This window comes from Agrobacterium sp. CCNWLW155 (assembly GCF_036888815.1).
In the GTDB taxonomy this organism is placed as follows: domain Bacteria; phylum Pseudomonadota; class Alphaproteobacteria; order Rhizobiales; family Rhizobiaceae; genus Agrobacterium; species Agrobacterium radiobacter.
Genome location: NZ_JBAKFW010000008.1, coordinates 1 through 56,247, shown reverse-complemented (window position 1 = coordinate 56,247; position 56,247 = coordinate 1). Strand labels below are relative to the sequence as shown.

The window sequence follows — 56,247 nt, the reverse complement described above, 5'->3', positions numbered from 1 at the left end:
GTTACTCCGATGCCGCGGCTATTTGCGGTTGCCGGGTAGGCACCATCAAAAGCCGGGTCAACCGGGCAAGGGAATCGCTACGGCGCAATCTCGAATGAGCGCGGGTTCGACCGCAAATTGCGCCCCATAACCTTTGTACCGCATGTCATCGATGCTGCCATGCAAATGAAAGATTTCTCCCTTTACCGGCGGCAGCTCGCATGTATCTGCCGAAAGGTTTGCCCTCATTTGCAGCCGTCCCGTTTTGAAATACCAGTCGATTGCAAGGCCTTGAAGGCTACACTCAAGGAAAACACCTTTCTCGAAATGTGAGCAAAGAAGAGGCCAGATGTGATGGCGCCGTTTTGAAAGTAACGCGGCCATCCTCGCCCTCGCCAGTCTTCCGTCTGTGTTTTCTGCCTCCTGCCAGTTCAATGTCGAAAGCTGCATCGTGCGGGGATCGTTAGGGTCCCGAACCACCTGCCGGGCATCGGGCGGCAGGTTTCCTTGAAAAATTTCCGCCTGTTTAAGCCGGTTTTTTATTTCCTGTTCCTTATCGTGATCCGGATGGTCGGAGAAGAAGAAAAAAGGGTTGGCCGAGCCGTGGTCATCGCCCATGAAGATTAATGGCGTCTGCGGGGAAAGGAGGAGAATTGTTTCGAGCGTCATGAAGAGAGACGGCGGAATAAGGGCACGCAGCCTTTCACCCCGTAGCCGGTTTCCGGCCTGATCATGGTTATGGAGAAAATTCACAAATCGTTGCGGCGGCAGATGGCCGCTTGGCTCTCCACTGCTCGCGAAATCCCGTGAAGGGCGTGGTTCTCCCTGATAGACAAAACCGGTCGCAAGCGATCGGCGAAGCTTGTCACGGGGCCGTATCGCGAAGTCACCATAGACGCCGCCGTCTTCATTCGTCGTCGCAACATGGATGACGTGGTGCCAGTCGTCGTTCCACTCCGCATCAATCAGCACCGTGCCATCGGCGGCGGGTGTCATTGGCGAGGCTGCGTTTCTCGCGTCCTCTATAACGAGATGGACATTCCTGCCTTTTATAGTTTGTCTCACTTCCAACGCCAGCTCAATGAGGAAATCGACGTCCTCATCGCTGCCGGCGAGATGATCGGCAGCATCGATCCGCAATCCGTCAAAACGATAGGTTTGAAGCCAGTATAATGCGTTTTGAATGAAGAATGACCGGACCTCGGATCGGTTAAAATCCGGCGCGGGACCCCACGGCGTCGCATCCTTTTTGAAAAATGTGGGCACATACTCTTGAAGCGCGTTTCCGGCGGGGCCGAAGTGATTATAGACGACATCCAGCAGCACCATGATTCCGTGACCATGGGCTTTATCGATGAAGGCCCTTAGCTCGTCGGGAGAGCCGTAGTCCCGTTGCGGGGAAAACTGCAGGACGCCGTCATAACCCCACCCGCGATTTCCGGCAAACGTCGCGAGCGGCATAAGTTCGACCACGGTAATTCCGATGTCGTTGAGATATTCAAGTTTACCTGCAGCGGCCGCACAGGTGCCTTCGGGTGTAAAAGTTCCGACATGAAGCTCATAGACGATCGTTTCGTGCCAGGGCCGACCCTCCCAGTCCTGGTTTTTCCAGACAAAGTCATGGTTGACGATCAGGGATGGGCCAAGCGGGCCTTCTTGCTGCTGATTGGAAGCTGGATCGGGAACCCTGTTTCCATCGGCCAGAACGAAGCAATAGTGATCGCCTACAAGGGAGTTTTTTTGATGTGGTGCCAGCCGTCACCGGTTCTGTGCATGTCGAATTCCGCATCGTTAAGCCGCAGTTTTACGGCGGCTAGTGCGGGTGCCCAGATGGTAAAATCCGTTTCCCCGGAGTGATTGCGCTGCGCCCCCATTCGCGATGATTCACTGCCTTCATCACCAGAGCCTCCCATTGTCAGTGGCCAGACCTGTTGATGATCCTGCTGTCGCCTGTCGCCTGTCGCCTGTCGCCTGTCGGCTCGTCTCTTTGCAAAAGTCTCCGGCCTGATGTCAGCAACGACATCCGTTCCACGCTTGCTGTCGCGAACAAGGCTTTCGAAAAGCGCCATATATTGCGCAGCACTCTTGTCCCACGAAAAATTGGCCTGCATGGCCTGTGTCTGAAGTCGCCTGAAAAGTTCCCGGTCATTATAGGCGTTAATGGCTCGATCAAGCGCGGCACGCAGATCGTCCTCATTTCCCGGCTCGAATTGAAAGCCCGTTGCCACTCCCGCTTCAATGGCTGCATCATTCGCATCGATGATGGTTTCCGCCAGCCCACCCGTGCGGCTGACGATGGGCAGCGCGCCGTATCGCAGGGCATATAGCTGTGTCAGCCCGCAGGGTTCGAACCGTGAAGGCTGGATGATGAAGTCCGAGCCGGCCTGAATCATATGCGCCAGGCGCTCATCGTAGCCGATATGGACACAGACCAGTTCCGGATAACGTTGTGCCAGCGCACGCAAGCTGTCTTCCAGTGCCGTGTCACCCTCTCCGTGAATGATCAGCCGCCCTTTTTGTGCAATGATAAGGGAGACGACCTGAGGGAGGAGATCAATACCCTTTTGCCAGGTCAGACGGCTAACCACGCCGAACACAGGGCCTTGGGTCGGGGCTAGGCCAAGGGCCCGAAGCAAGGCATATTTGTTGAGGCTCCGTCTTGTCGCCGTGGCAGCCGTAAAATTTGCGAGAATGTAGGGATCTGTCGCCGGATTCCAGACGTCCTGATCGACACCGTTGACGATGCCGCGCAGGTCGTCTCGCCGCCTGGCAAGCACGCCATGCATTCCCATCCCCATTTCCGGTGTCAGGATTTCTCTTGCATAAGTCGGACTAACTGTCGTTATCGCCGATGCAGTCGTCAGGCCGCCCTTCAAAAATGACATGTCACCGTAATATTCAAGGCAATCGACAGTGCAGAGGTGCGGAGGCAGTCCAAGCATACCCGCCCGCTCCAGCGGATACTGTCCCTGAAATGCGAGATTGTGAAGGGTTAGAACGGAAGCTACCGCCGGCGTCGAATCGGCGAGATAAACGCAGGTCAAAGCCGTGTGCCAATCATGGACATGGACAACATCCGGCTTCCAGCCGTCAATGGCGCCGAGGGCTATTTCCGCCGCTACCTTGGACAGAACCGCAAAGCGTAGATCGTTGTCGGCAAAAGGTTTACCTTTTACGCCATAGGGATGTCCGTCTCTGTCGAAGAGGCTTGCCGCTTCAAGAAGCAGAAGCTTGTGACCATCGGAAACAACGGAATAAAGCGATACCGGCTGCTCCAGAATATTGGCAACCAGACACGGCTTCTGGCCGCGGACAAGCGGCGTGAGCCTGCGGTAGAGGGGTAGTAATGTCCGAACATCCGCCCCCTGTCGTTCCAGTGCCTCCGGCAGAGCGCCCGCGGCATCGGCCAATCCGCCGGTTTTTACGAAGGGAAACATTTCGGCCGTAACGGCAAGAATCCGCATTTGGCGCCTCCGGGAACGCATTGATTTCAGACTGTGGGGAGCCCGGAAACAGGTTGGTAACAACCAAGCCACCTGCCGGGAACAGGCGGGCGCTTACCTGTCCTGGTGGTGGCCCTGATGCGTCGTGTTTATCTTGATGTTTGCCTGTCTGCCCGTCCGGGTTGAAGCATTCTGTTCCTTGACAGGTGAGGTATCGTCCGTGCTCAGACGGTCATTGTCACCGGAACCTTGCTGGCTACGGTTGCTTTCGGGAATGGGCAGTGTTTTCCTGGTCATGTTACACCTCGTCGGGCATGAGTGCCGTAGAGCGAACCAAACCGTACTTTCTCATCTTTGTTCCCGTTGCCACCACGTTTCATCGCACGGACGAGTAATCCCACGTGGGGACCAAGGTGCAGGAATGGGACAACGTTCCACCTACCGGCGTGGCGAGATGCTGGATCATCCGAGACCGGGGGAGCTTCCTTTTGGAAGAATCAAGACCGTAACCAAGGCGCCATGCCAGGCGCAATTCCTGGGTGTCAGCCCACACGCAACTTGGTTCGAAAATAGAGAGCGGCCAATTGCTGAAGTTTTAACGGATTGACAACACCGCGATCGTACATTTTCAGGACATAGCGAGCGACGTCTGCCCGGCTTAACGCAGGGTCGCGTTCCCCAGACACTACAGCCTCGTAGGCTGTCTTAACGATATCGATGTCTTTATCCAGAAAAATCCCGGAACTTTTGTACTCGTGATTGGCGTACATTTCACCTCCTTGAAACGCGATCCGCATTTCACAGTGTGAGGGATGATGCATCCATTCTACAGGGAAACCACCAAAGATAAATGTCGAAAGCGTACAAACGACTGCGGTGTTTGTGCGGCCTACCGAATCCCGTCGCTCCCAACAGCCGTCAGCTCGTCAAGCGGGGATCGGAGCGGTAAAAAGCGGGCGAGCACGCGATTGTTTTCCTCCTCAGGCATGCCATAGAGGTCACCGGCATAATTTTCCAGCGTTTCGCGGTTCCTGATCGTAATTTTTCCCCTTTCGGAGCGAATGAACCCATGGCTTTCGAGAACGTGAAGGGCGTCTGTCACGCTCGCTCGTCTAACTGCCAGCATAGTCGACAAAAAATCGTGTGTCAGTCGCAGCTGGTTGCCCTCCAACCTGTCGTGGCACATCAGTAGCCAGCGGGCGAGGCGCTCCGTTACGGACTGGGTGGCATTGGAAGAGGCCGTGCATTCGACCTGCGTTCTCGAAATGTGCAGGGCGCGGACCAGAATCTCGGAGAATATCCGATGTTTTGCAAGAAGCGCGTCAAACGAGCCGATGTCCATGAAAAGTGCTTCGCCCGGGGCCTGCACCACGATCTCGGTCAGGTTTGTTTCCGCACCCGCCGCAGCTCCTGTCGGCACAAAACCTTCTCTCCCGACGATCCCTGCTTCGATTTTACGCCCCGATTTTGTCACCACCACGATGGAGGCGATGCCGGATGACAGGAAGAAGATACGCTCGATCGGCGCGCCAGCGGATATCAGCACATCGCCCAAGACAAGCTTTATCGGGTTACAGGTCCCCATGACCTCGCGCCTGATGTCATCGGGTAAAAGAGAAAGCAGAATATTTTCATCATTATGGCTCTGCAGTCGCTCCAGCATGAGATGCGCCTCGCTCTAATGTCTGATGCCCCCTCCTTGCGCTATCAAAGCGGAGACAATGTTCTCGATGTCCTCCGAACGTCCGGAGAGGACAAAAGGTCCCGGCTCCCTGTCGATAAGCGTCTCCGGCACGAAAAAAAGATAAGGAATGGCTTCGCCATCCAATTGTTCTGTGAGACGCAGCAAAACGTCTGCCTCGTACCGGACGTCGATAATCGCAGCGACAAATTTCAGAGCCGTTTTCCCCTCTATAAAGCTGGCCGAGTACGGCCCTTCCAAGCCGATCTGGGCGTGAAACCAAGCCATCCTGATTTCCGACGTAACAGTGTCTGTCATGCCGATGATTGCGATGGTGAGCCGTTTAACAGTCCGCATGCTTTACTCCTCGCATACCGTCCGCATGCGTGCGCCGTTCTACGTACCATAACGCGTGAACAAGCTGATTTCAGCCCGGTAACCGAATTTATCAAATATGCGCAAAAGGGAATGCCTCGGCATCAGGAATCGATTCCTGAAGATAAAACGTCTTGGCCTCATCCCTTAGCCATTGCCGTTTCCGTTGCGGAACAATTGCGGATGGATGGGGTTAGGGCGCGGTGCCCATGAGGAGGTATCCGATGCAGGCCAAAAATGACGATCTGGCTAACGCGCCGAAGGAAGGCATCAGACCCGAGCAGGACCTGAACCGACCGATGAGCGAAAGGCTCGATTCAAAATTCTCAGCCATCGGCATAGATGACGGCGATTTTCGCTGGTGAAAGCGCACATGGCAGACCATGATGATCTATGGACTTGTGATATTTGCACTGGCTGCCGCGATTGCGCTTTATTTCCTGATTGGAATGCATCCTGGCCGCGCCGCGCGAAGCGGCGCGGGGCGCTGCCTTTCAGTCTAGGCCTTACCCTTTGCCGGGTTGAGTCCGCCAATTGATGATGGAAAGGTGATTTCTCCTCTTCTGCGCCGCAAGGGAACATCCACCTGATAAGGCACAGCTACCACCGGTTGCGGCGAGGTGCGGAACCGGCTGGGTGCCACAGCATCGGTCACAGCCAGATAGTTGGCTGTAGCAAAACGTTGCGTCTCCTCGGCCGGGAGCATATCGCTATCCAGCAACTTTGCCGCGGCCAAGGCCAGGTGACGGCTGGGGTAAACGCCCCTTATCGCCTCTGAGATGACAACCGCCCAACCGTTTTCATGCGCCGTGATCTGGTATTCGAGTTTCTTGTCCATGTGTTCAAACCTCCCTGTTTGGGAGCACCTAACCAAGATGGGAAAAGCTTGTTCCTGATTGCCAAGGCGAATGCCGCAGACCGGCTGCGCCAGGTGGTCTCAGCACGCATTTCCTCAATTCTGCGCAGGTCGGCTATGAAGGCGCGCTGCTGTGATGCGCTTGCTTATGGTCACGAAGGCGCAGCAGAAAGGAAGGATGTGTCGTGACGAAAAGACGTATGCCGCCTGGCGTCAAACGGACATGTCCGCGGTCCTTCGTCACCCCGCTTGTGCGTCCGGTGAGTGCATAGAGAGCGTTCGCGCCACTCGCCACGATAAGGTCCAGATCGAGAAGGGACAGCTCCCGCTCTCAACCACCAGACGCAGCTTAGCACTTCGCCGCCGTTTGGATGGTCATGCGACCGACGCTTGCCACGCTGTTCGAATCTGAAGTGTTTTACGGCGTTGATGACATAACATTGCGAACGATCGACAACCAGACATTCCTCAGGCAGACGGCCTGCTGGACCGACGAACGGCCTGCCTTTCAGATTTTCTTCATTGCCGGGCTGTTCTCCCACCAGAACCACGCGCTCCCTTGTGTCGGCCTCGCCAAAAACCAATTGGGTGGCGTGACGATAAAGGTTACTTCTTTGACAGCTTTCCGCTTCGCCGCGCAAGGCACGGAGTGAGGACGCATCCGCGCGCTCGGGCTGAAAGGCAGGTGGGACGGCTTCTTCCCGTGGTTCTGGCCAAGGTGTTTTCTTCCGTCGGTGTGCCCATTGGCTCCGATTTCCGCGACGGTGCCGAGAGACATACCGAATGACCGGGTTTCGGTTTATGGCGCTGTCTCGAACATGGGCCGAAATTGCGAATATTGGCCATTTCATGATGCAGGGTCGTCCCCTTCTCCAAATTTGTACGGTAACGTACTCACTGTTTTCATTCGATTTTCCGCTGCTAATATGACGGCTGCAGGTTGATGTTTCGAGCAAAGGGGCGAACCGGGCGAACCGCTATGCTTGGATCAAATTTTGTTGTTTATAACCGATTGTTGAAAACACTCGGCACAGAACGGCTGTTGCAGCTTGTCTCCCGGATGGAGCCGGTGAATCTGCAGGCCGGATATCAGCTGGTTGCGACTGGCATGCCCATTTCCCATTTCTGTTTTATCGAAACCGGTCTTGCATCGACAATTGTTCACGATGAGGGCGGCAAAAGAATTGAAACCGTGCTTGTCGGGCGCGAGGGTGTCACCGGCTGGCCCGCGCTTCTGGGTGCGGAAACCACACCGGATGAAACTGTGATGAGGGTGGGTGGTCGGGGCCTCCTGATCCCGGTTATCGAACTAATGCGTCAGATGGAAGGGGACACGCACCTGCGTGAGCTGTTGCTGGGCTACGTTAATATCTGCATGCTACAGGTAGGCCAGCTTGTCCTGGCAAATGGACAATATAGTTTACGGGAAAGGCTCGCGCGCTGGTTGCTGATGTGCCGTGACCGACTCGACACCGATGATCTGCCGATTACCCATGAATTCCTCTCCTCGGTTCTTGGAGTACGCCGACCGGGCGTTACCAACGAATTGCACGTTCTCGAAGGCATTCATGCGATTCGTGCCAGCCGCGGGAACGTCCGGATCATCAATCGCAGCATATTGGAAGACGTCGCCGACACAACCTACGGCGTACCCGAGAAAGAATATGAAAAACTAATGGCTCGTATACGGACGGATGTTGTGGCCCCGTCAGTGATTTCTGTCTAGGGCGTCGACGAAGCGGACTACTTTCAGCACCTCCTGCTCTATATTCCGTATGATGATGCATCCCTCGGAGATGTCACGCCCTTGCAGGATTGCCTCGCTCATCAGGGCGCGGGCATCTTTAAGCGCCTCTTCAATTGCCCGGTCGAGCGAAGACAGATCGCTCCCCTCCAGATCATCAAGGACGCTTTTGCCGCTGATCACGGTGAAGAAAAATCTTGGCATGGCGGTCTTCCCAAGAAAAGACATGCTCGCCGCTGGCGCTCGGCGCGGCTTGTCCTCATCCAAACTGTCGCAAATACTGGGCCTGTTTCTCAAGCCGGGTAGCAAGTTCGGAAATGCTCATATTCGTCGCGCATAAATGAATCGCACATTCCAGGAATTGCAGGGACGAACGCCTGAGAAAGTCCTGCTGCTGCTCATAGGCTATTCTGGCGATGCGATCGGATTTGCTGGATTTGTCCGTCATCTTCTGTTCCTCGGATTGAATTTTCTCACGCGCCTAACCCGGGGAGCGCGCAATTGTTTCGAAAAAAGTTCCCCTGCTGTCGTTGTCTCGCGGAACATCGTCGCCTCAGATCGGTTGGGTAAGTCGAAACTCAATCGGAGGCAGTGATGACCAGTAATTCTCCACGAGATGGCACTCCCGGCACCACCGACCAGTCGCCCCGCTGGGAGGGGCCAAAGGAAAACCGGCCAAGAGGCTACATGAAACCCACCGACGACCCCGAGCACGATCGGGATGCTGTTGGGGAGAACCTCAACGACCCCCGCAAAAAACGTATTTCTGACGCGATGAAGACGCGCGACGACCAGTAATCCGGCAGGTTATCGACGCCACCCGGTAACAAGAGAAAACAGGCCACGTCCACAAAAACGTCGGCCAGCACCCGTCAGGGAGGGCCGGACGCATCACATGAAAACGCGAAGGCGCCTTTGGAAACCAAAAACCCCGCTGGGGACATGACGAGCGTTCGAAGAGCAGGGTTTCCGGGGGAGGTGGTGAGCGTGACAGTCACCACACCCATGACCCCGACCGAAATTAATGATCCGCCAGCAAGAACGATGAAAAAGGTGAAAAAGGAAAAGATCGTCGCAAAAGGTGACCAGGGAAAGCAATGCGCTTGATCTCGAGAAAGAGGTGTTCACGAAAAGTGAGCCCTCGCAGATCGCACGGCCTCTAAAAGACTCCGCAGACCAATCTTACAGCCGCAAGGCCAATCCGTTCCGATCTGCAATGTCAATGCGGTGTCAACCGGGCTGGCCGGGTGCTGCCAGAAAGACCCAACGTTGTGCTGAAAGACGCGAAGGGGAAGCTTCGCAAGGAGTGAGGCAAACAACGGCAGCGCGCACTTGATTTGTCTTCGTTGCGAGGCCTGCGAACCTGCCTTTTGAACTATTCATCGTTCCTCACGAAATATTAAATCTCGGAACTCCTCTCGTGCCGATTGGTTGGGTTAGGGCATGCCACAGGGCACGCAAGTGACAAATCACCAATATGAGGAGTACATATCATGGCAAATCAAGGTGGTACGCACGAACAGCACGTGAAGGCCGGTCAGCAGAGCCACAAGAACAGCGACAATCGTTCGAAGTCGGCGTCGGCCTCCAACAATAGCGATAATGGTAAAACCCGAGGCGGCACACACGAGCAGCATGTAAAGGCGGGTCAGCAGAGTCACAAAAATTCCTGATGCCAGAAAAATGGGAAATCCCCGCGCGTATCGCGGGGATTTCTTTGTTCTGTTCCCCATGAAACAGGAAAGTTACATGGCCGCTTGCCCGCAGCTCTCTTGACGTAGCGACTTCGCAAGGCCGCAAAGCGCTTCTCCCGCTCCTCGCAGAATTCGGAGATTTTCGCTTAAAGTGACGTGATGCATGATCGCGTCTGGCCATGCTCCATTGGGTCTGAGGCCTTTTTGGGCGCCGTTCAGTGATAAAATGATTTGCTATAACAATATTTCAAGTGATGGTGAGTTATAGAAAAGGTGGCTATACCTCACGCAATGGAACTGGCAGTCGACAATTGGCTCAAACCTCATACGCCGGACGCGCGTCGATCTCGTTAGTAAATGACGGCACCTTTGTCTTGATCATGCCATCTGTGCGGAATAACCATCTCATTGCGGAGATTGGGGACGCGCCCCCGGCTGTTATGATCCCAACAGACCGGTCGCCAGTCTCCGCAGTCCAATTTTAAATGTTCGGTAGCTGGTCGCGCTTCAAGACTCCTTTTGGCACAAGCGGTGGTCGTCGGGAGGATACTGACCTTTGCTAAATTCGCCTTCATTGACACCAAACATCTCAAGCATCACCCCACGCCATTCAAGAGTTTTTCAGCTTGATCACTGGTAAGAATGCGGATGACGAGCCGACATACAACCAGCCTTCGCCAGAACCTCCTTGAGCGACTGTTACCTCTGGAGCGTGGGCAACGCTCGCACCAGAGTATCGGGTCCAGCTGTTTCGCATGATGGGAGAGTGTTACGATCCTGACGTCGGGGCTGCTATGCCGATTTCCTCACTATCAGCGTGCCCGGCAGCGTCACCGTTTCGAGTTCGATCGTTCCCTTGATCATCTTGAGGATCACGTCAACCATTTCGTTGCGCGGCTGTTCATAGGTCGTGAGACCATAGGCAAACGATCCGCTCAATTCGTAATTGTCAAAGCCGACGACGGCGATCTCTTCCGGTACTCTAAGGCCGAATTTTCCGCGGATTTCGTCCAAGGCTCCGATTGCCAGAATATCGTTCTCACACATCAGCACATCGACGCGATCTTGCGCTGCGGTCTCGGACAGATAGCGCCTGACAGATACGGCCCCGGCTTCGGCGCTGTATTTCTCGGCGGACAGAAGGGCGATTTCCGTTATTCCCTTCTGCGCCCAGAACTCGGTGAAGTGGTGGCGACGCCGCAATGCCGTTGACAGCGCCGCAGCTCCGCTCATGAAGCCGGGCCGTTTGTAGCCCTTCGCATGGAGATGATCGACGATCTCCCTCAACGGAAGTTCCGCGTCGCAGACGACGGCGGGAACGCCCTCGATCTGGCTGTCGCACGCAAGTACGAACATCGGGGGTATTCCGTTGCTGTGCTGCAGATCGGTTAGGGTCTCATCGCAAAACGCCGTACCGAAGAGCACGATTGCATCTACCTGCCGCTGGTCGGCATGGAGCAGCGCGTTCGCATGGTAGAAATGGTTGTTGATGTTGATGAGCATCACCACCAGTCCCGCAGCCTGAAGTTTCTCCGTCAGTGCTTCCAGGAACGGCAGTTTCTGCGCATTCGAGAAGTCGTCAATGAAGACGGCAACCTGTCCGGTGGTGTTGGTGGCGAGACTGCGGGCCAGCAGGTTAGGGGTGTAATTCAGAGCCGCCGCATTCCGGGCGTCGAACATCGATCACACAAGGGCCTGAACAATCGCGCGGAGAATTCTCACGTGCCGCTTCGAAAACGAGAGCGGATGACGCAGGGCTTCCGTTCCGTCGGCGGCTTGCAATGTTTTATCCCGGTCTTCTCAGCAGTCAGAAATCTTCGTGCCGCCACATCAGAAACGCTCAGCCCTGGCCACCCACATTCATCACATCCGCGCAATGGCGCATTGGAAAGTCGTGACCGGCGCAACTGCGTAAGCTCATCGGCAAACGCCTTGTCGGGGATTAAGCGAACAACGTGACATCGCCCTTCCTCGCCCTGATGACCTGCAGCCTGTCATAATATCGTGTCTATTCGGTATTGTATCAAAGTGGTTTCTGGTCAAGCTCCTGCGATATCGAAGAGGTGTGTGGTTAACGATAAACCGACAGCCTTGGGTATACTTTTTGATTTCCAGCTTGCTATTGACAGGCAACAGAACGAGAAGCGGGAAGGCTGGGCGTACCCAGCCCAAATACGTCATCGAAGGACACTCTTGATTGATCACCTGTTACCTCAAATACGTCATTGATCCCTACAAACTTTCCGAGTTCGAGGAATATGCACGGCTCTGGATCCCGATCGTCAACCGGATGGGCGGGACGCATCATGGATACTTCCTGCCGAGCGAGGGTGCCAACAACATCGCGCTGGCTCTCTTCAGCTTCCCAAGTCTTGCGGCCTACGAGGACTATCGGATCGGAATGGCGACTGACCCCGAGTGCGTCGCAGCTTACGAGCTGGACAAGCGCAACCGTAGCATCCTCAGCTACGAGCGATCCTTCATGCGCCCGTTGCGAGGCTAGCAGAGACGGCAGCGACGCCGGTCGGGCCGGAGGTTAGAGATAGCGCAGGTGTTTCAATCCTGTCCGATCGGCAACGATCCTACTTGGGTTTTCGGCCAGAGTCGTGCCTGGTGCCTCTGGCGAGCCCGTTACGTTTTTTCGGTTTGGAAAAAAGATTGTTGCCCACCAAGAGAAGCGGCAGCGCGGGCATTGCCGGACTATGACGCAAGGCCGACCACCCCGAAGGTAGGACGCCGGAAGATCGGGCAGACGTCGGCTCGAGAAGTCAGGAGGCACGCGAGGAAGGACAGCCTCAAGGCTTGCACCGCCTAGATGCTGGAACACACAAAGTCTCCCCAAAAGCGGGGAGACCGTCGCAAGTACTTCCACAATTCAGGCAGCCTTCCTGGCGGCCGGGGTTTTATTGATGGCTGTCACTGCAAGGTTGGTCAGCTTGTTGTTCGTCGCTTTCTCCTGATCAAGGATTTCGCTCAGAAGTTTGTGTGCTTCATCGTGACCGAGGTCCTTGGCCCATTCGCGCAACGAACCGTAGCGGGCGATTTCGTAATGTTCAACCGCCTGGCACGCGGCAAGAAGGCCAGCGTCAAGTGCAGTTCCTTCTGCCTCTTCCATGAGACCTTCTGCTTCCTTGATCAAGCCTTCAATAGCGTCGCATTTTTCACCGGAGGCCTTTTTGCCAATGGATTTGAAAACCTGATCGAGTTTCTTGATCTGCTCCTTTGTTTCCGCAAGGTGATCTTCGGCCGCTCTCTTCAACTCGGCGTTCTTGGCGGCCTTCGCGACTTTGGGCAACGCTTTGGTTATCGCGTTCTCGGCATAATAGACGTCATGCAATGTGTGTTCAAAAATGTCCGCAAGCGTTTTCATGGGGTTCCTCCGATTGTTGACTACCCTGGGGGACAAATGCGCAATTGCTGCCTTGGTTCCCTGCAGCCCCGGTAATGGCAGACGGCACGGACAGTCACATCCGCCGTCCACTCCGTTCCCGGGATGTCTCTAATGTGCATTTTTCCCGGTTCGCATGACGGTTTCGAAAAGCAAGCCATCGGACCGACGTATGTCCCTGCTCGGAGGAAAGCTTTGATGGAACCGATGTCAGGGCAAACGCATTTTCGGGTCGTAAGGAGGCTCACGATGCGAGAGGACAAGACCGGGCAATATACCGTCGAGCAACTGCAGCAGGAGTACGCTGTCAGCTTGGCCAAGGCAGTCGAAGTCCTGGATCGGTACGGTGGTGACAGGGCAATAATTGAAAAACTTTTGAAGAGATGTCCGCATAGGAATGACGAAGCTGACCACTAAAGATTCGCTGGGCCGAATGCCGACCTTTTTCTTGCGTGGGCTCGCGACGCACTGGGAGACCCGCGGCTCCGCGCGCTGCCAATTTTTTTGTGGAGAATCTTCCCCAAGTGCATCATGCCTGTTTTACAGGGTAGGGGATTAGACCTCCTCCTGCAAATGGGCCATAAACGCTTCGGCCGGCGTCCTGTAGCCCAGGCACTTTCTCGGCTGGTTGTTGAGGATACGTGCGACCTGGTTCAACGTTGCCTGCGACATCTGGCTGAGGTCCGTGTTCGACGGCAGGAAGCGGCGGATGCGCTTGTTGGCGTTTTCCACCGCACCTTTTTGCCAGGGCGCGCTTGGATCACAGAACCAGCTTCGTGCGCCGATACCATCTTCCAAAGCCCGGAATGCCGCAAACTCTGTGCCGCGATCGAACGTAAAGCTTTGACGTGCGCAGGCGGGCAGGCTGGAGAATGCACGCACGATCCTGTCCATGATCGGTCGCGAATGTCGGCTCGGGTTCTTGATCAGAACAGTATAGCGGCTTTTGCGTTCGACAAGTGACGTCACATTGGCATGGCCAAACGGACGCTCGAATATGATGAGGTCACCCTCCCAGTGCCCGAACCGCGATCTGTCTCCAATAAAATCAGGCCTTTGCGATATGCGATGGCTTGCTGGAAAAGCACCATCGCGCGGTTTTCTGGAGCGGAGAGGACGACGCTTGCGGCGCGCTTCCGGCAGGTATTGATAGAGGCCGAGCGCATAATCTTCCTTGCTGTAAATGAACCGGTAGATCGTTTCGGCGGACACGCGAACAGGGCTTATTCCCTCCGACAGCAGACGCCCGGCGATCTGCTCGGGAGACCATCGAGCCTTGAGTTGACGGATGACGTCGGCTCGCAGATCCGGATGGCGTCGCAGCTTGCGCAAGCGTCTTCGTCGCTCGCGGGTCAGTTGATCAGCGATCGTCCCGAAGTAACCGGTGTACTGGGGAAGCTCACGGTCATGGAAGGTGTTGCGACGGATTTCGCGATAGATGGTTGACCTATGGCGTCCGAGCCGGCGGGCCATCTCATTGATAGTGACTTTCTGATCAACGAGACGATGAAGAAGGCGACGATCGGCGAGGGTCAATTGCGAATAGCATCCGGACATGCGAAAATCTCCAAAGTGAAGCCATTGAAATCACTGGCATGTCGCACTTGGAAATAGAATGTACCCCCGTTACACACATTGTGGCAGCAAGGTTGGAATGTCGCGCATTGCGCAAAGTTAAAATGTCCCCTGTCGCTCTTTCAGCCCGTGAGAAGTGCGACACTGGCTCAAACAATCAGCCCCCGACCGGACCGGCTGGGCCGGGTTGCAAGGGTAGGGAGGGGGCGGGTGATGAAGCTCCTCTTCGGCTTTAGCTTCCTCAGTCACTATTGCTGCTTTGCGCCAACAGGAGACGTTGCGGCTGTCGCAAAACTCCCTATTCTGCAACGTCGCGGAAAGCATGAAAACAAGTGCCGCTTTAATTGGAACTTTTGCGACAAACCCCAGCCCATCGCATGAGACGCCTAGATAGAGTTATTTAATGACCAAAGGCATTGGTATCGGCCTGTCACAACGCTTCTACGAAAGCCACGTTGCACCCGTACTCAGAGAACATTTCCCCGATCTGCCTCATGCCGCATGCAGGATAGGGTGGGGTTCTGAGGTTCTTGGTTATGACACCAGCCTTTCAGCAGATCATGATTACGGGCCATGCGTTCAAATCTTTCTGGCAGAAAATAGCTTTCCTTCGACGGCTCAAGCTATCATGAATCGTTTCAGCGAGGACCTACCCGCAACCTTTGAAGGCTGGCCGGTTCGCTTTCCACGGAATGTGCGCCCGCCAAAGGCGCATCCCGAACTTGGATTGCTAGGCTCAGACCATGGTGTCGAGCTTTATACGCTCTCTGCCTGGTGCAAACAGTTCTTGAGGCGAGAGTTTGAGACCGCTCTTACAGTGCGCGACTGGCTATCTTACCCAGAGCAATTCTTCTTGCTTGTGACAGCGGGCGCAGTATTTCGAGATGATTTGGGCGAACTCACCGCGTTGAGAGATCGGCTGACCTACTTCCCGCGCGACGTGTGGCTTTACAAGCTCGCCGCTCAGTGGGGTCGTATCGCCGAGGAACGGGCTTACGTGGGCCGAACGGGAGATGTGGGCGACGAGATCGGCTCTCGCATAATTGCAAGTCGTATGGTCGAAAACATCATGCGACTTGGCATGCTGATCGAGCGCCGATATGCGCCCTATCCTAAGTGGTTCGGTACGGCCTTTGCCCGTTTAGACTGCGCCGCCGATCTGACACCGCTTCTTGAGCGGGTATTATCGGCACGGAACTGGCAGGACCGTGAGGCTGCCCTCCTTGGGGCATGCCGATTCATGGCCGAACTACAGGTTAGGAGGAACATACCCGGTGCTATCGCTCCAATCGCCGGATCCCTTCACGGTCGCCCATACCGGTTCATTGATTCACTGAAAATCGGAAAAGCGCTCCGAGCCGCGATAGCGGATGATGATGTGCGGTCGCTCCCTGAATGTGGGGCGGCTGACCAGTTTATCAGCAGCAACTATGTTCTCGCTGCTCCCGACTGTACGAGGGCGGCGGCAACTGCTTTGTTGAAAATGGGGTCCGGGAACATGAGCTGACGGACGTGGAACATTCTTTCTGTCGCGGAAATCCTAACTTTCGCGGCAGATCGGCCACCGCTGAAATCAAAAGGGAATTTCTGTCGCAGGCCTCGGGCGCAAAACTCAATGTCTCGCGGCCGATTTTTGCGACGGCCAATGACCGGTTAGGGCCGGAAGCGGACTTCATTCAGCCGCATCCGTTCGCGCCAAAGCTCGCGCACGCTTGGCAATCACATCCGGATCATTCATGAGATCCGTGCGCGGACCGGGTTTGCGGCCTCTCGGCTTGTAACCGATCTTCTCACTGTTGGTCTTAGGCGCAGGTGCGTGGTCTTGATCTTGCTGCTCCTTTATGTAGGCCAGCACTTCGCCGAGACGCTTGTTCTCGACCACAGCCGCATGGGTGACGCGCTGGTCCTTGTCAAAGATCTTGTAAGGCAACGAGTGACCTTTCCATCGGATATCCAGGCGACCATCGGCGTAAGCATATGTCTCGACATACTTTCCGACCAGGCCGCGTGTGATGTCGTTCTCCTCGAGCATAATGCGTTTGCGCTCATAAGAGAACGTCAGCTGCGCACTGACATAACGTTGCTCCCGTTTGCAAAGCACATCGTTCAGCCTGTTTGCTGCCAGACTGACGGGCCGATGAAGGTCATCGGGACGGGTAGGGGTCACCGCAAAGCGGTCATTATATCGCTCGATAAATGCAGGCAGAAAGGCATTGCCGCCCTCCATGTCGCTGATATTGGCCAGTCGCAACTCCTTGACCAAGCGATCTTGCAAGGTCCGGTTCATGCGCTCGACGCGACCTTTGGCCTGGCTGGAATTGGCGCAAAGGATCTCAATGTGCAGCTCCGATAGCGCACGACCAAACTGCGTCATGCCTTGCCCGCCCTTGGCGTCTTTCCGGGCGACACGAAAAACGGAATGTTTGTCGGAATAAAAGGCGATAGGTGCGCCATGCTCTTTGAGGTAAAACGCCAATGCCTCGAAATAGGTAAACGCACTCTCCGATCGAACAAACCGCAGCTGCATCAGCTTGCCGGTCGCGTCGTCAACAAACACCAGAAGAGAGCAGCCAGGCCCACGGTCCTCAAACCATCGATGCTCGGAGCCATCAATCTGCACCAGTTCACCATAAGCCTCGCGTCGCAACCGCGGCTGATGAAACGTCCGCCGCTGCTTCCTCGAAAGCCATATGCCAGCATCCTGCATCCATTTGCGCAGCGTCTCACGCGAGACTGTGACGCCATGCTCTTCCTGAAGCTTCTCGGCCGCCAGCGTTGGCCCAAAATCAAGGTAGCGTTCGCGCACCAGCATCAAAACGTAATTACGGACGCCGGTGGCAATTTTATTGTTCGATGGGCGACCAATTGCCTTATGTCTGATCGAGGCAGCGCCGGTGGCCTCAATACGACCAATCAGTCTCTGAACATGGCGGGCGCTGATTGCCAGCACATGCGCCGCGGCGACGATCGACATTCGACCGTCCACGACCCTGGACAGCACCTCGATCCTTTGCAGGTCGCGCTCGCTCATCGTGATCAATCCCATCTGCAATCTCCCAGACGTCAATCAGATGCGGGGAGTGTGACATTCCAACTTTGCAGAGACACGACATTCTAACTTTGCGGTGGAGAAGCTACTCCAAGTGCATCATACCGGTTTGCAGGGTAGGGGATTAGACCTCCTCCTGCAAATGGGCCATGAACGCTTCGGCCGGCGTCCTGTAGCCCAGGCACTTTCTGGGTTGGTTGTTGAGGATGCGTGCGACCTGGTTCAACGTTGCCTGCGACATCTGGCTGAGGTCCGTGTTCGACGGCAGGAAGCGGCGGATGCGCTTGTTGGCGTTTTCGACGGCGCCTTTCTGCCAGGGTGCGCTTGGATCACAGAACCAGCTTCGTGCGCCGATACCATCTTCCAAAGCCCGGAATGCGGCAAACTCCGTACCGCGATCAAAGGTGAAGCTCTGACGCGCGAAGGCGGGCAGGCTGGAGAATGCACGCACGATCCTGTCCATGATCGGTCGCGAATGTCGGCTCGGGTTCTTGATCAGAACAGTATAGCGGCTTTTGCGTTCGACAAGTGACGTCACATTGGCATGGCCAAACGGACGCTCGAATATGATGAGGTCACCCTCCCAGTGCCCGAACCGCGATCTGTCTCCAATAAAATCAGGCCTTTGCGATATGCGATGGCTTGCTGGAAAAGCACCATCGCGCGGTTTTCTGGAGCGGAGAGGACGACGCTTGCGGCGCGCTTCCGGCAGGTATTGATAGAGGCCGAGCGCATAATCTTCCTTGCTGTAAATGAACCGGTAGATCGTTTCGGCGGACACGCGAACAGGGCTTATTCCCTCCGACAGCAGACGCCCGGCGATCTGCTCGGGAGACCATCGAGCCTTGAGTTGACGGATGACGTCGGCTCGCAGATCCGGATGGCGTCGCAGCTTGCGCAAGCGTCTTCGTCGCTCGCGGGTCAGTTGATCAGCGATCGTCCCGAAGTAACCGGTGTACTGGGGAAGCTCACGGTCATGGAAGGTGTTGCGACGGATTTCGCGATAGATGGTTGACCTATGGCGTCCGAGCCGGCGGGCCATCTCATTGATAGTGACTTTCTGATCAACGAGACGATGAAGAAGGCGACGATCGGCGAGGGTCAATTGCGAATAGCATCCGGACATGCGAAAATCTCCAAAGTGAAGCCATTGAAATCACTGGCATGTCGCACTTGGAAATAGAATGTACCCGGCTACACACATTAATCGCATAATCTATCTTATGGAACTTCCGGCTCGCTATCTGTCGATATTCGAGGTGTAAACACGGAACCAACTGAAGCAGCTTGAAAACACTGGCGCTGGATTGCGTGGCTGTGCGCAGCATCGTATCTGGAAATCCGTTGAAGCCCCACCTGTTAGGATGCCGCTCCGTTGATATTTTCGACGGCTGGTAACTTCGCCCCTCTGACACTCGGCCCAGTTCCGCAAAAAACGGGCGACGGCAACGGGCAGCATCGGCAACAGGCTTGGATTCGCGCGTCATCAGCCGCACCACAAGGTTCGCCTCAACATCCGCATGCCAAAACGTAGCACCCTATGCTGGCTCCTTCGAAGGAGCTTAGACCTGCCTCACTTTGCAGGGCAACGGGTTGTTCACACCCATGGTAGCGATATGCCTCTATGGAACAATGAAATTGATCATGATCAACAAATGGGCGATTCGAGTACTGTCGGCCGATGAAGTCTCGCCAGATGCCCCGTGCTGTTTCATAGACCTTTGACTCTTATCAATGCGCCCCAACATCTCCCGGGATGTGATGGTTCGGGTTCAAAGTTTGAAAACCTCTTGAACGACGTTTTCACGACCTTGTCACGCGAAGACGAGGCAAGCTCAAGCAAAAGGGAAATTGGAATGTCTCTCGACACGCAAAAGGAGGTCATCACCTTTCTCAGCGATCCCGCCTCCTTTGGAGAGACAGAACGCGTCGAAACGATCGAAACGCATATTTCGATCGTCTTTCTGACCGGCGCCAGAGCCTACAAGCTCAAGAAATCCGTGAAGCTGCCCTATCTCGATTTTTCGAGCCCCGAGCTTCGGCTGGACGCCTGCCTTAAAGAGATATCTCTCAATTCGCCGACAGCACCCGGGCTCTATCTGGGTGTAAAGATCATTTCCAGGGATGCAGATGGCCAGCTCCGGTTTTCCTATGACGGCACACTTCTCGATGCCGTCGTTGAAATGACGAGGTTCGATCAGGACCAGCTATTCGATCATCTTGCCGCAGCAAACGAACTCACAGACGCGTTGATGACATCGACGTCCCGGATGATCGTCCATTTTCATGAGCGTGCGACCATCGCGCATAATCTCGACGGGAGGCGTCAGATGGAGCAGGTTCTCGACGTCAACGAAGCCGGTCTGAAGGCGAGTTCCGTCTTTGCCCGGGAAGAGATTGATCGACTTAATTGCGCTTTTCGCCGAACCCTAGAGGGCCATTCAGAACGGCTGCGGGAACGGGCGGACAAAGGCAAGGTCAGACGGTGTCACGGCGACCTGCACCTGCGCAATATCTGCCTTTTCCAACACGAACCGAGATTGTTTGATTGCATCGAATTCAGCGACGAAATTGCCACTACCGACGTTCTCTATGACTTGGCTTTCCTGCTTATGGACCTCTGGCACCAGGGACACAGTCACCACGCGAACCTAGTGATGAACCGCTACCTCGATGAATCCGACAACGAGGACGGTTTTGCACTCCTGGCCTTTTTTCTGGCGGTACGCGCTGCTGTAAGAGCCCACGTGATCGCGACGCAAGCCGACGCGACAACGGGTGACAGAACGGCGCTTGCCGCTCAAGCGAGATCTTACTTCGCGTTGGCGCAACGCCTGCTGATTGTTGAGCCGCCCGAACTGGTTGCCATTGGCGGATTGAGCGGTTCTGGAAAAACGACCGTTGCAGAAAGCATTGCACCTCACCTGGGTGTGGCGCCAGGTGCGCGAATTATCGAGAGTGATCGTATCCGCAAGGCTTTGCACGGCGTACCGGCAGAAACCCGGCTTCCCGAGGCGGCATATCGCAGGGATGTATCCGAACGCGTTTATGGGGACATGGTCCTGAGGACACAGGTCATCCTGGCCGACGGTGGCAGTGTGGTAGCGGACGCCGTCTTTGACAGCGCAGATCATCGCGCCACCATCGAGGCTGCTGCGCGACGATACCAGGCTGACTTCCACGGATTTTGGCTCGATGCGGATCCCGCCGTTCTCTGGAGGCGTGTTCGGGACCGGCGCAGCGGACCGTCGGACGCCAATGTCGAAATATTGCAAATGCAACTTGCCCGAAGAACAGGCGATATGACGTGGCAAAGGATTGACACATCCAAGAGCCTGCAGGCCTGTTGCGACGACATCGCAGCCATCCAGAGTGAGAATCGTCCGTCGACCGGCAACTCACAAACAGATTATCAAAAACGATAGACGTTTCGACCGTTGGAAGACAGGCATCGAACAACCATCGTAGCACTAGGCGATGTTTCTATGAATGCCCGCAAAGCAGGAAGAGACGCTACTCCGATATGTCGTCCAAGTTTGCGATCGCCGCGTGCCTGACAATGGATCTCCGTCCATAATTCGATTTGCCACATAACGCCTTTCTGCAAGAAACCTCACCAGCCGACGCGGCCTCGCCAACCGGGCGATTTACTACACCCTAATCCAGGAGTTCGCGCAGCCTTATTGCAAGTTCACGTGCCGTATAGGGTTTTTTGAGCCAGCTCCCCTTCCTCGCAAGCTGCCGCCCGGCTACCGCTGGCTCGGCATAACCCGAGGTAAAAAGAACCCTGATATCCGGACGAATAGTGCGGACGAGATCGGCAAGCTCGTCACCCGCCATGCCCCCTGGCATCACGATGTCCGAAAAAAGAAGATCGATGTCGGAATGATTTTCCAGATGCTGAAGCGCTTCCACACCATTGGACGCCTCCACAACACGATAGCCAAGCGCGGCAAGACGCGCAATCGCGACACGGCGGACGCGCGCGTCATCTTCAACAACGAGAATCTTTTCCCCGCGACCGGGAGCGATCACAGTTGAGACATCCTTGATATCGTCTTCCAACGGCCCCGCAGAATCCATGGCGGCGGGAAGAAAGATTCGTACACTCGTTCCCTGTCCCGGCTCACTGTAGAGCTGAACGTTGCCACCGGATTGCCTGGCGAAGCCATAAACCATGCTCAGACCGAGACCCGTGCCGGCTCCAGCCTCCTTGGTTGAGAAGAAGGGCTCGAACGCCTTTTCCTTCACCTCCGGCGCCATGCCTGTTCCCGTATCTGTGACCGAGATCTGCACATAGTTGCCCGGTTTTATGCTCGGATACATATGTGCGTAGTCCAGGTCCAGCTTCACGCGCGATATTTCGACCGTCAGCGCGCCCCCTTTAGGCATAGCGTCGCGCGCATTGATAACCAGATTAAGGAGCGCATTCTGCAACTGCGATGCATCGACGATAGCTTCATTGCGGAAGCCCGTCACGACAGTGGCGAATGCGATTGCTTCACCGAGGGTCCGCCGCAACAAGTCGGAGATTGTTCCTATGAGCTCACCAATGTCGAAGCGCTGGGGGTTGAGCGGCTGTCGACGACCAAATGCCAGAAGCTGGCTTGTCAGCTTCGCACCGTCCTCCGCAGCATCCTGCGCTTCACGAATGAGATATCGAACACTTTCATCGCTCAGTTTACTTTCAGCCATTTCAAGATTGCCGCTGATAACGGTGAGCAGGTTGTTGAAATCATGCGCCAGGCCACCGGTCAACTGACCGATTGCCTCCATTTTCTGTGACTGGCGCAACTCCTCCTCAATTTTCTGCCTGCTGGTCAGATCGCGGATGAAGCCGGTAAAAATACGATTGCCATCGGCTATCGCCTCACCTACGGCCAGCTCCATCGGAAAGCGCGAACCATCCTTTCGCCGGCCCGTCACAACTCGCCCGTAACCGATAATGCGTCGTTCGCCGGTCGTCAGGTAGCGCGCTATGTAGGTGTCATGTGCGGCCCGGTCCGGATCGGGCATCAGCATTTTGACGTTACGTCCGACGACCTCGACTGCGCCGTAACCAAAGAGCCTTTCGGCCGCCGCACTGAACGACGAGATGATACCCGTGGCGTCGATAACGACCATCGCGTCTGGAACGGTCTCCAGAATAGAAAGAAGATGCGCTTCGCGCCTCGCCAATTCATCCTGCATTTTCTTGAGATCCGTCACATCATTATTCGTCTGGATGATGACAGGCGACTGATCACCACCAAGATCGACGAACACCCACCGCGTTGCGATCAGACGTTTTTGACCATTCTTGTGGTGGTGGACGACCTCTCCACTCCATGATCCCTGTTGAGCCACCCGTCGTCGAAGCTCGGGCAGCGACAACGGGAACTGAGTGCGTAGAAGCTCGTGGACGATCTTTCCGACCGCTTCCATTCTCGTCCATCCATAAAGCTGTTCGCAGCCCGTCGTCCAATTCGTAATCTTGCCGTCCATTTCGTGAACGATGATGCTGGCACCATCCAGAAGTGTCGTAACAGCCCGCAACTGCAACGTGTCTCGAATTTCCGAAGTATCGGGCATCTTTGTCCTGCCAAGCGACGCTTGCTAGTGGCGGTGTCGTCCACCATGAACGACCGTCTGCCGCACGTCGAAGTGATCATCGTCGTCGCCTGCCAATTGTGCAAGCAGAAGCGGCTTCTCGATCAGGATAGTCTGACGTGCAACGGCATTCTCAATCCGCACAACGCCCTTGCTGATCAGTCTCGTGAAAGTACGAGAAACAGTTTCGATCGTCATTCCAAGATAGTCGGCTATGTCCTGTCGGCACATAGGTAGCTCCACCCTTCTCACACGTTCTCCGGGCAGCCCATTGCGCACCGGGAACTTCATGAGAAACGTGCAAAGCCTCTCTTCGGCGTTCTTGGTGGACAGCAGCACCATCTGCTCCTGGGCCGCGGCGATCTCGTCGGAGACAACGGAAAGAATTTCTGGCTGGAGTCTGTGGTTTTCGCTTATGGCACGTTCGAACTGTTTGCGCGTGACACGCCGCAAGGTCGTGCGAGACACTGTTTCCACACTATAGAGATAGCGGCCTCTTGCGGATATGCCAAGAATGTCGCCGGCATAAAGAAACCCGGTGATGATGCGACGGCCATCTGCTATAATTTTAAACAGACGCAGTACACCTTCTGTAATCTGGAAAACATGATTTGCTTCGTCACCTTCAAGAAATACCGAGCGCCCGGCCATTAGATGTTCTGCCGGCTGATGACGGAAAACGTCCCGCAGCCAATATATCCCATCGACAGGCGCCGGAATTTCACGAGCAGGCGGGCAAAGCTCATCCAAAATATGCATGATGTCCTCCATCTGGCTTTCAGTGGAGTAAGCAGGACAAAAATAACGGAGTGATGCCGGAAAGAAGACGACAGGTTTCGGTCTGTGACAAATTGTAACGCGGGATTGTGAAAATGGCTGGAGACCAACACCATCTGCTTGTTGTCGATGACGATGCGCGGGTTCGCGATATGCTCACCCGTTTTTTTGAAGGAGAGGGATACAGAGTGAGCGCTGCGGCTGATGGTGTCCAGATGAAGTCGCATCTGAGGCACAACCAGGTCGACGCCATTCTGCTCGACCTCACGCTTCCCGGAGGACAGGACGGCCTTGATCTTGTTCGAGAAATCCGACCGGCTTCGGATGTTCCCATTATCATGCTGACAGGTCGTGACGACGTGGTCGACAGAATTCTGGGCATCGAGCTCGGGGCTGATGACTATATTGCCAAACCGTTCCATCTTCGCGAGGTGCATGCAAGACTGAAGTCTATTCTGCGCCGTCGTGTATCGGGAAGTCCTCAGCAGCGACATGAGATATTTCGCTTCGAAGGCCTGTCGCTCGATGTGTCCTGTCGCAAACTTCTCGCCAGAGACGGTCGTGAACTCGATCTCACCACCGGTGAATTCGACATGCTCGTCACTTTTGCCAGGCATCCGGGACGGGTTTTAACGCGTGAGTTTCTCATGGAAGAAACACGAGCACGCCGCCTTGATACATTCGACCGGTCGATCGACACACAGGTCGCACGTCTCCGCCGCAAGATAGAAATCGACAGCAAGCATCCAGGTATCATCAAGTCCGTTCGTGGTGTTGGTTACGTTTTCGCCGCATTGTTGGAAGGCACGCCGTCATCATCGGTCCGAAGATCATAGACCAGACCCACGGTCGGGGGTCTCCTGTTGGGGTTCGTGACAATCGACCAGCCTTTGGGTCCAGCAGGCCAGAAATGAATGCGCTTGCATTTCAATTCCCGGGCTTTTCCCCTGGTTTCATCAAACAGCATTCGCGCAACGTTCCTCTCGTCGAACAGACTGAAGGAAGCGAAAACCGGAACTTCCATCTGCAGGGATGACGGGTGGCCGGTGACGAACATATAGCAGAGGCCGCGCACTGCTCCCCCGCTATCGGTAACAGTCAACCAATCGCGCCGTTTGCGATCAGTGTCCGTGGCAGTCTGCCATTCCTGGAAGGATACTGCAGAAAAAAGATGCTGGATGACGGCATAGGCACGGGCTACATTAGCAACAGTGAGCGCGCCGACCTCGTAATCTCCCGACATTTCAAATCTCCCGAGTAATCGTCCTGATCATCGGGTGTCGAAGAGCTTTTACATTGACAGCGATCAATGGCCTCCGATGGAGCATCGATCTGTCACCAAAGGACGAACGAAAAATGGGCCGGAGATTGCGCTATGTCAAGGCGCAAGCCTCGGCAGTCACCGATAGAGTTCCCAACAAGGACGTCAGTATCACGCCAGTCCGGGCGCCATGGCGCGGACGACATACCCGCCGCACACGGAGAGTTCACATGAACGATGCCATCCTGCTGACGTTTAATGCCGGTTCCTCAACAGTAAAAATCGGTATTTTCCGTCTGATCGGGCATATTCCAGAACGCATTGGCAAGGCTGTGGTGGATTTTTCGGATCTGCCGTTAACGCTGCATCTGGTGGAAGGACCGACCACGTTCGACCTGCCCTTGAAAAGAGCTGCGAGTGATGATCTCGCGGACCTGATGGAGGAGGTCTTTGGCGCATTGGCCACCTATTTTGATCTCCATCGCGTTGTTGCTGCAAGCCACAGGATCGTTCACGGCGGCGAAATCTTCGATGGCCCGGTTCAGATCGATGAAAAGGCGCTGGATCGAATTCGATCGCTGGTCACGATGGCGCCACTGCACCAACCGCAGGCATTGCGGCTTGTCCGGGCGGTCAAACACCTGCACCCCGATCTCGTTCAGACCGCTTCCTTCGACACAACCTTCCATTCGTCACAGGCCGACCTGGTTCGTCGTCTTGCCATTCCGCGCGCCTGGCACGATCAAGGCATCAAGCGCTATGGCTTTCATGGACTTTCCTATCGCTACGTGGCGGGCGCTCTCGCCAACAAGGCCCCGGCCATCGCCAATAAAAAAGTGGTCATAGCTCATCTTGGCAGCGGCGCCAGTCTTTGTGCCATCGAAGGCGGAAAAAGCCGTGATACCAGCATGGGCTTCTCCACCCTCGACGGTATCCCTATGGCAACGCGTCCGGGCTCGATCGATCCGGGTGTGCTTCTGCATTTCCTCGGACCACTCGGCAAGACACGCGAGGAACTCGAGGACATGCTGTATCACAGATCCGGCCTTCTCGGTGTCTCGGGTTTTAGCGGCGATACGCGCGAACTCATCAATAACGGCGGAGCGCAGGCCCGCGAAGCGATAGAACTTTTCACACTCAGAATTGCCGGCGAGACGGGGCGTCTCGCCGCAACGCTCGGTGGACTGGACGGGCTGGTCTTCACAGCTGGCATCGGCGAAAACCAACCCGACATTCGCGCCAGGGTCGCCAGTCGGCTGCTCTGGCTGGGGGCTGAACTGGATGAGCGCGCCAACAAGCGCAACGCATTCACGATCAGCACCCCGGCAAGCCGCATATCCATGCATGTCATTCCGACAGATGAAGAGCAGATGATCGCCGAGGAATGCCTTTCCCTTCTCAACCCGGTCGGATGAAACCTGCCGCACATCACGACCCGAACCGAATTCCAAGGAGCCGAACATGCAGCCCACAGATGTTTCGACGGACACGAGCTACGTCAGCGACCAGGAGCTGTTGCTTATGGACCGGTATTGGCGCGCGGCCAATTACCTCTCGATCGGCCAGATCTACCTGCTCGACAATCCGCTCCTGCGCGAACCTTTAAGGACGGAGCACATCAAACCGCGCCTGCTTGGGCATTGGGGAACGACACCCGGCCTTAATTTTATCTACACCCACCTCAACCGTATCATCCGCAATCGCGATGTCGATATGATCTATGTCTGCGGTCCCGGCCATGGCGGACCTGGAATGGTAGCGAATACCTATCTTGAAGGAACCTACAGCGAGGTCTATCCGGAGATTTCCGAGGACGCTGCAGGTATGAAGAAACTCTTCAGGCAGTTCTCGTTTCCCGGCGGCATACCGAGCCACGCGGCGCCCGAAACACCCGGCTCGATTCACGAAGGCGGCGAACTCGGTTATGCGCTGGTGCATGCTTACGGTGCGGCCTTCGACAATCCGGATCTGATCGTCGCCTGCGTCGTCGGCGACGGCGAAGCCGAGACGGGACCGCTCGCCGCCAGCTGGCATTCCGGCAAATTCCTGAACCCGGCGCGCGACGGAGCGGTGCTGCCCATCCTGCACTTGAACGGCTACAAGATCGCCAATCCAACCCTTCTCGCCCGCACCAGCGATACGGATATCGACCATCTCTTCAGAGGTTATGGTTATGAACCCTTCTTCGTCGAAGGACACGAACCTGAGAAAATGCACCGGCAAATGTCGGCGGTTCTGGATCGGGTCTTCGATCGCATCCGCTCCATCCAGACGCAAGCCCGCAGCGGCGAGACGGAAAGCCTGCCCCGTTGGCCGATGATCGTATTGCGCAGCCCCAAGGGCTGGACCGGGCCGAAGGAGGTGGACGGCAAGAAGGTTGAGGATTTCTGGCGGGCCCATCAGGTGCCGGTCGCCAACTGCCGCGAAAACGAAGGCCATCGCAGGATCCTTGAGGACTGGATGCGCAGTTACGACCCCGAAGACCTGTTCGACGCGAACGGCCGCCTGAAGGAAGAGTTGCGCACCCTTTCTCCGCGAGGCGCGCGGCGCATGGGCTCCAATCCCCATGGCAATGGCGGCCTTTTGCGTAAGGAGATTCAGGTCCCGGATATCCGAGACTATGCAATCCCGGTTGAAAAGCGCGGCGCGCTCATGATCCAGACGACCGAAATCCTCGGTAAATACCTGCGCGACGTCCTCAAGCTCAACGACATCAACGCCAACTTCCGCATCTTCGGGCCGGACGAAACGGAATCGAACCGCCTCGGCGCCGTCTTTGAAGTCACCGACCGCGTGTGGATGCAGGACATCAGGCCATATGATGTGCATCTGTCACGCGAAGGCCGGGTGATGGAGGTGTTGTCCGAACATCTATGCCAGGGTTGGCTGGAAGGCTATCTGCTGACGGGACGGCACGGCTTCTTCTCCTGCTACGAGGCTTTCATTCATATCGTCGATTCCATGTTTAACCAGCATGCCAAGTGGCTGAAGGTCTCCCGGGAGCTTCCCTGGCGCAAGCCCGTCTCGTCGCTCAACTATCTGCTGACCTCGCATGTCTGGCGGCAGGACCACAACGGCTTCTCCCATCAGGATCCGGGATTTGTCGATCTCGTCGCCAACAAGAAAGCCGATATCGTTCGCATCTACCTGCCGCCGGACGCCAATACGCTGCTGTGGGTCGGCGACCATTGCCTGAAGACCTGGAACCGCATCAACGTCATCGTCGCGGGCAAACAGCCGGAACCGCAATGGCTGACCATCGACGAGGCGGTGAAGCATTGCGAGGCTGGTATCGGCATCTGGGAATGGGCCGGCAACGAGGACGGAGCGACAGCACCTGATATCGTCATGGCCTGTGCAGGCGACGTACCCACCCTGGAGACTCTGGCTGCTGTGAGCCTGCTGCGCGAGGCGATTCCCGAGTTGAAAATCCGCGTCGTCAACGTCGTCGATCTGATGACGCTGCAATCGAAAGAGCATCACCCACACGGTCTGTCTGACGAGGAGTTTGACGGCATGTTTACTCCTGACCGACCCGTAATCTTCGCCTATCACGGCTATCCTTACCTTATCCATCGTCTGACCTATAAACGCACCAACCATCGCAACATTCACGTGCGCGGCTTCATCGAGGAAGGCACGACTACAACGCCATTCGATATGACGGTTCTGAATGAGCTTGACCGGTTTCATCTCGCCTTGTCGGCAATCGACAGGGTGCCGGGATTGAAAGACAAGGTTCCTGGCGTCGTTGTCATGCTGAGAGAAAAAATCACCGAGCATGATCGTTACGTCCGGCAACATGGCGAGGACATGCCGGAGATCCGCGACTGGAAATGGTCGAACCCCTCTCAGTCTGCAGATCGAACGTAAATCGAGCTGCCTGGAATTGACCGCGATCAATGCCAGACATTGCCCGACAGGCAAAATGATCCCCGAAGGCGTCTTCCGATCTTCCGGCGACAGCTAACCTCAGGACGTTACACGAGAGGCGCATTCCGACATGTATCGGGCAGATTCTGAAGATCGCATCGCGGAAGCAGTCAAAGGGAGCGCAGATGGCCGTTACGACCGTACCGTTGCGACAGTCCAGGGTCTTTGCGAAAGGCCTTTCAGAGGCAGATGCACAGGCCCGTCTCAGCCTCTACGGGCCAAATGTCTTGCCGGGAGCTTATGCTGCCTCGCCGTTTACGACTTTCGTGCGGCAGTTCCGCAGCCCGCTGATCTACATCCTGTTAGCAGCCGCAGCCGTTTCATTTTTCGCCGGTGAGGTACAGGATGCCGTTTTTATCGGTGCAGTATTATTGTTAAACGGGATAATCGGAAGTCTTCAGGAATATACTGCTGGCCAGGAAGCCTCGGCGCTCCATAAACTTGAGCAGCCACATGCAACGATCATTCGGGATGGTGCGATGCGCGAGATCGAGGCGCGGTATCTGGTCCCTGGAGATCTGGTCGTACTTGATGCCGGGCAGCGGGTTCCTGCCGATATTGATCTGATCGAAACCACAAGCCTTGTCTGTGACGAATCTCTCCTGACCGGCGAGTCTGCGCCGGTCAGCAAGACCTCGAAGCCACTCGGCGCACACGATGCAGATGGCGGATCGTCCGCTGTGTTTGCCGGCACTCTGATCACGCGTGGTCGCGGCAGGGGAATTGTCACCGGCACCGGCCAAGCCACTGAAGTCGGCAAGATCGCCGTAGAGATTGGCAAGGCAGATACCGCCCAGCCGCCGCTGATGATCCGGCTTTCACATTTCTCGAACCTTATCGCCTGGACGGTCGGCGTAACATCCGTGATATTGATCACAATCGGCTTCTTTCAGGATTTGCCTTGGAACGAGCTTCTCCTGATGTCGGTGGGACTGGCTGTCAGCGCGATACCCGAAGGACTGCCGATCGCCATCTCCATTGCACTGGCCGTCGCCATGCGTCATATGGCAAACCAGAATGTTATCGTGCGCCGCATGCCGGCGGTTGAGGCACTGGGTTCGTGCACGATGATCGCGACCGACAAAACGGGCACGCTGACACTCAACGAACTGACTGTTGTTGACATCCGCCTTCCGGATGGCAACCGCTTCGAGCTTGACGCCGCCGGGAATCTTTATACGAGCGATCTCGCCGGAGATGACAATGCTCCTTCAGCCGTTCGAGCGCGAACCGCAGCTCTCTTGCGCGCCGCATCCTTACCTAACGAGGGGTCACTGACAGAAAGTGGTTCCGGCATGGATGGCGTTGGTGATCGCGTCGACGTCGCGCTGCTGGTAGCGGCGTCCAGAATTGGTCTCGATCAGACCCGGTTATCGACTGATTTTCCATTAATCAGCCGCATCCCCTATGAACCGGACCTCAAATATGCCGCCTCGTTCCATCGCGACGGCGAGCATGTTCGCGTTTTCGCCAAGGGGTCTCCCGAGACATTGATCGAGATGGCAGACCGGATGAAGGTGGATGACAGCGCAGTCCCCATCGACCGCAGTTCGTTGATCGCCCAGAAGGATACAATGGCGAGCTGCGGCCTGAAGGTGCTGGCATTTGCGGAAGGTGAAATTCGTAGCGAAGTTGACCTAAACTTTGGCCCGCATCATCTTGTCGACCTCGTGTTCCTGGGGCTTGTCGGCATGCAGGATCCGATAAGGCCGGAAGTACCTGTGGCGATCAAGGAGTGCAGGACGGCAGGTGTCGAACTGGCGATGGTGACGGGCGACGATCCGAGGACGGCTCTGGCCGTCGCAAGGCAAGCAGGATTCAAGGTCGGGCCTGGGCAAACGACCACTGGCGATGCCGTCCAGAAGGCTCAGGCGGCGGGAACGACCCGGTTGGACGAACTCACCGGAAGGGCCCGGATCTATGCCCGGGTTGACCCGTCCCAGAAACTCGCAATTGTTCAATCCATGGCCCGTAACGGCCACTTTGTAGCCGTCACCGGCGATGGGGTGAATGATGCGCCGGCCCTGAAGCATGCTCATGTGGGGGTCGCGATGGGCCTCAAAGGCACGGATGTCGCCAAGGAAAGCGCCGATATCATTGTTACCGATGACAATTTCGCATCGATCATAAGCGGCATCCGCGAAGGACGGACAGCCTACTCAAACATTCGCAAGGTGATTTTGATGTCCGTGGCGACGGGCGCAGCAGAGATCTTTCTCTTTCTTGTTGCAATCCCGCTGGGTTTTCCGATGCCCTTGTTGCCCGTCCAGCTTCTCTGGCTCAATCTTGTCACCAATGGCATTCAGGATGTGGCGCTTGCGAGCGAAAAACCGGAGGGTGACGAGCTGTCTCAGCCGCCCAGACATCCCCGGGAGCCAATCTTCGATCGTGTGATGATCCGCCGCATTGCCCAGTCCACCCTTGTCATCGGCGGTGGCGGCTTCGTCGTGTTCTACTGGCTTCTGGCGACCGGTTATACGGTAGAACAAGCCCGCAACCTGCTACTTCTGCTCCTCGTGCTGTTCGAGAATGTTCAGACTGTAGCATGCCGTTCGGAACGACGGTCTGTTTTCGCGACACCTCTCTTTGGGAATCCGATCCTGATGGTCTCCGTCGGGCTATCCCAGCTTGTTCACATTGGCGCCATGCACAGCGCCTGGCTCCAGGATATCCTGTCGCTAACGCCCATCTCCCTGTCCGAATGGACATTGATGCTGATAGTCTCGGCAACACTCCTTGCTGTAACGGAGGTCGATAAATTCGTCAGCGGCCGGTCACGCCGCGCAGATGCCGCCACGACCCGCTACACCGGATGATACGGGGTGCCATCGCAAAGAGGATTTGTTTGATGCTCGCTCCGGAAACAATCAGGCCCAGAACCTGGTCTGGCACAATCCAAGGGGTCGCCAACCTCACCTTTTTATCCGGGAAAAACCGCTGTGTGTCATCTGACTCTTGCCAATCTTTTGAAGCGATTTAGACCAATCCTCGTCATTACCTCGCTTGGCGGGATTTCCGTTGCCTTCCTGGGCTCGCTGGCCGGTTTCGATGGAGTCTACGACGGTGCGCTGACAGTTGCCACACTTGTCGTAATTCTGGCGCTTGCGGTTCAGATTGTTATCAGCCTGCGTCAACGGGAGTTCGGGCTCGACACTATTGCGCTGCTGTCGATGAGTTCTGCTCTTTTTTTCGGGGAAAATCTTGCTGCCGCCGTCGTCGCCCTGATGTATTCCGGCGGGCAATATCTCGAAAGTATCGCGGAGGGTCGCGCCCGACGTGAGATGACAGCGCTGTTGACGCGGGCGCCTCGAATCGTGACCCGCCGTCGGGGGAAAATTCTGGATGAGATCGCTATCGAACTCGTTGAACCCGGCGACCAGCTTGTTGTACGCAGGGGCGACATCACTCCAGCCGACGGCATACTTATGCAGGACGCTGTTCTGAACGAGGCGGCACTCACCGGGGAGGCGTTTCCGGTTGTCAGAAAAAGAGGGCAGCCGATCATGAGCGGTTCCGCCAATGCAGGCGATCTCTTTGAAATGACAGCGACAAAATCGGCCAGGGAAAGTACCTATGCCGGGATCGTCAAGCTGGTGGAGGCCGCACATGCCAGTAAGGCCCGCATGTCACGGCTGGCCGACCGTTATGCTTTCGCTTTCCTGTGCGTCACTTTGTCGATAGCCGGCCTTGCCTGGCTGCTGACGGACGATCCCATTCGCGCCGTGGCCGTGCTTGTCGTCGCGACGCCCTGTCCTCTCATCCTGGCCGTTCCGGTTGCATGGACAGCCGGCATGTCGCGTGCCGCGGGCGTTGGACTTATTGTCAAAGGCGCCGACATTCTCGAAAAGCTCGGCCAGATACAAACGCTGGTTCTGGACAAGACCGGGACACTTACCGATGGTAAACCACATCTCGTGGCCATTAATGCAGTAAAGGACGAGAACGAACTGCTGCGGCTGATCGCCTCGCTGGATCAGGGCTCAAACCACGTTGCAGCACGTGCGGTGGTTTCCGCAGCGCTTGAGCGCAACCTCGTCCTGACGCCGCCAACCAATGTATCGGAAAAACCCGGCGAAGGTATCTCGGGATACGTCGGAAGCACCGCGGTCTCCATTGGCGGCCTGGAGTACATCGCCTCGAAGGTTGCCGATACGCCCTCCCCCGATCGGGCTGAAATCATGAGCGCAGCCGTTGCCCTCGACGGAAGGTTTGCCGGCACGCTTCATTTCAGCGACGCGCTCCGCGACGGCGCCAGGGAAACCCTGGTCGAGCTGAAGCGGCTCGGACTCAACCGTCTTATCCTGGCAACCGGTGACCGCGTCGAGGTGGCTCATGCCATCACCAGCGGTTTGCCCTTGTCCGAAATCCGGGCCGGGCTGACACCGGAACAGAAGATCGAGCTTGTTCGAAAGGAGGCGCATCTGGCCCAAACCATGATGATCGGGGACGGTGTGAACGATGCGCCGGCGCTCGCAGCGGCCGATATCGGGATCGCCATGGGCTTGCACGGATCGGCGGCTGCGGCCGAAGCGGCCGACGCGGTTTTGCTCTCGGAGCGGCTCGAACGCATCGGCGATGGCATCAAAATCGCGAGGGATTGCCGGCGGATCGCGATGCAGAGTGTTGCAGGCGGAATAGGCCTGTCAGTCGGCGCGATGATCTTTGCGGCGTTCGGTTTTCTTGAACCTGTCGAAGGCGCACTTCTCCAGGAGGCAATTGACGTTGCGGTAGTTCTTAATGCACTACGAGCGCTACGCATAACGGCCAGCTGGCCCAACCGAGGCCAATCGTGATGACAGGACGATCCTTCATCCATGTGCACGGTTTTGTCTGCAATCGAAGCTGATCGCTATCGGGCAAGAAAAACTGGCGTCTGGCACTCTTCCAAAATCGATGCCGTGACGCCCCCGAAAATCCTCTCCCTCAAACGAGAATGCCCGTAGGCGCCCATGACGATCATGTCGCAGCCGATCTCGCGTGCACGCTGCCTCAGAACCGCTTCTATAGGTCTGTCGGCGCTTGCCACTTGCTCAACGACCGCTTTGACGCCATGGCGGGAAAGAAAGGTTGCGACATCTGCTCCCGGTTCTCCACCATTCGAATAGTAGGACGCGTCCGGATCGACGAGAACGATATGAACCGCATCCGCCTGCACCAGGAGCGATAGAGCTTCCTTGGCCGCCCGTGCTGCCTCAGGCCGGGAATTCCAGGCAAGCAGCACTTTTTTCGGTTTGAGAGTGACTTTGGAATCCGGTGTCAGAAAAACCAGCGGACTGCGCGCATCGAACACCGTTGCGGCGATGACCGTTTTGCGAAGATCGCCGTCTTTTCGAATGCCGCTACCCGCAAGCACGATATCGGCATACAGGGACCGCGTGCAGAGATTGTTTTCAAGAATGAAGCGGTCATCGTAAATCTGATCGACATCGTAGGACACGCCGTTTTTCTGACAAAGAGCTTCAGCCTCCGCTCGCGCGCGCAGCAGCGCATCGATTTCGTTCTGCCTCTCTTCCAGCCAAGCGGTCGTGAGAGGGTAATCAGCCGTCACGGGCGACAGCGCCGCGCCGAGAACCAGGATCGACAGGTGGCTGCCGGACTCGCGGGCGAGCTCGATCGCCTGATTGACATCCGCCGCAGCATGCTTTGCGCTGAGGACAGCAAGTATGGTTTTGATTGACATTTGCATGGCTCCTTCCTCTGGAACGTCCAACCAATATGCAAAGCTTGAACCGAACATCGCAACACCGCGATGATCTTCGTCAACCGGCCTGTCGAATTGTGAGCAGAAAGCCCGCGACCTGCCCGCTGCTCAGTGCAAGGCGATGACGTGCGGCATTGATCGCCATCAATGCCGGGCCTGTCGCATCGGAGTTGAATCAGCAAGCTCACTGAAGAGCCGTAAGTGGTTGAAATGGCGTTGAACGGCTGTTTCGACCGATGTCTTTCTTGGAAAACAGGAGAATTATCATGGTTGAGACCCCTACCAAACTTCCGGTAAAAAACAGGGAGAAGCCAGTAACGCCCGCGGGAAATTTCTGGTCGCCGTTCGCAACTCTTCGGGCAGAAGTTGATCGTCTTTTCGATGATTTTATGCCTTCGTCCTGGCACGCACCCGATCTGTTTTCCTCCGGCCATATGCTGAACGGATGGAATACCTCGCCAGCCGTCGATCTGGTCGAAAAAGAGGAAGCATATGAAGTAACCGCCGAATGTCCCGGGCTCGACGCGAAAAATGTGGAGGTCAAGTTTTCAAACGGCCTTTTGACGATCCGCGGAGAGAAACGCGAAGAAAAAGAAGACAAACAAAAAGAATATCACCTTTCGGAAAGACGATATGGCGCTTTCCAGCGCAGCTTCTCATTGCCTGACCACATCGATACCGACAAGGCTACAGCGACGTTCGAGAACGGCGTCCTCACGGTCAAGCTTCCCAAAAGACCAGAAGCAAAAAAGAGCGAAAGAAGAATCGAGGTCAGGGCCACCTGATCTCGACCGGGGTGGAAGGTGAGAAGTTGTCGGTAGTCCTTGCCGTTCCACCCCCACTTTCATTGCTGAGTCACTTTTGCTGACGCACCGGGCAACCAGCCTGATCTGGTTCAGGATAAAAGATCTGCGAAAAGGCAGGCCTTCTTGCAAGCTAACGAGTGCCCGGCCCGGTTGTAATCAGCCTAAACCAGACGCATAGACTTATGAGGCAAAATACTTCTCTATCTCGCTCAGTGGCAGATGGACGATATCCTTATCGTGCTCAGCGACTATAATTTTTCTAATGGCTTCCGGCATGGCCCGACGCAAGTCTGCAAGTGCTTTCGGCGGCGCCGCGACGAAAAGTTTCTCAACGTCGTTGTCGGCGCAAACAGACTGGAGTTTTTCGACAATGCTGGAAAAGAAGCGCTCTTCCTCCAGTCGGTGCAGATCGTTATTGCCAAGACTGCTGCGACGGCTGCCAGATGCGGTTCGCCCGGGTCCGCCGGTGCCTTGGTCACGTGTGGGTCCATTCGGGGGCGCCTGAATAACCTCCTCGACTTTCAATATGATATTTGCGGTATTGCCCTTGTTTCGCAGGAGCAATGCCTTTTTGGCATCCGCCACGAGTATCCAGGCGTTGTAAGGAATGATTTCGCCCATCATTGATCCCTCCTCTTGTCTGTTCATTATAGATCTGTCGGGGCGCTCCCCCTTGATCGGCGTCAATCCCCGTTTTCTACGAATTCGGCCATGATCGCGTCGTTGATGCCGGTCAAACGCTTCCTCTTCAGATGCGTCCATTATGAATGGATTGGCAGACGGAGGTCATGTGTCACCTCGGTCGCAACAAGTCACGAGAGCCCCATGTCCCATAAGAATGTTCTTTTCAGCTCAGAGGCCAGAGGCAAAATCCTTCAGGGGGCGACCCGGCTCACAGATGCCGTTCGCCTTACCCTTGGTCCGAAATCCAAATCCGTTCTGATAGAAAAGAAATGGGGCACGCCACTGGTTTGCAACGATGGCGTCACGATTGCCAGAGAGTTCAATCTCGCAGACCCTGAAGAAAATCTTGGAGCCAGAATGCTTCGTGCCGCGGCTGAGAAGACTGGCGAAGTCGTGGGTGACGGCACGAGCACCGCGACGATCCTGGCTCATGCCATATTGGCCGATGGGCACCGTAACGTCACTGCTGGCGCAAATGCTATCGACCTCAAACGCGGGCTTGATCGCGGTTTCAGAAGCGCAACCGAAGCGCTTCGAAAACTATCGCGCCCCGTAACGACAGCCAGGGAACGACAGCAGGTCGCGGCGATCTCCGCCCATAACGATGCCGATATCGGCAAGCTTGTTGCTGACGCCATGGAAAAGGTCGGCAAGGAGGGCGTCATAACGGTCGAGGAATCAAAAACGATCGATACACATCTCGACGTCGTTGAAGGCATGCAGTTCGACCGCGGCTTCATTTCTCCGTACTTTGCGACCGACACCGAGAAGATGGAGTCAACCCTTGAGGAGGTAAGGATTTTGATTTGCGACCGCAAAATCTCCGCCCTGGCCGACCTCGTCAACCTTCTCGAGGAACTCTCCAGATCCGGCGCGGCACTTTTGGTCATCGCCGAAGATATGGAGGGCGAGGCCCTGGCGACGCTAATTGTCAATCAGGTTCGCGGCGTACTGCACAGTTGCGCAGTGAAGGCCCCGGGTTTTGGCGATCGTCGAAAGGAAATGCTGCAAGATATAGCAATCCTCACGGGTGGTCAGCTCATCTCACCTGATCTTGGTCTTACACTTGAGAAAGTCACGCTGAACCAACTCGGCAAGGCATCACGCGTTATCGTTGATCGAGAAACGACCACGATCATCGGGGGCGGCGGAGTTCCCGAGGCGATCGGATCGCGAGCTGATTATATCCGCAAGGAAATAAATAAGTCGACAAGCGACTACGACCGGGAAAAGCTGCAGGAACGACTGGCGAAACTCACTGGCGGCATCGCCGTGATCCGCGTCGGAGCGCCCGCCGAAGCAGAAATGAAAGTAAAAAAGGATGCGCTCGATGACGCAATAAGCGCTACCAAAGCCGCCGTACAGGAAGGTATCGTTCCGGGCGGCGGTCTTGCCTTGCTGCGTTGCATCGACGCCGTCGAAGCGGAGGAAGATCGTTGCGACGGCGACGAGCGGACCGGCGTCCAGATTCTTCGCCGTGCCCTGGAGGCGCCGGCGCGGCAGATTGCTGAAAACTCGGCCGTAGATGCCGGTGTTGTTATCGCGCGAATGCTCGACGACGACGGGACCGTGGGCTTCGACGCGGCGCAAAATCGCTATGTCGATCTCCTTAAGGAAGGAATTATCGACCCGACAAAGGTTGTTCGAGTGGCTTTGGAGAACGCCGTATCGGTGGCAAGCGTCCTTCTGCTCACGGAGGCCACCATGACCGAAATTCCGGACCCTAACGTTCCGCCGTTGCCCGCTCCAGCCATTTAGGCGCAGGCACGCGATCGGAGGCAAAATGTCATACAGCCCGTCGATAACCTTTCATGGCGCGGCCGGCGCGGTAACCGGCTCATGCTTTCTCATCGAATACGGCGACGAACGCGTATTGATCGATTGCGGCTTGTTTCAGGGATCCAAAACCGAAAAGGAACTGAATTACCGTCCCTTTCCTTTCGCTCCAGCCAGGTTGAACGCTGTCATCCTTACCCACGCACATATCGACCATACCGGCCTCGTGCCGAAGCTCGTAAAAGATGGGTATGACGGCCCCATTTTCTGTACCGCTGCAACACGTGATCTTTGCACAGTCATGTTGCCCGATTCTGGCCATATCCAGGAAATGGAAGTCGAACAACTCAACCGCCGCAATGAGCATCGGGGGCGAAAGCTCGTCACCCCGATCTACACAGCCATGGATGCATCCTCGGCCTTGACCCAGTTTCGCGCTCATCCCATGAAGCAATGGATGGTGATTTCACCAGCCTTTCGGTTCCGCTTCTGGAACGCAGGGCACCTTCTTGGCTCTGCATCCGTAGAAATTGAAGTCGGAAACGGACCTGAGCAGCAACGTCTTCTTTTTTCTGGTGACATCGGACCGCAACACAAACTGTTCCATTCAAGGCCGGAGGGGCCTGCCGGTCTGGATTACCTTGTCTGCGAAAGTACCTATGGTGATGTCGATCGCAATGACCCCTCCGCGGAGCAGAGGCGAAGGATGCTTAAAGATGAGGTTCAACTCGCTGCCCGTCATCAAAGCGGAGTGCTTCTCATTCCCTCCTTCGCTGTCGAACGGACGCAGGAACTTCTTGCCGATCTGGTCAGTCTGTTAGATGCAGGCGCCATCACACGGTGCCCGATTATTATCGATTCACCACTTGCAACACGGGCGACGGAGGTTTTCAGCCGTCATGCCCGGGAACTCGAAAATGGTGAGCTTCTCTTGCGCGCACTCCGCTCGCGCCAAATTCGCTTCACAGAGACCGCCGAGCAATCCAGATCCATAGATAATCTCAAAGGCTTTCACATTGTTATCGCCGCGAGTGGCATGTGCGAGGCGGGCCGCATTCGTCATCGTCTGAAGAACTGGTTGTGGCGGCCGGAAGCGACCGTTCTCTTGGTAGGATATCAGGCCTCGGGCACCCTTGGCCGTATATTAGAGGATGGAGCGTCTGCCGTTCGTATTCAGGGCGATGAAATCGTCGTGCGGGCCAGTATTCGTAAGCTCGACGTCTACAGCGGTCATGCGGACGCGCCAGAACTTGCCGCGTGGGTTGCCGCCAGAGTTCCGGTCAAACACGCCATTTTTCTGGTACATGGCGAACGTCCCGCCATTTCCGGTTTGAACGCGCGCCTTGCGGCCATGAACCCGTCGTTCGCGATCATCGAGCCTGATCTGGACACGACCTACAGCCTCACGGGCACAGGTGCTATTCTCCTCTCGGCGAAGCAGGAACTCCCTCGACTGCAACCGATACGGGTCGGGCGCGGGGATTGGCATAATGATTTCCAGTCACTAGTCATGGACCTGCAAGACAGGCTGGACAAGGCAGCTGACGAGAAACAACGCAGCGTCATATTGCGTAAAATAAGACGCACCCTCGAAGAAACCGGTCCGTGAGGTGAGGATACCATGCGCCCATTTGATGGGTGGGGTACGCTTAAGGAGCACGATCTTCAGATCAGTGTACGTCAACGCATCAGCCCAGATTTTTCTCGATCAGAACCAGAGTTGCATCGCCCTCGAAGGGTCTTGCGACAAATCCCTGCTCCTCTTCAAGCTTAACAGCGTCATGATGATCTCGACTTTCGATCGCTTGTAACGTGCGAACGCCTTTTTCACGCGCTCGATCTGATACAAAGCCTAGCAATTCCCACGCAACGCCCCTGTTTTTGTACTCGGCATGCACGGCGATGGCGACCTCGGCTTTCTCTCCGGAAACGTCGCAGGCCAACATGGCCGACGCAATGAGGATGTCCGTCCCCGCCACGAAGGCGAGATAATTCTCGGTCAACCGATGATCGACCCTGGTCATTGCAATCAGCCGTTCATGACTCACCTCACCGATACCGCCAAGGAAGCGGAAGCGACGATCCTGCGGTGTGACGTGTTTGAAAAGCTCCGCAAGGCGCGGCTCGTCGTCACTCCTTACGGTTCGCACATCAATTGACAAGCCGGATCGCGTCGCGAGGTGAGCATCGTGGTGTCCCGCAATGCCACCGGCGGAGGACTGGCTGTCGTCCGTTTGCAAACCGGGTTGCTGTTTCGCCGGCATCTCGATGATGACCTTGAGCGCATGTGTGTTGGCCGCGCGGCTGAAAGTGTCATAAGCATCGAGAATGTCGTCTAAGCTGAAGCGGTGCGTGATGAGCTTTCCGGCATCGATCTTGCCGGACCTCACGGTCCGCAACAACATGGGCGTGCTAACGGTATCGACCAGCCGCGTTGTGATTGAAATGTTCCGCGACCAGAGCTTTTCCAGATGCAGGTCTGCCTTGGTGCCGTGTACGCCGATGTTGGCGATCACACCACCGGGTGCAACGATCTCCTGGCAAAACTCGAATGCAGAAGGAACGCCGACGGCCTCAATCGCCGTATCGACACCCTTTCCGTCCGTGAGTTCGAAAATTCGAGCCGCCCCGTCGGGATTGCCGGCGCGGATCGTATGTGTCGCACCGAATTGGTTGGCCACGTCGAGACGATGGTCATCGAGATCGACCACGATTATTTCGGCGGGTGAGTAGAACTGCGCCGTCAAAAGCGCCGCCAGTCCAATGGGGCCAGCGCCTATGATCGCAATTGTACTGCCAGGCTCGACCTTGCCATTGAGGATACCGCACTCGAATCCGGTTGGCAGTATGTCACTCAGCATGACCAAAGCCTCCTCATCGGCGCCGGCTGGAATGGGATAGAGGCTTGTATCGGCGTGCGGGATGCGTACGAATTCAGCCTGTGTACCGTCGATCGTATTGCCCAGTATCCAGCCGCCTGTCTTGCAGTGCGAATACATTCCACGACGGCAATATTCGCATTTCCCACACGATGAGATGCAGGAAATCAGCACGCGGTCGCCCTTTCTGAATTGCGACACTGCGGCGCCTACGTCTTCTATAACGCCAACCCCCTCATGTCCAAGAACCCGGCCTCGGGCGCAACTCGGAACGTCCCCTTTGAGGATATGCAGGTCAGTGCCGCAAATCGTCGTTTTGGTAACCCGCACGAGCGCATCCGTCGCATCGCGAATGATGGGAATCTGCCTGTCCGCAAGCACCTTTTTACCCGGCCCCTCAAAAACGAGAGCTTTCATCATTGTCCTCCTCTTCGTCTGAAGCCGTTTTCGCACTAGCCCGCACACGGCCCCCGGTTCTTCATCGCGCCAGAAAGAGTGGTCGCTTGATCTGTTCAACGAGGGTGCGTGTGATGCCGCCAAAGATGCGTTCGCGAAGCCGGGAATGACCGTAAGCACCCACGACAACCAGGCTTGACTGCACACGGTCCGCATATGCCTCTATGGTCTCGGCTGTCGTGCGGCCTTCGCTTTTTATAGTATCAATCGACGCTGCAATCCGTTGATGTGAGAGATACGATCGCAAATCAGATGCACGTTCCTGCCCGTCCTCCGGATCACCGATCACGATTTGGACGGACCGCGCGCGTTTGAGAAGCGGAACGCTCGCCCTGACTGCGGCTGCCGTTTCCGGAGTGTCAGACCAGGCAATGAGAACAGAATTCCTGTCGCATGAAAGGCTCCTGGCGGGATCGATCAGCACCGGTACGTGCGCATGAAACAATGCCCCGTCAAGGATCGCATCGCGTAAGGCGGGATCGGCCAGAATATCCGGGGCCAGAACAACGGCGTCGGCAAATCGCGCCCTGTATCCGACAAGGTTGTCCATGTTAAAAATTTCGGTGTAGGCTTCCTCGATGTCATACGAGGGAATTCTTCCCTTGCAGTAGGCCTCCAGAGCGCGGGCACGTCGTGCCAGCCTGTCCTGATCGGCCTGTCTCTCGCCCAGCCACGCCGCCGCAACATTCTCCATGTGCGCGCCGACCGGCGGGGGCAACGCTACCCCGGCCAACAGCAGCGAAAGGTGACTTTCCGTCGCGCAGGCCAAATTTACACCGGTGCTGCCATCGGCCTCCACCGTTTCACCTTTGGTGACAAGCAAGAGCGTAGAGAATGTCATTCTGCTTCTCCCGTAATGTAGAGCATCAAAATGAACGAGTTGTCGTGCTGCAGCCTTGATCCTCGTCAACGGTGGCAGCACAAAAGAAGGCTGCAGACATGCTGAGAGCAGGAAAATGCCATGCAATAGTTTATATGGACGCGGAGAGCCCGATACGTTTCTCCAGGCGTGTCAAAAAGTCATATCGTTTTTGAAGCATCGCGATCGACGCGCCCATGATTATTGACGAATAGTGGTCGCATCCGCCGCGGCCACGATATTCAATAGAAGCGCCAGCGGGAAAAGCACGCCACGGATCACGATGAGCCGCGACGCGCGCCGATCAAAAAATCCGCAGATGGTCGACGACCGAACGGACGCCGGGCGCTGCCCACGCCGCCCTTTCGGCCGCCTGGCGTTCGGACCAGGCGTCGACCTGGCCTTCCAGAATCACCTGCCCGTCGGCAACGTTGATCTTGATCTTCTGGGCTTCAACTTCTGCATTGCGCTTCAGCGCATCTTCGATACGCTTTTTTACGTCAGCAACAGAGACCTTCGGCTTGACTTCGATCCAATTGGTTACACCACGCACACCACTCAAGGGGCGTATTGCATCCGCGGCGGCTTCTTTTTGATATCGCCATTCAACCGCGCCCCTGAGAGTTATCCAGCCCTTCTCGACCTGAACATTGACGGCATCATCGGGAACCACCGTGTTCCATTTGATGGTGCTGACGGCGCGCTTGGCGATCTCGTCATCGGCTGTCAGATTGGCACTGAAAGGGCGAACCTCGATTTCCTCAGCGAGGCCCTTGACCCCTTTTACCCTTAGAACAATGGATTCCACCGACGCTTTCTGCATGTAGGTCGGCACGTGTCCTGTAAGGGTTGCCACGCCGGCGTCAACGGCAACACCAATGTTCGCCGCATCGATACTCGGTTCGAATTCGAGTTCATCGATGATGTTTTGCCGCAGAGTATTGTCATTCATGACCATTCTCCCTTTTACTCGTTATGAACGCGGTCATGATCCGAGAACGCGTGACGCCTGCCATTGACCATGGTCAACACGCCCCCTGAATTTTGTAAGAAGCCCCCTGTCTATTTCGTTGGAAAAACGGCATGCAAAAGGCAACCGGTACGGCGCGCAGAGGCGCGAGTTCTGTTCTCCACATCCAACCGTCTCAGCGCGGCTGCACGCCTAACCAGCGTTATTAGATTTTTATCCAGTCTGGCAAAACGGTTGTTCCGGCACCGACATAGGTCCGACGCCTTATGCCAGTGGAGCAATCAACACGTCACTATTGGGTTATCGACCCTTCGACTTCATGCACCGCATCCACAAGGCACTTGTTCATTTTCTCTCGTACCAGTTTATGGGCGTCCGACAGTCCCAGGATTCCGATATCGCGTTCCAGTTTTTGAAAAATGCCTTCCTCGCCGCGTGAAAAATCAACTTCGATAATTTCTTCCAGACAGCGCTCGATGTCCCGGCCGAGCAGCGTGGCCACCCAGATCGCCAGCATCCTGTCGCGCCTCGCACGAATTTTGAACGGTTTCTCGACCTGATTTATATATTGCTTCTCAGCCGCCTTCTCGCGCTCATTATAGATCGTCATGACATGGTCCTCCTTCAAATTCAGTGCAGGAACCGCTCCGATCCCAGCGATATAAAGCAGGCGCCTACAAGACCCAAAATGCCGGCCGGCGCTCAGACAACGAAACAGTCATGGGGCTGTCGGAGGCTAAGCTGACGACCATCTACTTCATGCGTGCCCTCGCCTTCATTTATTGAGGCGAAAGCATTTCGGGTTCGCCCCGTATCGCTTTCCTTCCACTTAATTCACGGATATCCAAAGCGAAAAAGATATGCCGTGAAGTATCCCGGACAGGTTGCGGCTGAGGTTTGAGGGAACCGGGCTCCCACCAGTCGAAGTGGGTCGCGAGCAGCGACCAGGCGTTCAGCCGCTCCTTGCCAGGCGGATCTTCGTTCGGCAATTCTCGGAAGGATGCATCAATTATGACGCTTGCCCACTGGTGATCGCTTTCATTTTTCTCCACCTGCAGACAGGCACGGGGATTCGACCGCAGGTATTCCAGCTTTTTTCCCGGCATCGAAAAAGCGTAAAGCCGGTTTTCAGAGTAGGCATAGTATATCGGCACGACATACGGGGAATTGTCCTTGGCGCAGGCCATTCGCGCCAATCTTTGATCCTCGATCAGAGCAATGCATTCGTTGTACGCCATCTCTCTTATCAACATTTTTTTATCCTCCCATGTTCTCAATGTCGCTTTAGTTCCCGGCAAAAAATCCCACCGCTTCGAATAGACCTTAACCTTTACGACGCATTCGAAAGGCCAACGCCACTTGGTTGCTGTCCGACGATCTCAGACAACTGTTTTACCATTCGGGCCTTTGTAGTTTGTACAGAGAGAATATTTCCGTGCTTCCCGCAAAAATTTGTTGGCCTGCTCCAGGTTGAGCACGGTGTCCCCGCTACTCCACTCATTGAAGTTTGCCGCAATCCAGTGAAGGCCTCGATCAGAGACTGCCGATAACCGCCAGCCGCCATTTTCGTGCCTCTGAAGCTCGAAGTCCGGCACTTGGTGCAAATTTGGTTGCGCCGGTTTATCGCGGATATTTTCCTGAAAGGTACGTCTGCCCTTCTGTTGGCTTTGATATTCTTGCATCTGGTTATCTCCATTTTTCACCTGACTGGACACCATGCCATCCCGGAGCAAGCCGGCGTTGATGAACATCAACGGCTGCTGGAGTATTTTGCGAAATGTGCATTGAGATTGCGGGCGCTCGACCAATGCTTCCCAAAGTGAGGATATTGATTGGCTTTGACGCGCGTCAAACGGGATCGCAACAACAGCGCCTACTCTGCAATGAGAAATGTGCGCGTGGCCGCTTATTTATCGTAGGGAAGGGACAATTCCGACACGCAACGAGATTATGGAGACGCTTAATATCCAGCGGCCTGATCGACGCATCGTTGCCGATGAAAGATCACTCGGTGATTCCCTGTCTGCGCAACGACAAGCAATTCCGGCAAGAAAGCGCTGCGGCGTCCAGAATCGCAGAAAGACAATACTGGGAGCGTTTCATGACCCCGATTGAACAGGAAGAACTATCATAGATCTAACGCCACCTTGTTGGACGACTGTTTGGTTTGACAGGAAGGATATATTGCTATGACAACCGATCTTCGTGATCGCCGAGGGCTGTGGGTAAAGCCCGTCTATGTGCGCTGCGGTAACTTCGGCGCGAAGAGAATCGAAACTTTGCGGCAGGCCTACGAGTTCTTGGCTAGCAACTGGCATTGTGGGAAGAGCGACACTTATGCCCGCGCGCTTGATATGTGCGATGACCGGGACGGAGACTTTGCTCCGTGCGAGCGCGCGCGCGACGCGTTTATTGACGCGTGCGTTGAAGCCAGAATACTGGATTAGTTCAAGGAGCGTGCCCGCTGTCGCGTCAAGAACGCTGGAGCAATAGGCGGGGTGAAGCGAATTTGCTCAAGTGTCAGTTTGCCCCTGCCGGAACCGAGCCCAGTTGGTTTTACCGCGGATGCGCTCGGGGCAAAAACACGCCCCAAACTCGAAACTTGCCCCTGCCCGCCATTTCGCGCGAGCGACTGATCGACCTCCTGCCGGGTTGGACGCCCCGAAGCGCTATCCCCCATGCCGCCTGCCCGGCAAGCTTAATTCAAGGGACGAAGGGGCCGGGCGCGTAAAACTCTTGACCTGAGCTGGCGACCGCCAACTGCCGTCACAATCTGTCTCATGGTGGTTATCGGACGAAAGAATTCTTGACGTGCGTGCCCACAAAATCTGACACGAACGGCGCTGCTTTCGTCCCTTTCCGGATGGCAACAGTTTGCGGAATCTCAAGAAACGTGCCCTCTAATGTGCGCAATCGCTCACCTTGCGCTGCAGCGTCCTGGAGGAAATCTTTTAATCCCGCGGCCGCATCGCATCCTCCAGTCTTCAGCATTTCAATCGCTGCGGTTGGGCTTTCAGTATAAACGATTGCGGCATCCTTAAGCAGCCTTTCAAGCTGCTTGGTATACGCCGCCTCCCCTGCCGCCGAGATTCGGCAGCCGGGAACGTCGACTTCAGCGACCGAGTAAATATGAGAATCTCGTAGAACAAGATAGGTTGCGGTGACGAACGCGTACGGCGGCGAGAAGTCAAAGCGGTCTGCGCGCGATGGATCAGCTGCAATGAAGGCTATATCCCAGTCATTCCGTTCGTCTGCCGCCATGATCGCCGCGGCAGACGGGTACGCTTTGACCAAAAGCTGGCAGCCGATTTCGGCCGCCAACGATTTCGCAAGATCGACGCTGGGTCCGATCAGTTCGCCGGTTCGCTCCTCGAAACGAACCAGAGCGGCATTTGCGATGTTCACAGCCGCGCGTATCGACCCCGTCGGCGCGATTTCGCCGATATCGAAGGTGAGAGCGGGCATATTTAAGTCGTCTCCGCAAACCGGCCCGCCAGCTTCTCCGCACCGCGAGCAAGGAGGGCGACATCGACCCCGACAGCGGTGAACAGCGTTCCCAATTCGATACAGCGGGCTGCAAAGGTCTCATCAGGCGTAAGAATACCGGCCGGAACCCCGAGGCGCTTCAGCTGGGCGATCGTCGTTTCGATCGCAGCGACCACTTCCGGGTGACCGGGCTGGCCCGGATACCCAAAGCTCGCTGCGAGATCGGCCGGACCGATGAATACGCCATCGACGCCGTCAACCGAGGCTATGGCCTCGACATGCGCCAAGGCTTCCCGTGTTTCAACCTGTACAAGAACACACAGCTCCCGGGCGGCATTCTGCGCGTAGTTCTTGACCCGACCAAAACGCGTTGCTCGCGTTAGAGCCGAGACGCCACGAATACCCGCAGGCGGATAGCGCGTGCCATCCACGGCGGCTCTAGCTTCCTCCGCGTTCTGAATATATGGGATCAGGAGCGTCTGGACGCCGATATCGAGGAAGCGCTTGATCAGCACCGGATCGTTGACCGCTGGCCGCACCACCGGCGATACCTGATAGGGTGCCACCGCCTGCAACTGTGGAAGCACCGTCAGTACGTCGCTGGGGGAGTGCTCGGTATCGAAGAGGAGCCAGTCGAAGCCGGCCGGTGCGACGATCTCTGCCGCGTAGCTTCCCGGGAGTCCGCACCATAGTCCGATCTGGCTTTTCCCCGCACGTAGCTTCGCTTTAAACTGATTGACAGGAAGTTCCATTTTCAACCTCACACGAAAGAAACACCAATTGAGCCAACAGGACCATAGTCGGCCTGGATGACATCGCCCTTGAGGATATCGACCGGTCGGGTAAACGAACCCGCAAGGACGATTTGCCCCTTTTTCAAGCCGCTACCAACGGCGTGCAATTTGTTGACCAGCCAGGCGACACCCGCTGCAGGGTGCCCCATGATCGCCGCCGACACTCCGGACTCTTCAATGATCCCGTTTTTTGAAAGCGTTGCCCCGACCCAACGGATATCGATATCCATGGGGCGTATCACGCGCCCGCCGACGACAATTGCTCCAAAGGCGGCATTGTCGGCGATTGTATCGGTGATGGCGCGCGGCACGTCAGTCCGGTAGTCGATAATCTCAAGCGCCGGCACGATGAACTCCGTCGCCCGCATGACGTCGTAGATTCGGGTGCCCGTGCCTTCAAGGCCTTCACCCATGATGAACGCCAGCTCGACCTCCAGGCGCGGCTTAATGAATAGGTCGGACCTGATTTGAGATCCGTCGTTGTAAAGCGCGTCGTCCAGGATGACGCCATAATCGGGTTCGGTCATCTTCGACGCCATCTGCATGGCGCGCGAGGTCAGGCCTATCTTATGACCAATAATGCGTGCGCCGCGAGCGACACGCGACTGCGCCCAGAGCGCCTGAATACGGTAGGCATCTTCCAGGTCGAGGTCAGGATAGGTCTTGCTCGGCTGGACGATCGGTTGGCGATCGGTCTCTGCCTTCAATATGGCATCTGCCGCCGCCTGGCGCAGGTCTTCGCTGATCATGATGAGACTCCAGAAACAATATCTATTTGATCGGTGGGTGCGGCAGGACAGCTTCACCGGGCTCCATCACATAGGTGTAGTCGAGCGAGAACCACGGCCCCTCAACGTCTTTATCCGTGGGATGCGGTTCGTCATGGCGGACGAAATCACCTGTCAGCGCCGCGGTGACCCCGAACTGAACGTCGGACTCGATGTTGGGATCGCTCGGATCGAAGACCTGCGAGATCAGTGTTTTGTAACCGTGCTTGAAAATCAGTGCGTGCAGATGCGCCGGTCGATAAGGGTGGCGACCCTGAGCCTTGAGAAGACGCCCGACGACGCCGTCCACCGGGATCGGATAACCGACCATCTTCACGGTCCTGAACCAGAACCGTCCTTTTTTGTCGGTCATAAACTTTCCGCGGAGATTCATCTCCGCCTGGTCGGGATCCTGGTTCTCATAGAGGCCGACTGGAGACGCGTGCCAGACATCGACCTCCGCTCCGGGAATCGGCCTGCCGTCGCGATCAATCACGTTCGCTCTGACAAACAGCGGTGTGCCGGGCGTGTCGGAGCGAATAATGGTCCCGCCATTTTCGACCCAGGGAGAATTAAGGCGCCAGAACGGGCCGAGAAGCGACTGCGAGGTTTCGGTCTGCCCTCTGTCGCCGTTGTTAAGCAGGCAAACGAGAGAAGACACGCCCAGAGAGCCGGACATCAAAACGAATTCGTTATGGCTATCGGTCTGCAACTGGCCGATCTCGTTCAGGATGGCGGTTGCCTCCCGGAATTCAACTTCGGTCAGTCGCACTTCTCGCACAAACGCATGGAGATGTTTCACCAGCGCCATCAGAATTTCCCGGGCCCGGGGATCGGATGTCTGCTCCATTACTGCCAGTACGGCAGGAGTCACGTCGCTCTCAGTCTTGATTACCATTGGCCACCTCCGCGACGGCATCGATACTTCGATAATCGATTATTCGTCAAGATTCTTTTGTCTTTTACGAGAACTTTCCGTCAAGCAAGATAAGACAAACATCTATATGCATATGTTTTACCTAAATAAAAATTACGCCAACATCTCAGTTCCGGGGAGTAAGCAGAAATGCAGCTCGCTATCGTTGACATAAATCATCGTTTATCATAACGATCATCGATGAGGCACGAATGTGTCCGGGAGGTTTTATGACGCAGGCTGAGGCCCCAAATTCGCTAAACGAGCAGTCCGGGAACGGTGGCTTTTCCGACGACGGGAAGAACACGATCAGCAGTCAGCTGGCATTTCGATTGCGGGAAGCGATCATCTCGGGCGAACTTGAAGCCGGCAGCAAGATCCATCTCGACAGGGCTCGACAGTCGTTCAATGTCAGTCTCAGCCCTCTTCGCGAAGGTCTTGCCCGGTTGATTTCCGACGGCCTCGTCGAGTTCGAGGACAATCGCGGTTATCGCGTGTCGCCGATTTCGCTGGCCAATCTCGAGGAGATCACCAGCCTGCGCGAAGAGCTCGAGGTCTTCGCCCTGAGGGAATCAATCCGGGTCGGCGACGTGGAGTGGGAAAGCAATGTCATGCGTGTGCTCCACAAGCTCAACCGCACGGAACGAGATGCCAGCAGACCAGAGACGCTGGAGCACTGGGAAGCGGCCCATCGCGATTTCCACCTCGCCCTTATTTCAGGGTGCGGAAAGCCTCTTTTGCTGCACTTTTGCAAAACGCTCCTCAACCTTAACGACCGCTATCGCCGAATATTCCTGACGCAGACGTCGGGCGACCGAAACGTCGGCCAGGAACACAGCGAAATCGCCCAGGGCGCGGTCGCGAGGGACCTGGATTATGCCACGGACAAGCTCCGCCAGCACATCCATCGCACCGGTACAAACCTGCTTGAGCATCTCGCGCGGACGGGGGTCGTGCGATGAGCAATCTTTCCGACATCGAAAGAGCTCCAATCGGGGTAGCGCACTTTTCCGCGATTCAACTGCCTCCGGTACAATTCGTGGAGCAGGCTGCAGCAGCAGGTTTCAACGCGGTCGGGCTTCGGCTTCACCCCGCCTTTCCTGGGGCACCTTTCTACGAATTGGCGCAAGGCAGTAGGGCAGCATCAGAATTTCGGGTCGTACTCGACGGCGAAGGCATGAAAGTCTTCGATATCGAGTTCTTTATTCTCGGGGCAGATTTTAAAGCGGCCTCGGTCGAACACATCGTTGCGGCTGCGGCCGATATCGGAGCCAAGCGCTTGAGTGCCTGTGGCGACGATAATGACCACGAACGTTTGATCGGCAACCTCGTCGCGTTATGCCAACTGGCCGCTCGTTACGGCATGGGGGTCGATATCGAAAACATGGGCTGGCGCACGATCAATACATATGCTCGCAGCGCTGCACTGGTCGACGGTTGCAAGCAAGCAAACGCAGGTGCTTTGGTTGATGCCATCCACTTTTTCAGGAACGGTGGGAACATCAGCGAAATCAATGCTGACATCGTGAACCACCTGCAGCTCTGCGACGTGACGGGTCCAGTCCCATCGCGGCCGGAGGACATGGTGAATGAAGCGCGGGCAGGCCGGCTGGCTCCAGGCGATGGCATTCTTGCGCTCAAAGACCTGCTTGCCAAACTAGCCGGCAAGGCTGCGATATCAGTGGAGGTTCCGCTCGTCGGCGACCTGGCTCCGCTGGCACATCTGAGATATCTGAACTTGAAGACGCGGAGAGTTCTGCAGTCGGTAGGCTAGAACATTCGTGATCTGGCGCGGCGGAGGCTGCGCCAGGAGTAGGAAGTTTCGTATGAATTATGTTAGACTTCGGCGCGGTCTTCGATCGCGCCCCTGAGTTGCTATGGGCAACGCGAGGAACGTTTGGCCTCGCATTTGCCGGCATGGCCCTCGCCCTGGTGATCGGCATCCTGGGTGTCATCGCCCGGACCTCGAACAGGCGGATCTGCCTCATTAGGGATCTGTTTCCATGGCTCGGATATAACGGTCGTATCGAGCAAGATCATTCGATGATTCATCGGTTCAGCAGCTGTCCGGTCGCGACTTTTCTGCAGGGCGTCAACGTCGCTGTCGGCAAGCTCAGCATCGCGGCCAATAGCGACTAATTAAAGAGCCAAGCTTAACTCGTTCGGTGGGACGAACGGCGGCTTCAATAATATCGCGGATCTCGGCCTCAGTGCTTCGGCCATGATGAGCCGCCCGCACCCGCAAGGCACGATGTGTTTCGTCAGAAAGGTTTCGGATGGTGACTGCCGGCATCGATATCACCTCTACAGAAATGAGGGCTTTGACATTGCAGACTGACACCAAAATTCAAGATGATCATTAACGAGGATGAGCATCCTGTTTATTTAGATATCCCGCTCTTGATGCAAATCGAACCGGCGACACTGCTGTTAACGGAGGCTCCGTTTCCAACGATATTTCGAGCCTCCGCCATGATGGACATGCGGCGAAACAGCCATCATAGTGCCGAAAAAGAGCAGCGCTCCATACCGATGCTCAATAGCATTGAGGGCGAACCAGCGGACGGGGCCGAAATACTCGTGAAGGCCAAGCCTTTGCGGGAACGAAGGAAGAGTTCGAAAACCATCCCTGCTGGAGTTAACACGGGTTCAACCCGCCTGCTGGCTTACATGAACTGGTTATCCCTCTATGGAGGATAAGGCTAATGAAAATGAGATTTCTCAGTGAGGCTTTTCTTGCCCTTATGCTTTCCACCACCATCGCCTCCGCGCAGCAGGCGTCCGACACGGTGGCGCCCGAGAAAGCAACGGATGTTGCGGCTGCCAAACGTATCGAGTCAAAGAGCTTCATGGTGGCGGCGGCCAATCCGCTGGCGGCCGAGGCTGGGCACGACGTAATCGCAGCGGGCGGCAACGCCATAGATGCAATGGTGGCGGTACAGACCGTGCTGGGCCTTGTTGAACCACAGAGTTCCGGCCTCGGCGGGGGTGCCTTCCTCGTCTACTACGACGCAAAGAGCGGCAAGCTGACAACTTTTGACGGCCGGGAGACAGCGCCGATCGAAGCCACGCCAAAGCTCTTCCTGGATGACAACGGCCAACCGCTAAAATTCATGAACGCAGTGGTCGGCGGCCGCTCAGTTGGCACACCGGGAACAGTGCGACTTCTGGAGGAAGCCCACAAACGCTATGGAAAGACCGAATGGGCAAGCCTACTGAAGCCGGCGAAAACGCTGGCGACGGAGGGCTTTAAGGTGTCGCCGCGCCTTGCCTCCCTGATCGCGTCCGAGGGCGACCGGTTGAAGAAATATAATGAGGCCCGGTCTTATTTCTTCGACACCTCCGGGGCCGCCCTGCAGACCGGTGCCCTGTTGAAGAACACGGCCTATGCCGACACGCTTGCGATGCTTGCCAAAGGCGGCGCCGATGCTTTTTATAAAGGGAGAATTGCCGAGGCGATCGTCAAGACTGTGCGTGAGGCGGCCGACAATCCCGGTGTGCTGTCGCTGGCCGATCTTTCCAATTATCGCGTTATCGAGCGCGACCCTGTCTGCTTCAATTATCGTGCTCTTGATGTGTGCGGGATGGGACCGCCCTCTTCGGGCGCCATCGCCGTCGGCCAGATACTCGGCCTGGCGGAGAATTTCGATTTAAAGAGCCTGGGTCCGAAAAATGGCGAAAGCTGGCGCATTATCGGCGATGCACAGCGCCTCGCCTTTGCCGATCGCGAGCGTTACGTCGCTGACACCGATTTCGTGCCACTACCGATCAAGGGCTTGCTGGACAAGACCTACCTGAGTGAGAGAGCAAAGCTGCTCGATGGTGACAAGGCGTTGGCCAAGGATGCAGTCAAGGCCGGCGAACCGGAATGGGACCACGCGCTACTTTTGGGCCGGGATGCCGCGCTCGAGTTGCCCTCCACAAGCCATTTTGCCATTGTCGACAAGGATGGCAACGTGGTCTCGATGACGACGACGATCGAAAACGGCTTCGGCTCGCGTCTGATGACGAACGGCTTCCTGCTCAATAACGAGTTGACGGACTTCTCTTTCAAGACCCATGACGGCGGCCTGCCGGTCGCCAACCGCGTTGAGCCCGGCAAACGGCCGCGCTCCTCCATGGCCCCGACTATCGTGATGAAGGACGGAAGACCACTGCTCGCCATTGGCTCTCCCGGCGGCAGCCAGATCATCGGCTATGTGACACAGGCGCTGATCGCCTACATTGACTGGAACATGCCGGTCGAGGCGATCGTCGCCCAGCCGCATCTCATCAACCGGTTCGGGACGTACGACATCGAGGCCGGCACCAGCGCGGAACAACTGATCGGCCCCCTGAAGGCGATAGGATATGAGGTGAAACCGGGAGAGATGAATTCCGGTTTGCATGCTATCGAGATGCCCCCCCAAGGTTTGGCTGGCAGCGCCGATCCACGACGGGAAGGCGTAGCTGTAGGGGACTGAGCCTTTACGAAAATTGAAGCTTCGACAGTCCACACCCCCGAAGCATGGGGCAGAGTTCACCAACCTGTTCGGGTCGATACCCGTCCGTATACGGTGGCACCCGGACGCGTTGGACCATCGTAGTTGTCATCAAGGCCGTGCAAATTATCCTGGGCGGCACGATGCCATTACTGCTTCTTCGCACAGACGTCTGCGGCGCGACGACGGCCTACATCACATACCTGCACCGGGCGCGGGTCCCTAACGATCTTTGCCGGTAGGCGCAGAAGCGGGATCGGTGGCCTTTCAACGGCTCGGACCGTCTCGCCGGGGGAAACGATGATCGCACGGGCGCAGGAATATGCCGCACCCCAGCTGTCGGCGGCTGCCGCGCGCGCCCGACTTCTTTGCCAGGAATCTTGTCGCCATTGGTAGCTCGCCGACCTGCGGGTGGTCGACGCCCTCGGTAGACAGCGCCTCATGCTTGCGGTGCGGTCATTGGCCCTCGCTCTGCTCAACGTCCGGCAAACCGGGATTGCGCAGGTCGATCATCGGAAGCGCGCCATTCGGCAGCATCGTGGTCGGGAGCCGACCGTCCCATCTCTCGGCCTGGGTCAGGGAAACGAGTCCGGGGTTGTTGCGCAGGGCGTCGCCGCGCGCTTTGATGGCCAAAGCTTCAGCATCACCACGTAACCTGATTGCTTCAGCATCCGCCTGGGCCTGCAAACGTACCGCATCGGCTTGTGCCTGAGCGTCTGCACGGCGTGCATCGGCACTGGCATTGGCTTGGGTAACGGTGATCTCGGCCTGCACCTTTTCCCGCTCCGCATTCTGCCGCAGTTTCTGGACTTCCACCTCAGCCAGCATGCGCTGCTCAATGCTGGCCTCGTAGGAATCGGAGAAGTCGATATTCTCGATCTGTACGCTCTCGATGGTGACCGGCCCCTGAACACCCTCTTGAATCGCCATAGCAATTTCCTGATTGAGCCTGCCACGCTCCTGGATGGCGGTAACTGCGTTGAACCGTCCGAACACCGTCTTCGTCTCTTCGAACACCCGACGCTCAATTAGCCGCCCCAGCAGACCTGCCTCCGACCCGTACTGCTCGTAAACTGCAGCGACCCGATCAACTGGAATGCGGTAGTTCACTGACAGCTTAACGGTCGCCGGCTGCTGATCGCGACTATACGCTTCCATCGCGTCGTATACCGCTGCTTTCGACTGGACCGATATCCGTACGACGGTATCGATGACCGGCAGCTTGAATCCGAGCCCTGGCTCCGCGGTTCCGGCAATGGCCCCGTATCTCAAGATGACGCCGCGCTCCCCCTGGTCGATCGTATACCACGAACCGAAGACAATGCTCAGAATTGCGATCGCCACAATCCCGAAGATGATCGATGGAATGACGGGAAGTACTCGCACGTGAAACCTCAAATATTGGTGTGCCCGTCTTGCAAGAAAGTCGCCGGATCGCTTAGTGACGACCAATGGTGAACCTTGCCTCGTGGGCGGCACTTGTTGTCATGACGGGCCATCTCTGGCCTTTTACCTCTTGTCCGCCTTGTGCTGAATGATTGTGGTGTATGGGCATCCCCGAGGACCACAAGGCGAGTGTTTTGGATCGCGTTGACCCGCAGTGACGGCGATACCCGTTGCCGTTGTCGCGGTTAGATGGAAGATAATCAGGCAAGACAGACATTAAGTGTTTTTGTCAAGTTTTTCAGACTATAAATTCACTATCGTCTCATGCGGTGGGATTATGCGTAAAAAGGCCTACCGAAAAGCCAACCTGACCCATGCTGTAAAAACCTATCTCCTGACCTCGTCTTGATCACGAGCCTCGCCCACGCATGAGCGCCAATCTCCACGACTGTGCGGCGTTCCGTGAGAACAAAAGCCGGGTGCGTTCGGAATGGGTGATGGAGCATTGTCAACCAATCGAATTGCTCTCGCCAAAATGAGGGCAGAGGTGATGAGCCGTCCTCTTCGTTCAGCTCTTGAGCCGAGTCAAACCTTCGACCTACATAAACGTCAAGTATTTCGGGGACAAAATCAGCGGTATAGATTGCGCCAGCACGATCCGCGCCCCGACCGGCATTCGCGTGGCCGTCGGTCCAGACTTCTGCTTGATGCTGGATGGTGGCATTCGTCGCGACACAGACATCCTCAAGGCGATCGGTGTGGGAGCGACGACGTAATGCTGGGCCGCGCGCTGCGGGAGAGTACGGCGTCGCAAGCGTGATCACCATTCTCGAAAAGGAAGTCTCCACAGTCTGGAGCTCGCGGGGAAGCTCTGCGAGAATTGAATCCTCTCGGCGCACCACCGGACAGCGGCAAAGCCGTCTGGGAAAACGGGTCCCGGAA

General features: G+C 56.2%; 54 protein-coding genes and 6 pseudogenes (1 of these 60 only partly in view). 26 read left to right on the top strand and 34 right to left on the bottom strand.

The window, feature by feature from the left end; translation table 11 throughout:
* On the top strand, positions 1-98 hold the final stretch of the coding sequence (locus tag V6S97_RS21115) for a sigma-70 family RNA polymerase sigma factor (RefSeq protein WP_020808132.1). Its footprint begins 427 nt before the window's first position; the window shows 98 of its 525 coding nt (coding positions 428-525); the start codon falls outside the window, past its left edge; the stop codon is at positions 96-98.
* Here V6S97_RS21115 and treZ read toward each other — a convergent pair.
* The 6 genes from treZ to V6S97_RS21085 all read right to left on the bottom strand — a co-directional run bounded on the left by treZ (position 58) and on the right by V6S97_RS21085 (position 5,460).
* Positions 58-1,683, bottom strand: a complete 1,626-nt coding sequence (gene treZ, locus V6S97_RS21110; RefSeq protein WP_334427739.1) for a malto-oligosyltrehalose trehalohydrolase — start codon at positions 1,681-1,683, stop codon at positions 58-60. The two genes, V6S97_RS21115 and treZ, sit on opposite strands and share 41 nt — an antisense overlap.
* Positions 1,684-1,703: 20 nt before the next feature.
* Positions 1,704-3,443, bottom strand: coding sequence for a glycogen synthase GlgA (gene glgA / locus V6S97_RS21105; RefSeq protein ID WP_334427689.1), 1,740 nt, complete (start codon positions 3,441-3,443; stop codon positions 1,704-1,706).
* A 93-nt stretch (positions 3,444-3,536) separates the two neighbouring features.
* Complete coding sequence (locus V6S97_RS21100) at positions 3,537-3,719, bottom strand: hypothetical protein (protein WP_060727472.1); 183 nt, start codon at positions 3,717-3,719, stop codon at positions 3,537-3,539.
* A 245-nt stretch (positions 3,720-3,964) separates the two neighbouring features.
* The gene (locus tag V6S97_RS21095; RefSeq protein ID WP_307008621.1) at positions 3,965-4,192 is read right to left on the bottom strand and encodes a hypothetical protein; all 228 of its coding nucleotides are present in this window, start codon (positions 4,190-4,192) and stop codon (positions 3,965-3,967) included.
* Positions 4,193-4,311: 119 nt separating this feature from the next.
* Positions 4,312-5,085, bottom strand: a complete 774-nt coding sequence (locus V6S97_RS21090) for a Crp/Fnr family transcriptional regulator (protein WP_334427688.1) — start codon at positions 5,083-5,085, stop codon at positions 4,312-4,314.
* Positions 5,086-5,100: 15 nt separating this feature from the next.
* The gene (locus V6S97_RS21085) at positions 5,101-5,460 is read right to left on the bottom strand and encodes a hypothetical protein (RefSeq protein ID WP_183229512.1); all 360 of its coding nucleotides are present in this window, start codon (positions 5,458-5,460) and stop codon (positions 5,101-5,103) included.
* Between the two features lie 242 nt (positions 5,461-5,702).
* Between V6S97_RS21085 and V6S97_RS21080 the strand changes: the two genes are divergently transcribed.
* Positions 5,703-5,843 carry a hypothetical protein gene (locus V6S97_RS21080; RefSeq protein ID WP_334427687.1) on the top strand — a complete coding sequence of 47 codons (141 nt, stop codon included), beginning with the start codon at positions 5,703-5,705 and terminating at the stop codon, positions 5,841-5,843.
* A gap of 134 nt (positions 5,844-5,977) precedes the next feature.
* On the opposite strand, the gene V6S97_RS21075 is transcribed toward V6S97_RS21080, so the two are convergent.
* Entirely contained in the window at positions 5,978-6,316 is a 339-nt protein-coding gene (locus V6S97_RS21075; protein ID WP_080865408.1) for a hypothetical protein, read from the bottom strand.
* Between the two features lie 170 nt (positions 6,317-6,486).
* Positions 6,487-7,185 (bottom strand): uracil-DNA glycosylase family protein, encoded by a 699-nt coding sequence (locus tag V6S97_RS21070; RefSeq protein ID WP_244555428.1) that lies wholly within the window; start codon positions 7,183-7,185, stop codon positions 6,487-6,489.
* Positions 7,186-7,313: 128 nt separating this feature from the next.
* Between V6S97_RS21070 and V6S97_RS21065 the strand changes: the two genes are divergently transcribed.
* Positions 7,314-8,060, top strand: a complete 747-nt coding sequence (locus tag V6S97_RS21065) for a Crp/Fnr family transcriptional regulator (protein ID WP_307008616.1) — start codon at positions 7,314-7,316, stop codon at positions 8,058-8,060.
* On the opposite strand, the gene V6S97_RS21060 is transcribed toward V6S97_RS21065, so the two are convergent.
* Entirely contained in the window at positions 8,043-8,282 is a 240-nt protein-coding gene (locus tag V6S97_RS21060; RefSeq protein ID WP_031233226.1) for a DUF6894 family protein, read from the bottom strand. The genes V6S97_RS21065 and V6S97_RS21060 overlap by 18 nt on opposite strands.
* A gap of 55 nt (positions 8,283-8,337) precedes the next feature.
* On the bottom strand, positions 8,338-8,526 hold the full coding sequence (locus V6S97_RS21055) for a hypothetical protein (protein ID WP_020808120.1): 189 nt from the start codon (positions 8,524-8,526) through the stop codon (positions 8,338-8,340).
* 146 nt (positions 8,527-8,672) lie between these two features.
* On the opposite strand from V6S97_RS21055, the gene V6S97_RS21050 reads away from it, so the two are divergent.
* The 4 genes and pseudogenes from V6S97_RS21050 (at position 8,673) to V6S97_RS21035 (ending at position 9,751) form a co-directional block, all read left to right on the top strand.
* Positions 8,673-8,876 (top strand): hypothetical protein, encoded by a 204-nt coding sequence (locus V6S97_RS21050; RefSeq protein ID WP_307008614.1) that lies wholly within the window; start codon positions 8,673-8,675, stop codon positions 8,874-8,876.
* A gap of 42 nt (positions 8,877-8,918) precedes the next feature.
* Positions 8,919-9,103, top strand: a pseudogene (locus V6S97_RS21045) (hypothetical protein); the annotation flags it as partial.
* A gap of 56 nt (positions 9,104-9,159) precedes the next feature.
* A complete protein-coding gene (locus V6S97_RS21040) occupies positions 9,160-9,414 on the top strand; it encodes a DUF3175 domain-containing protein (protein ID WP_307008612.1) in 255 nt (84 codons plus the stop codon).
* 157 nt (positions 9,415-9,571) lie between these two features.
* Complete coding sequence (locus tag V6S97_RS21035; protein ID WP_077998741.1) at positions 9,572-9,751, top strand: hypothetical protein; 180 nt, start codon at positions 9,572-9,574, stop codon at positions 9,749-9,751.
* Between the two features lie 813 nt (positions 9,752-10,564).
* Here V6S97_RS21035 and V6S97_RS21030 read toward each other — a convergent pair.
* Positions 10,565-11,404 (bottom strand): substrate-binding domain-containing protein, encoded by an 840-nt coding sequence (locus tag V6S97_RS21030; RefSeq protein WP_334427738.1) that lies wholly within the window; start codon positions 11,402-11,404, stop codon positions 10,565-10,567.
* Between V6S97_RS21030 and V6S97_RS21025 the strand changes: the two are divergent.
* Positions 11,294-11,687 (top strand): annotated as a pseudogene (locus V6S97_RS21025) (DDE-type integrase/transposase/recombinase). The gene V6S97_RS21030 and the pseudogene V6S97_RS21025 sit on opposite strands and share 111 nt — an antisense overlap.
* A 282-nt stretch (positions 11,688-11,969) precedes the next feature.
* Positions 11,970-12,275 (top strand): NIPSNAP family protein, encoded by a 306-nt coding sequence (locus tag V6S97_RS21020; RefSeq protein WP_080865411.1) that lies wholly within the window; start codon positions 11,970-11,972, stop codon positions 12,273-12,275.
* A gap of 372 nt (positions 12,276-12,647) precedes the next feature.
* Here the strand turns inward: V6S97_RS21020 and V6S97_RS21015 are convergent, their stop codons facing one another.
* Entirely contained in the window at positions 12,648-13,142 is a 495-nt protein-coding gene (locus V6S97_RS21015) for a ferritin-like domain-containing protein (RefSeq protein WP_307008610.1), read from the bottom strand.
* A gap of 573 nt (positions 13,143-13,715) precedes the next feature.
* Entirely contained in the window at positions 13,716-14,717 is a 1,002-nt protein-coding gene (locus V6S97_RS21010; protein ID WP_307008608.1) for an IS30 family transposase, read from the bottom strand.
* A gap of 421 nt (positions 14,718-15,138) precedes the next feature.
* Between V6S97_RS21010 and V6S97_RS21005 the strand changes: the two genes are divergently transcribed.
* The gene (locus tag V6S97_RS21005; protein ID WP_334427686.1) at positions 15,139-16,242 is read left to right on the top strand and encodes a DUF4037 domain-containing protein; all 1,104 of its coding nucleotides are present in this window, start codon (positions 15,139-15,141) and stop codon (positions 16,240-16,242) included.
* 165 nt (positions 16,243-16,407) lie between these two features.
* On the opposite strand, the gene V6S97_RS21000 is transcribed toward V6S97_RS21005, so the two are convergent.
* Both V6S97_RS21000 and V6S97_RS20995 read right to left on the bottom strand, forming a co-directional pair.
* Entirely contained in the window at positions 16,408-17,781 is a 1,374-nt protein-coding gene (locus V6S97_RS21000) for an ISNCY family transposase (RefSeq protein ID WP_334427685.1), read from the bottom strand.
* Between the two features lie 127 nt (positions 17,782-17,908).
* Entirely contained in the window at positions 17,909-18,910 is a 1,002-nt protein-coding gene (locus V6S97_RS20995) for an IS30 family transposase (protein ID WP_334427684.1), read from the bottom strand.
* Between the two features lie 730 nt (positions 18,911-19,640).
* On the opposite strand from V6S97_RS20995, the gene V6S97_RS20990 reads away from it, so the two are divergent.
* The gene (locus V6S97_RS20990; RefSeq protein ID WP_334427683.1) at positions 19,641-21,209 is read left to right on the top strand and encodes a bifunctional aminoglycoside phosphotransferase/ATP-binding protein; all 1,569 of its coding nucleotides are present in this window, start codon (positions 19,641-19,643) and stop codon (positions 21,207-21,209) included.
* Positions 21,210-21,441: 232 nt separating this feature from the next.
* Here V6S97_RS20990 and V6S97_RS20985 read toward each other — a convergent pair whose 3' ends face one another.
* Together V6S97_RS20985 and V6S97_RS20980 are read right to left on the bottom strand one after the other, a co-directional pair.
* Positions 21,442-23,355 (bottom strand): hybrid sensor histidine kinase/response regulator, encoded by a 1,914-nt coding sequence (locus tag V6S97_RS20985; RefSeq protein WP_129567039.1) that lies wholly within the window; start codon positions 23,353-23,355, stop codon positions 21,442-21,444.
* Positions 23,356-23,379: 24 nt separating this feature from the next.
* Positions 23,380-24,132, bottom strand: coding sequence for a cyclic nucleotide-binding domain-containing protein (locus tag V6S97_RS20980; RefSeq protein WP_129567038.1), 753 nt, complete (start codon positions 24,130-24,132; stop codon positions 23,380-23,382).
* 113 nt (positions 24,133-24,245) lie between these two features.
* Between V6S97_RS20980 and V6S97_RS20975 the strand changes: the two genes are divergently transcribed.
* Entirely contained in the window at positions 24,246-24,986 is a 741-nt protein-coding gene (locus V6S97_RS20975; protein WP_129567037.1) for a response regulator, read from the top strand.
* Here the strand turns inward: V6S97_RS20975 and V6S97_RS20970 are convergent.
* The gene (locus V6S97_RS20970; RefSeq protein ID WP_334427682.1) at positions 24,929-25,393 is read right to left on the bottom strand and encodes a hypothetical protein; all 465 of its coding nucleotides are present in this window, start codon (positions 25,391-25,393) and stop codon (positions 24,929-24,931) included. The two genes, V6S97_RS20975 and V6S97_RS20970, sit on opposite strands and share 58 nt — an antisense overlap.
* 248 nt (positions 25,394-25,641) lie before the next feature.
* Between V6S97_RS20970 and V6S97_RS20965 the strand changes: the two genes are divergently transcribed.
* From V6S97_RS20965 to V6S97_RS20950, 4 genes are all read left to right on the top strand, one after another.
* The gene (locus V6S97_RS20965) at positions 25,642-26,826 is read left to right on the top strand and encodes an acetate/propionate family kinase (protein WP_307008601.1); all 1,185 of its coding nucleotides are present in this window, start codon (positions 25,642-25,644) and stop codon (positions 26,824-26,826) included.
* 46 nt (positions 26,827-26,872) lie between these two features.
* Positions 26,873-29,284: a phosphoketolase family protein gene (locus tag V6S97_RS20960; RefSeq protein WP_307008598.1), complete on the top strand. Its 2,412-nt coding sequence runs from the start codon at positions 26,873-26,875 to the stop codon at positions 29,282-29,284.
* 185 nt (positions 29,285-29,469) lie between these two features.
* Positions 29,470-32,160 (top strand): cation-translocating P-type ATPase, encoded by a 2,691-nt coding sequence (locus V6S97_RS20955; RefSeq protein WP_334427681.1) that lies wholly within the window; start codon positions 29,470-29,472, stop codon positions 32,158-32,160.
* A gap of 123 nt (positions 32,161-32,283) precedes the next feature.
* Positions 32,284-34,137 (top strand): heavy metal translocating P-type ATPase, encoded by a 1,854-nt coding sequence (locus tag V6S97_RS20950; RefSeq protein WP_307008596.1) that lies wholly within the window; start codon positions 32,284-32,286, stop codon positions 34,135-34,137.
* A gap of 56 nt (positions 34,138-34,193) precedes the next feature.
* Here the strand turns inward: V6S97_RS20950 and V6S97_RS20945 are convergent, their stop codons facing one another.
* Positions 34,194-35,024 (bottom strand): universal stress protein, encoded by an 831-nt coding sequence (locus V6S97_RS20945; RefSeq protein WP_334427680.1) that lies wholly within the window; start codon positions 35,022-35,024, stop codon positions 34,194-34,196.
* A 287-nt stretch (positions 35,025-35,311) separates the two neighbouring features.
* Between V6S97_RS20945 and V6S97_RS20940 the strand changes: the two genes are divergently transcribed.
* A complete protein-coding gene (locus tag V6S97_RS20940) occupies positions 35,312-35,830 on the top strand; it encodes an Hsp20/alpha crystallin family protein (protein WP_129567032.1) in 519 nt (172 codons plus the stop codon).
* A gap of 201 nt (positions 35,831-36,031) precedes the next feature.
* Here V6S97_RS20940 and V6S97_RS20935 read toward each other — a convergent pair whose 3' ends face one another.
* A complete protein-coding gene (locus tag V6S97_RS20935; protein WP_334427679.1) occupies positions 36,032-36,475 on the bottom strand; it encodes a host attachment family protein in 444 nt (147 codons plus the stop codon).
* Between the two features lie 201 nt (positions 36,476-36,676).
* Here V6S97_RS20935 and groL point away from each other — a divergent pair, with 201 nt between their 5' ends.
* Together groL and V6S97_RS20925 are read left to right on the top strand one after the other, a co-directional pair.
* A complete protein-coding gene (groL, locus tag V6S97_RS20930) occupies positions 36,677-38,293 on the top strand; it encodes a chaperonin GroEL (protein WP_307008589.1) in 1,617 nt (538 codons plus the stop codon).
* Positions 38,294-38,318: 25 nt separating this feature from the next.
* Positions 38,319-39,920 carry an MBL fold metallo-hydrolase gene (locus V6S97_RS20925; protein WP_129567029.1) on the top strand — a complete coding sequence of 534 codons (1,602 nt, stop codon included), beginning with the start codon at positions 38,319-38,321 and terminating at the stop codon, positions 39,918-39,920.
* A gap of 79 nt (positions 39,921-39,999) precedes the next feature.
* On the opposite strand, the gene V6S97_RS20920 is transcribed toward V6S97_RS20925, so the two are convergent.
* From V6S97_RS20920 to V6S97_RS20890, 7 genes and pseudogenes are all read right to left on the bottom strand, one after another.
* Complete coding sequence (locus V6S97_RS20920) at positions 40,000-40,335, bottom strand: GNAT family N-acetyltransferase (RefSeq protein ID WP_334427737.1); 336 nt, start codon at positions 40,333-40,335, stop codon at positions 40,000-40,002.
* 240 nt (positions 40,336-40,575) lie between these two features.
* A pseudogene (locus V6S97_RS20915) lies at positions 40,576-41,607 on the bottom strand (zinc-dependent alcohol dehydrogenase family protein); the annotation flags it as partial.
* 61 nt (positions 41,608-41,668) lie between these two features.
* The gene (locus tag V6S97_RS20910) at positions 41,669-42,487 is read right to left on the bottom strand and encodes a universal stress protein (protein WP_334427678.1); all 819 of its coding nucleotides are present in this window, start codon (positions 42,485-42,487) and stop codon (positions 41,669-41,671) included.
* A gap of 322 nt (positions 42,488-42,809) precedes the next feature.
* A complete protein-coding gene (locus V6S97_RS20905; RefSeq protein WP_129567041.1) occupies positions 42,810-43,457 on the bottom strand; it encodes a BON domain-containing protein in 648 nt (215 codons plus the stop codon).
* Positions 43,458-43,767: 310 nt separating this feature from the next.
* On the bottom strand, positions 43,768-44,085 hold the full coding sequence (locus tag V6S97_RS20900) for an ATPase inhibitor subunit zeta (RefSeq protein WP_129567026.1): 318 nt from the start codon (positions 44,083-44,085) through the stop codon (positions 43,768-43,770).
* A gap of 169 nt (positions 44,086-44,254) precedes the next feature.
* Complete coding sequence (locus tag V6S97_RS20895) at positions 44,255-44,728, bottom strand: pyridoxamine 5'-phosphate oxidase family protein (RefSeq protein WP_129567025.1); 474 nt, start codon at positions 44,726-44,728, stop codon at positions 44,255-44,257.
* 126 nt (positions 44,729-44,854) lie between these two features.
* Positions 44,855-45,226 (bottom strand): hypothetical protein, encoded by a 372-nt coding sequence (locus V6S97_RS20890; RefSeq protein WP_334427677.1) that lies wholly within the window; start codon positions 45,224-45,226, stop codon positions 44,855-44,857.
* A gap of 438 nt (positions 45,227-45,664) precedes the next feature.
* Between V6S97_RS20890 and V6S97_RS20885 the strand changes: the two genes are divergently transcribed.
* Entirely contained in the window at positions 45,665-45,922 is a 258-nt protein-coding gene (locus V6S97_RS20885; protein WP_129567023.1) for a DUF982 domain-containing protein, read from the top strand.
* Between the two features lie 340 nt (positions 45,923-46,262).
* Here V6S97_RS20885 and V6S97_RS20880 read toward each other — a convergent pair whose 3' ends face one another.
* The 4 genes from V6S97_RS20880 to V6S97_RS20865 are packed head-to-tail and all read right to left on the bottom strand — an operon-like array spanning position 46,263 to position 49,420.
* On the bottom strand, positions 46,263-46,940 hold the full coding sequence (locus tag V6S97_RS20880; protein ID WP_334427676.1) for a transporter substrate-binding domain-containing protein: 678 nt from the start codon (positions 46,938-46,940) through the stop codon (positions 46,263-46,265).
* Positions 46,941-46,942: 2 nt separating this feature from the next.
* On the bottom strand, positions 46,943-47,713 hold the full coding sequence (gene hpaI / locus V6S97_RS20875; protein WP_129567021.1) for a 4-hydroxy-2-oxoheptanedioate aldolase: 771 nt from the start codon (positions 47,711-47,713) through the stop codon (positions 46,943-46,945).
* Between the two features lie 8 nt (positions 47,714-47,721).
* Positions 47,722-48,504, bottom strand: a complete 783-nt coding sequence (hpaH, locus tag V6S97_RS20870) for a 2-oxo-hept-4-ene-1,7-dioate hydratase (protein ID WP_334427675.1) — start codon at positions 48,502-48,504, stop codon at positions 47,722-47,724.
* 22 nt (positions 48,505-48,526) lie between these two features.
* Positions 48,527-49,420 carry an intradiol ring-cleavage dioxygenase gene (locus V6S97_RS20865; protein ID WP_334427674.1) on the bottom strand — a complete coding sequence of 298 codons (894 nt, stop codon included), beginning with the start codon at positions 49,418-49,420 and terminating at the stop codon, positions 48,527-48,529.
* A 248-nt stretch (positions 49,421-49,668) separates the two neighbouring features.
* On the opposite strand from V6S97_RS20865, the gene V6S97_RS20860 reads away from it, so the two are divergent.
* The 3 genes and pseudogenes from V6S97_RS20860 to V6S97_RS29215 all read left to right on the top strand — a co-directional run.
* Positions 49,669-50,400 (top strand): GntR family transcriptional regulator, encoded by a 732-nt coding sequence (locus V6S97_RS20860; RefSeq protein ID WP_129567019.1) that lies wholly within the window; start codon positions 49,669-49,671, stop codon positions 50,398-50,400.
* On the top strand, positions 50,397-51,212 hold the full coding sequence (locus V6S97_RS20855; protein WP_334427673.1) for a sugar phosphate isomerase/epimerase family protein: 816 nt from the start codon (positions 50,397-50,399) through the stop codon (positions 51,210-51,212). Before V6S97_RS20860 ends, V6S97_RS20855 begins: the two co-directional genes overlap by 4 nt.
* Positions 51,213-51,271: 59 nt before the next feature.
* Positions 51,272-51,418: pseudogene (locus V6S97_RS29215) on the top strand (amino acid ABC transporter permease); the annotation flags it as partial.
* A 69-nt stretch (positions 51,419-51,487) separates the two neighbouring features.
* Here V6S97_RS29215 and V6S97_RS20845 read toward each other — a convergent pair.
* Positions 51,488-51,731 (bottom strand): annotated as a pseudogene (locus V6S97_RS20845) (FitA-like ribbon-helix-helix domain-containing protein); the annotation flags it as partial.
* A gap of 59 nt (positions 51,732-51,790) precedes the next feature.
* Here V6S97_RS20845 and V6S97_RS20840 point away from each other — a divergent pair.
* Positions 51,791-52,138: a hypothetical protein gene (locus V6S97_RS20840; RefSeq protein WP_334427672.1), complete on the top strand. Its 348-nt coding sequence runs from the start codon at positions 51,791-51,793 to the stop codon at positions 52,136-52,138.
* Positions 52,139-52,143: 5 nt separating this feature from the next.
* Positions 52,144-53,901 (top strand): gamma-glutamyltransferase, encoded by a 1,758-nt coding sequence (ggt, locus tag V6S97_RS20835; RefSeq protein WP_334427671.1) that lies wholly within the window; start codon positions 52,144-52,146, stop codon positions 53,899-53,901.
* A gap of 230 nt (positions 53,902-54,131) precedes the next feature.
* Here the strand turns inward: ggt and V6S97_RS20830 are convergent.
* Both V6S97_RS20830 and V6S97_RS20825 read right to left on the bottom strand, forming a co-directional pair.
* Positions 54,132-54,354, bottom strand: a pseudogene (locus V6S97_RS20830) (DNA polymerase Y family protein); the annotation flags it as partial.
* A 21-nt stretch (positions 54,355-54,375) separates the two neighbouring features.
* Positions 54,376-55,305, bottom strand: a complete 930-nt coding sequence (locus tag V6S97_RS20825; protein ID WP_077998846.1) for a prohibitin family protein — start codon at positions 55,303-55,305, stop codon at positions 54,376-54,378.
* Positions 55,306-55,985: 680 nt separating this feature from the next.
* On the opposite strand from V6S97_RS20825, the gene V6S97_RS29210 reads away from it, so the two are divergent.
* Positions 55,986-56,081 (top strand): alpha-hydroxy-acid oxidizing protein, encoded by a 96-nt coding sequence (locus V6S97_RS29210; protein WP_442886085.1) that lies wholly within the window; start codon positions 55,986-55,988, stop codon positions 56,079-56,081.
* Positions 56,082-56,247 lie beyond the last annotated feature (166 nt).

Coding starts and splice junctions, on each gene's coding strand:
- ggt (WP_334427671.1), top strand. CDS start 52,144: ATGAAAATGAGATTTCTCAGTGAGGCTTTTCTTGCCCTTATGCTTTCC.
- glgA (WP_334427689.1), bottom strand. CDS start 3,443: ATGCGGATTCTTGCCGTTACGGCCGAAATGTTTCCCTTCGTAAAAACC.
- V6S97_RS21035 (WP_077998741.1), top strand. CDS start 9,572: ATGGCAAATCAAGGTGGTACGCACGAACAGCACGTGAAGGCCGGTCAG.
- groL (WP_307008589.1), top strand. CDS start 36,677: ATGTCCCATAAGAATGTTCTTTTCAGCTCAGAGGCCAGAGGCAAAATC.
- V6S97_RS21090 (WP_334427688.1), bottom strand. CDS start 5,085: ATGCTGGAGCGACTGCAGAGCCATAATGATGAAAATATTCTGCTTTCT.
- V6S97_RS21010 (WP_307008608.1), bottom strand. CDS start 14,717: ATGTCCGGATGCTATTCGCAATTGACCCTCGCCGATCGTCGCCTTCTT.
- V6S97_RS20990 (WP_334427683.1), top strand. CDS start 19,641: ATGTCTCTCGACACGCAAAAGGAGGTCATCACCTTTCTCAGCGATCCC.
- V6S97_RS21070 (WP_244555428.1), bottom strand. CDS start 7,185: ATGAAATGGCCAATATTCGCAATTTCGGCCCATGTTCGAGACAGCGCC.
- V6S97_RS21080 (WP_334427687.1), top strand. CDS start 5,703: ATGCAGGCCAAAAATGACGATCTGGCTAACGCGCCGAAGGAAGGCATC.
- V6S97_RS20865 (WP_334427674.1), bottom strand. CDS start 49,420: ATGGTAATCAAGACTGAGAGCGACGTGACTCCTGCCGTACTGGCAGTA.
- V6S97_RS20980 (WP_129567038.1), bottom strand. CDS start 24,132: ATGCATATTTTGGATGAGCTTTGCCCGCCTGCTCGTGAAATTCCGGCG.
- V6S97_RS21050 (WP_307008614.1), top strand. CDS start 8,673: ATGACCAGTAATTCTCCACGAGATGGCACTCCCGGCACCACCGACCAG.
- V6S97_RS20855 (WP_334427673.1), top strand. CDS start 50,397: ATGAGCAATCTTTCCGACATCGAAAGAGCTCCAATCGGGGTAGCGCAC.
- V6S97_RS20945 (WP_334427680.1), bottom strand. CDS start 35,024: ATGTCAATCAAAACCATACTTGCTGTCCTCAGCGCAAAGCATGCTGCG.
- V6S97_RS20860 (WP_129567019.1), top strand. CDS start 49,669: ATGACGCAGGCTGAGGCCCCAAATTCGCTAAACGAGCAGTCCGGGAAC.
- V6S97_RS20905 (WP_129567041.1), bottom strand. CDS start 43,457: ATGAATGACAATACTCTGCGGCAAAACATCATCGATGAACTCGAATTC.
- V6S97_RS20910 (WP_334427678.1), bottom strand. CDS start 42,487: ATGACATTCTCTACGCTCTTGCTTGTCACCAAAGGTGAAACGGTGGAG.
- V6S97_RS20900 (WP_129567026.1), bottom strand. CDS start 44,085: ATGACGATCTATAATGAGCGCGAGAAGGCGGCTGAGAAGCAATATATA.
- V6S97_RS20880 (WP_334427676.1), bottom strand. CDS start 46,940: ATGCCCGCTCTCACCTTCGATATCGGCGAAATCGCGCCGACGGGGTCG.
- V6S97_RS20940 (WP_129567032.1), top strand. CDS start 35,312: ATGGTTGAGACCCCTACCAAACTTCCGGTAAAAAACAGGGAGAAGCCA.
- V6S97_RS21015 (WP_307008610.1), bottom strand. CDS start 13,142: ATGAAAACGCTTGCGGACATTTTTGAACACACATTGCATGACGTCTAT.
- V6S97_RS21085 (WP_183229512.1), bottom strand. CDS start 5,460: ATGCGGACTGTTAAACGGCTCACCATCGCAATCATCGGCATGACAGAC.
- V6S97_RS20935 (WP_334427679.1), bottom strand. CDS start 36,475: ATGATGGGCGAAATCATTCCTTACAACGCCTGGATACTCGTGGCGGAT.
- V6S97_RS21100 (WP_060727472.1), bottom strand. CDS start 3,719: ATGACCAGGAAAACACTGCCCATTCCCGAAAGCAACCGTAGCCAGCAA.
- V6S97_RS21095 (WP_307008621.1), bottom strand. CDS start 4,192: ATGTACGCCAATCACGAGTACAAAAGTTCCGGGATTTTTCTGGATAAA.
- V6S97_RS20885 (WP_129567023.1), top strand. CDS start 45,665: ATGACAACCGATCTTCGTGATCGCCGAGGGCTGTGGGTAAAGCCCGTC.
- V6S97_RS21005 (WP_334427686.1), top strand. CDS start 15,139: ATGACCAAAGGCATTGGTATCGGCCTGTCACAACGCTTCTACGAAAGC.
- hpaI (WP_129567021.1), bottom strand. CDS start 47,713: ATGGAACTTCCTGTCAATCAGTTTAAAGCGAAGCTACGTGCGGGGAAA.
- V6S97_RS21055 (WP_020808120.1), bottom strand. CDS start 8,526: ATGACGGACAAATCCAGCAAATCCGATCGCATCGCCAGAATAGCCTAT.
- V6S97_RS21065 (WP_307008616.1), top strand. CDS start 7,314: ATGCTTGGATCAAATTTTGTTGTTTATAACCGATTGTTGAAAACACTC.
- V6S97_RS20890 (WP_334427677.1), bottom strand. CDS start 45,226: ATGTTCATCAACGCCGGCTTGCTCCGGGATGGCATGGTGTCCAGTCAG.
- V6S97_RS20995 (WP_334427684.1), bottom strand. CDS start 18,910: ATGTCCGGATGCTATTCGCAATTGACCCTCGCCGATCGTCGCCTTCTT.
- V6S97_RS20920 (WP_334427737.1), bottom strand. CDS start 40,335: ATGACCAGGGTCGATCATCGGTTGACCGAGAATTATCTCGCCTTCGTG.
- V6S97_RS20955 (WP_334427681.1), top strand. CDS start 29,470: ATGGCCGTTACGACCGTACCGTTGCGACAGTCCAGGGTCTTTGCGAAA.
- hpaH (WP_334427675.1), bottom strand. CDS start 48,504: ATGATCAGCGAAGACCTGCGCCAGGCGGCGGCAGATGCCATATTGAAG.
- V6S97_RS20975 (WP_129567037.1), top strand. CDS start 24,246: ATGGCTGGAGACCAACACCATCTGCTTGTTGTCGATGACGATGCGCGG.
- V6S97_RS21075 (WP_080865408.1), bottom strand. CDS start 6,316: ATGGACAAGAAACTCGAATACCAGATCACGGCGCATGAAAACGGTTGG.
- V6S97_RS20985 (WP_129567039.1), bottom strand. CDS start 23,355: ATGCCCGATACTTCGGAAATTCGAGACACGTTGCAGTTGCGGGCTGTT.
- V6S97_RS20840 (WP_334427672.1), top strand. CDS start 51,791: ATGATCATTAACGAGGATGAGCATCCTGTTTATTTAGATATCCCGCTC.
- V6S97_RS21060 (WP_031233226.1), bottom strand. CDS start 8,282: ATGCCAAGATTTTTCTTCACCGTGATCAGCGGCAAAAGCGTCCTTGAT.
- V6S97_RS21000 (WP_334427685.1), bottom strand. CDS start 17,781: ATGGGATTGATCACGATGAGCGAGCGCGACCTGCAAAGGATCGAGGTG.
- V6S97_RS20960 (WP_307008598.1), top strand. CDS start 26,873: ATGCAGCCCACAGATGTTTCGACGGACACGAGCTACGTCAGCGACCAG.
- V6S97_RS20895 (WP_129567025.1), bottom strand. CDS start 44,728: ATGTTGATAAGAGAGATGGCGTACAACGAATGCATTGCTCTGATCGAG.
- V6S97_RS20925 (WP_129567029.1), top strand. CDS start 38,319: ATGTCATACAGCCCGTCGATAACCTTTCATGGCGCGGCCGGCGCGGTA.
- V6S97_RS20965 (WP_307008601.1), top strand. CDS start 25,642: ATGAACGATGCCATCCTGCTGACGTTTAATGCCGGTTCCTCAACAGTA.
- V6S97_RS20970 (WP_334427682.1), bottom strand. CDS start 25,393: ATGTCGGGAGATTACGAGGTCGGCGCGCTCACTGTTGCTAATGTAGCC.